The 57671-nt window shown below is 63.3% G+C and carries 37 protein-coding genes and 2 pseudogenes (1 of these 39 running past the window's edge); 29 read left to right on the top strand and 10 right to left on the bottom strand.

Annotation, left to right across the window (positions count from 1 at the left end; all coding sequences use genetic code 11):
* Window positions 1-8348, top strand: the 3' portion of a protein-coding gene (locus QX039_RS15215; RefSeq protein ID WP_315737658.1) for a LysM domain-containing protein. Its footprint begins 2197 nt before the window's first position; the window shows 8348 of its 10545 coding nt (coding positions 2198-10545); its start codon lies off the left edge, out of view; its stop codon occupies window positions 8346-8348.
* 401 nt (window positions 8349-8749) lie between these two features.
* On the opposite strand, the gene QX039_RS15210 is transcribed toward QX039_RS15215, so the two are convergent.
* The gene (locus QX039_RS15210; RefSeq protein WP_315771189.1) at window positions 8750-8965 is read right to left on the bottom strand and encodes a helix-turn-helix transcriptional regulator; all 216 of its coding nucleotides are present in this window, start codon (window positions 8963-8965) and stop codon (window positions 8750-8752) included.
* 87 nt (window positions 8966-9052) lie between these two features.
* Window positions 9053-9895 (bottom strand): hypothetical protein, encoded by an 843-nt coding sequence (locus QX039_RS15205; RefSeq protein WP_315771191.1) that lies wholly within the window; start codon window positions 9893-9895, stop codon window positions 9053-9055.
* Between the two features lie 420 nt (window positions 9896-10315).
* Between QX039_RS15205 and QX039_RS15200 the strand changes: the two are divergent.
* A pseudogene (locus QX039_RS15200) lies at window positions 10316-11266 on the top strand (IS110 family transposase); the annotation flags it as partial.
* A gap of 24 nt (window positions 11267-11290) precedes the next feature.
* On the opposite strand, the pseudogene tnpC reads toward QX039_RS15200, so the two are convergent.
* The 4 genes and pseudogenes from tnpC to QX039_RS15180 form a co-directional block, all read right to left on the bottom strand.
* Window positions 11291-12791 (bottom strand): annotated as a pseudogene (gene tnpC, locus QX039_RS15195) (IS66 family transposase); the annotation flags it as partial.
* 69 nt (window positions 12792-12860) lie between these two features.
* Entirely contained in the window at window positions 12861-13214 is a 354-nt protein-coding gene (gene tnpB / locus QX039_RS15190; protein ID WP_315774164.1) for an IS66 family insertion sequence element accessory protein TnpB, read from the bottom strand.
* Window positions 13211-14107: an IS66 family insertion sequence element accessory protein TnpA gene (tnpA, locus tag QX039_RS15185; RefSeq protein WP_315774163.1), complete on the bottom strand. Its 897-nt coding sequence runs from the start codon at window positions 14105-14107 to the stop codon at window positions 13211-13213. The genes tnpB and tnpA overlap by 4 nt, the downstream gene beginning before the upstream one ends.
* A gap of 881 nt (window positions 14108-14988) precedes the next feature.
* Entirely contained in the window at window positions 14989-15885 is an 897-nt protein-coding gene (locus tag QX039_RS15180) for a GNAT family N-acetyltransferase (RefSeq protein WP_315774161.1), read from the bottom strand.
* Window positions 15886-16089: 204 nt separating this feature from the next.
* Here QX039_RS15180 and QX039_RS15175 point away from each other — a divergent pair, with 204 nt between their 5' ends.
* Window positions 16090-17013: a glyoxylate/hydroxypyruvate reductase A gene (locus QX039_RS15175; protein ID WP_315774159.1), complete on the top strand. Its 924-nt coding sequence runs from the start codon at window positions 16090-16092 to the stop codon at window positions 17011-17013.
* 21 nt (window positions 17014-17034) lie between these two features.
* Here QX039_RS15175 and QX039_RS15170 read toward each other — a convergent pair whose 3' ends face one another.
* On the bottom strand, window positions 17035-18309 hold the full coding sequence (locus QX039_RS15170) for an FAD-binding oxidoreductase (RefSeq protein ID WP_315774157.1): 1275 nt from the start codon (window positions 18307-18309) through the stop codon (window positions 17035-17037).
* Between the two features lie 14 nt (window positions 18310-18323).
* Complete coding sequence (locus QX039_RS15165) at window positions 18324-18992, bottom strand: haloacid dehalogenase type II (protein WP_315774155.1); 669 nt, start codon at window positions 18990-18992, stop codon at window positions 18324-18326.
* A 169-nt stretch (window positions 18993-19161) separates the two neighbouring features.
* Between QX039_RS15165 and QX039_RS15160 the strand changes: the two genes are divergently transcribed.
* The 7 genes from QX039_RS15160 (at window position 19162) to QX039_RS15130 (ending at window position 27465) form a co-directional block, all read left to right on the top strand.
* Window positions 19162-20001: a GNAT family N-acetyltransferase gene (locus QX039_RS15160; RefSeq protein WP_315774153.1), complete on the top strand. Its 840-nt coding sequence runs from the start codon at window positions 19162-19164 to the stop codon at window positions 19999-20001.
* A 13-nt stretch (window positions 20002-20014) separates the two neighbouring features.
* Entirely contained in the window at window positions 20015-21391 is a 1377-nt protein-coding gene (locus tag QX039_RS15155) for an aspartate aminotransferase family protein (RefSeq protein ID WP_315774152.1), read from the top strand.
* Between the two features lie 158 nt (window positions 21392-21549).
* A complete protein-coding gene (locus tag QX039_RS15150; RefSeq protein WP_315774150.1) occupies window positions 21550-22269 on the top strand; it encodes an HAD-IA family hydrolase in 720 nt (239 codons plus the stop codon).
* A gap of 49 nt (window positions 22270-22318) precedes the next feature.
* The gene (locus QX039_RS15145) at window positions 22319-23926 is read left to right on the top strand and encodes an ABC transporter substrate-binding protein (protein ID WP_315774148.1); all 1608 of its coding nucleotides are present in this window, start codon (window positions 22319-22321) and stop codon (window positions 23924-23926) included.
* Between the two features lie 84 nt (window positions 23927-24010).
* On the top strand, window positions 24011-24961 hold the full coding sequence (locus QX039_RS15140; RefSeq protein ID WP_315774146.1) for an ABC transporter permease: 951 nt from the start codon (window positions 24011-24013) through the stop codon (window positions 24959-24961).
* Complete coding sequence (locus tag QX039_RS15135; RefSeq protein WP_315774144.1) at window positions 24958-25812, top strand: ABC transporter permease; 855 nt, start codon at window positions 24958-24960, stop codon at window positions 25810-25812. Before QX039_RS15140 ends, QX039_RS15135 begins: the two co-directional genes overlap by 4 nt.
* Window positions 25813-27465, top strand: coding sequence for an ABC transporter ATP-binding protein (locus QX039_RS15130; RefSeq protein ID WP_315774142.1), 1653 nt, complete (start codon window positions 25813-25815; stop codon window positions 27463-27465). It abuts the gene before it with no gap.
* An 8-nt stretch (window positions 27466-27473) separates the two neighbouring features.
* Here the strand turns inward: QX039_RS15130 and QX039_RS15125 are convergent, their stop codons facing one another.
* Window positions 27474-27950 (bottom strand): Lrp/AsnC family transcriptional regulator, encoded by a 477-nt coding sequence (locus QX039_RS15125; protein ID WP_008962239.1) that lies wholly within the window; start codon window positions 27948-27950, stop codon window positions 27474-27476.
* Between the two features lie 240 nt (window positions 27951-28190).
* On the opposite strand from QX039_RS15125, the gene QX039_RS15120 reads away from it, so the two are divergent.
* The 19 genes from QX039_RS15120 (at window position 28191) to QX039_RS15030 (ending at window position 57009) form a co-directional block, all read left to right on the top strand.
* The gene (locus tag QX039_RS15120; protein ID WP_315774140.1) at window positions 28191-29516 is read left to right on the top strand and encodes an FAD-binding oxidoreductase; all 1326 of its coding nucleotides are present in this window, start codon (window positions 28191-28193) and stop codon (window positions 29514-29516) included.
* Between the two features lie 522 nt (window positions 29517-30038).
* A complete protein-coding gene (locus QX039_RS15115) occupies window positions 30039-32075 on the top strand; it encodes an acyltransferase family protein (RefSeq protein WP_315774138.1) in 2037 nt (678 codons plus the stop codon).
* A gap of 876 nt (window positions 32076-32951) precedes the next feature.
* Complete coding sequence (locus tag QX039_RS15110) at window positions 32952-35789, top strand: FG-GAP-like repeat-containing protein (RefSeq protein ID WP_315774137.1); 2838 nt, start codon at window positions 32952-32954, stop codon at window positions 35787-35789.
* Window positions 35790-36036: 247 nt separating this feature from the next.
* On the top strand, window positions 36037-39384 hold the full coding sequence (locus QX039_RS15105) for an RHS repeat-associated core domain-containing protein (RefSeq protein WP_315774135.1): 3348 nt from the start codon (window positions 36037-36039) through the stop codon (window positions 39382-39384).
* Window positions 39384-39800 (top strand): hypothetical protein, encoded by a 417-nt coding sequence (locus QX039_RS15100; protein WP_315774133.1) that lies wholly within the window; start codon window positions 39384-39386, stop codon window positions 39798-39800. The genes QX039_RS15105 and QX039_RS15100 overlap by 1 nt, the downstream gene beginning before the upstream one ends.
* A gap of 517 nt (window positions 39801-40317) precedes the next feature.
* The gene (gene gspD, locus QX039_RS15095; RefSeq protein WP_409998920.1) at window positions 40318-42573 is read left to right on the top strand and encodes a type II secretion system secretin GspD; all 2256 of its coding nucleotides are present in this window, start codon (window positions 40318-40320) and stop codon (window positions 42571-42573) included.
* Complete coding sequence (locus tag QX039_RS15090; RefSeq protein WP_315774129.1) at window positions 42573-43793, top strand: type II secretion system F family protein; 1221 nt, start codon at window positions 42573-42575, stop codon at window positions 43791-43793. The genes gspD and QX039_RS15090 overlap by 1 nt, the downstream gene beginning before the upstream one ends.
* Window positions 43790-44260: a GspH/FimT family pseudopilin gene (locus QX039_RS15085; RefSeq protein WP_315774127.1), complete on the top strand. Its 471-nt coding sequence runs from the start codon at window positions 43790-43792 to the stop codon at window positions 44258-44260. Before QX039_RS15090 ends, QX039_RS15085 begins: the two co-directional genes overlap by 4 nt.
* 14 nt (window positions 44261-44274) lie before the next feature.
* The gene (gspG, locus tag QX039_RS15080) at window positions 44275-44778 is read left to right on the top strand and encodes a type II secretion system major pseudopilin GspG (protein WP_315774125.1); all 504 of its coding nucleotides are present in this window, start codon (window positions 44275-44277) and stop codon (window positions 44776-44778) included.
* A gap of 17 nt (window positions 44779-44795) precedes the next feature.
* Window positions 44796-45203: a type II secretion system protein gene (locus QX039_RS15075; protein ID WP_315774123.1), complete on the top strand. Its 408-nt coding sequence runs from the start codon at window positions 44796-44798 to the stop codon at window positions 45201-45203.
* Window positions 45204-45236: 33 nt separating this feature from the next.
* A complete protein-coding gene (locus QX039_RS15070) occupies window positions 45237-45887 on the top strand; it encodes a prepilin-type N-terminal cleavage/methylation domain-containing protein (RefSeq protein WP_315774121.1) in 651 nt (216 codons plus the stop codon).
* 8 nt (window positions 45888-45895) lie between these two features.
* Complete coding sequence (locus tag QX039_RS15065) at window positions 45896-46723, top strand: type II secretion system protein GspK (protein WP_315774119.1); 828 nt, start codon at window positions 45896-45898, stop codon at window positions 46721-46723.
* Window positions 46724-46743: 20 nt separating this feature from the next.
* Window positions 46744-48510: a GspE/PulE family protein gene (locus QX039_RS15060; RefSeq protein ID WP_315774166.1), complete on the top strand. Its 1767-nt coding sequence runs from the start codon at window positions 46744-46746 to the stop codon at window positions 48508-48510.
* A gap of 9 nt (window positions 48511-48519) precedes the next feature.
* Window positions 48520-49668 carry a PilN domain-containing protein gene (locus QX039_RS15055; RefSeq protein ID WP_315774118.1) on the top strand — a complete coding sequence of 383 codons (1149 nt, stop codon included), beginning with the start codon at window positions 48520-48522 and terminating at the stop codon, window positions 49666-49668.
* A complete protein-coding gene (gspM, locus tag QX039_RS15050; protein ID WP_315774117.1) occupies window positions 49665-50234 on the top strand; it encodes a type II secretion system protein GspM in 570 nt (189 codons plus the stop codon). Before QX039_RS15055 ends, gspM begins: the two co-directional genes overlap by 4 nt.
* Before the next feature lie 158 nt (window positions 50235-50392).
* Window positions 50393-50749, top strand: a complete 357-nt coding sequence (locus tag QX039_RS15045) for a hypothetical protein (protein WP_315774116.1) — start codon at window positions 50393-50395, stop codon at window positions 50747-50749.
* Window positions 50750-51020: 271 nt separating this feature from the next.
* Window positions 51021-51800 (top strand): type II secretion system protein GspK, encoded by a 780-nt coding sequence (locus QX039_RS15040; RefSeq protein ID WP_315774114.1) that lies wholly within the window; start codon window positions 51021-51023, stop codon window positions 51798-51800.
* A gap of 42 nt (window positions 51801-51842) precedes the next feature.
* Window positions 51843-52412, top strand: coding sequence for a hypothetical protein (locus QX039_RS15035; RefSeq protein ID WP_315774113.1), 570 nt, complete (start codon window positions 51843-51845; stop codon window positions 52410-52412).
* Between the two features lie 130 nt (window positions 52413-52542).
* Window positions 52543-57009, top strand: coding sequence for an RHS repeat-associated core domain-containing protein (locus QX039_RS15030; protein WP_315774112.1), 4467 nt, complete (start codon window positions 52543-52545; stop codon window positions 57007-57009).
* Window positions 57010-57072: 63 nt separating this feature from the next.
* On the opposite strand, the gene QX039_RS15025 is transcribed toward QX039_RS15030, so the two are convergent.
* Window positions 57073-57324: a hypothetical protein gene (locus QX039_RS15025; RefSeq protein ID WP_315774110.1), complete on the bottom strand. Its 252-nt coding sequence runs from the start codon at window positions 57322-57324 to the stop codon at window positions 57073-57075.
* Window positions 57325-57671: the final 347 nt, after the last annotated feature.

Genomic DNA, 57671 nt, shown 5'->3' with positions numbered 1-57671 from the left:
GATTCCGCGCGGATTGGGAGAGCGGCAAGGAGCTGGTCACCTTCAGCCTCAAGGGCTGGAGCATCGGGTCGCTGGTGCAGGCGCTGGTGCGTACGCTCGGCAATCCCTACTTCACGCTGGATTCGCCATGGGACCTGCTCAACCAGATTTCGCTCGATGCGCTCCGTGTCAACGTCTCGCTCAAGAGCGGCGAGAGCTTCTCGCAACGCCTTTCGGCCAGCTACGAGCTGTCGAGCCCGATCAATCTCGGCTTCATCAGCATCACGGCGCTGACCTTCCGCCGCGGCACCGACGGCAAGGTGACCCTCGCCATCGAGGGCTCGAGCCCGCTCGTCGCCGATGATCCGGCATTCAAGAATCTGCTCGATCCCGCCAAGGGGCAGGACGTGCAGAACCTGCCGTCGGTGCCCGGCCGGGGCGAGGAATGGTTCAAGCTGTTCCTGCTGGTGCTCGGGCAGCGCATCGGAATCACCGGCCATTCCAGCTTCAACAGCACCAAGGAGGTGATCTGCGCGCTGCAGTCCGTCCCAAGCACTACGGGCAAGATGAATCCGGTGGATCCCAATGCGGACGAGGGCGGCGCGCCGGGGCTGCCCTATTACGACCAGTCGAACAACTGGCTCATTGCCGGGCATCTCGGCCTGATGAAAGTGGCCGGCGCCTGGTCGATCGATGCCATGCTGGTGTTCAACGACCCCAATCTCTACGGCCTGCGGCTGGCGCTTGCCGGCGAGAAGATGGGCGGGCTCGCCAATCTCGTCGTCGACATCCTCTACAAGAAGATCACCGACGACATCGGCGTCTACCAGATCGATTTCACCTTCCCGGACATCATCCGCAACCTCAATTTCGGCGCGGTGTCGATCACGCTGCCGCAGCTCGGGATCAAAGTCTACACCAACGGCGATTTCTTCATCGACATCGGCTTCCCGTACAATCTCGATTTCCGCCGCTCCTTCTCGATCTCGGTGATCGTGTACGGCGTGCCGGTGCTGGGCGCCGGTGGCTTCTACATCGGCAAGCTCTCCAATGCGACATCGACCAAGATCCCGAAGACCAACCTCGGCACTTTCGATCCCGTCATCGAGTTCGGCATCGGACTGCAGCTCGGCCTGGGCTACAATTTCGAGAAGGGGCCTCTGAAGGCGGGCTTCGCGCTCACGGTGTTCGGCATCGTCGAAGGCGTCGTGGCGCCGTGGCATCCCTACAATCCCGCGCGCACGCTGGCATCGCGCGCCAGCAGCGGTGCGCTGCAGAGCGACTATTATTTCAAGCTGTCGGGAACGGTCGGCATCATCGGCCTGCTGTACGGCAGCGTCGATTTCGCGATCATTTCGGCCTCGGTCAACGTCAAGATTGTGCTGTCGATCCAGCTCACCTATGAGAGCTATCGCGAGATTCCAGTGATCGCCAGCGCGAGCGTGACGATCAGCCTCAAGGTCAAGATCAACCTCGGCCTGTTCTCGATTTCGATCAGCCTGTCGTTCTCGGCTCAAGTCTCCGCGACCTTCGTGATCGGACAGACCAGTACGGCGCCGTGGGAGGTCCAGGGGGCGCGCGCGGATGCCTTGCTGATGCAGCGAGCCCATGCACGCGGACCGGACGCGGCCATGCGGCTGGCGCGCAGCCTGAAGCCGCGGCCGAAGCGGCTGGCGCCGGCCGCCGCTCATCGCATGGGACTTGCCGCCACCGCCGGCGACAAGCCGAGACTGTCGCTGATGGCGGGCGCGCAGTACACCGTGCTTGCTCCGGAGGCAGCCACCGACGCAGCCTCGAACCAGGGGGCATTTGTGCTCCTGCTCGCAATGGACGCGCCGGATGCCGCGGCGAGCGCGCCGTCCGCCACCAAGACGTCCTTCGACGTGCTGGCCGAGGTCTACTTCCCCTGGATCATCGACGCACTGGGGAACGAGAGCGGGGATGCGGCCGAGCTCGGCGAGACGCTGGCCATGTCGGTGACGCTCACCCAGCTCGAGGCCTATGTCGCGCGTCTCGCCGACACGGCCGATCCGTTCCTGTCGATCAAGGGCCTGCTGCAGTTCCTGGCCGACGGATTCACGCTCGACATCTTCAATCCGGCGACGGCGCAATCGTCGGGGCTGAAGACCAAGCTCGATGCCGGTTCGGTGCTGTTTCCGGTGTTCGACGGATTGAAGCTGCAGGTCCCCGGCATGTCGGGTGGCCAGACGTCCCCGATCGCGTTCGAGACCTACACCACGGCCACGTCCGGCTACGCGACCACGGTCAGCAAGATATTCGCGCAGGTCGCCGCGAACATCGAGGCCCAGAACAAGGAAACGCGCCGGCTTGCCGCGGAGACCGATACGAGCTCGGCGGAGTCGATGGCGGCCCTGGTGTTCGTCGACACCTTCACGCTGATCGCGCGCCAACTGCTCCAGGCCGCGGCCGACGCGCTGCAGAGCTATGCCTATCCGCTGACCCCGACGAGCAACGTCGGTGGTATCCTGGATGAGCTGAACGGGATCGCCGGCAATGCCTTGACGATTGCCGATATCGTGCAGCCCAACGTCGATCATGCCTTGGGGGCCGGGCTGTCGCTGCATGTCGACGGCCTCGAATATGTGGTGCAGAGCGGGGACACGCTGCAAGGCATCGCTGGCCGCTATTCCGATGCGGCGTCGCCTCCGCGCTGGACCACGACGCCAGACCGCCTGATCGTGGCCAACCGGTCCCGCCACATGCTGCAGGGCGGCGTCGTCCTGCTGCTCATCAACAGCCAGGGTCAGGAGCAGATCTATGTGACGCGGCAGGGCGACAGTTTCGACGACGTCGCGCTGCAACTCGGCGCGATCTCGATCGACGCGCTCGCTGCACAGAGCGTGCTCTACGGCGTCGCCGGTCTGCTGCAGCCGACCTTGCCGCTCGCGATCTGGCCGATCGCCTACAAGACCGCAGGGACATCCGGCCCGTCATCCGATACGCTGGCGACGGTGGCGAGCCTCTTCCAGACCACCGCCGTTGCGGTTGCGGACGCCAATCGCGGCGTCGCCGGCCTGTTCTCCGTGCAGGCGGAGCGCGGCCTGCTCACGGTCGCCAATCTTCAGGCTCTGTCGGTTGGCGCGCTGTGGTCGGCCATCGCGGCCACGGGTCAGGTCGGGCAGACCGCCGGCATGGTCTCGCGCTTCCTGGTCTATGGGTTGCGGCTGCCGGTCCAGGACGGATTGACGCTGTCCAATGCGTTCCTCTATCCGAGGACGCAGTCGGCCTATGGAGTCTATCAGCTCACCGGCCAGCAGTTTCCGACACCCAGTTCTGCCACGAGCTACAAGGTCGGCTTCGCACGCGAGACTCAGAGCCACGGCGTCCCGCTCGATTTCATCTTGCTGAACGACGGCACCGACCTCAGCATGGAGGTTGATCTGAGCCAGGCCTATGCGGCGCTCGATGTGGTCGTCAGCTGGGCCAGGGGGCCGGGCAATTTCGTCCCGAGCCCGACATTCGCGGCGCTGCCGCTCGCCGAGCGCCAGCCGCGGCCGTTTACCGCCAGCGGCTACGCCCGCTGGTCGAGCGGCTCCGTCGCGAGCCTGTTGGCCCTGACGAACCGCAGCGGCGTGGCCGCGGCGGCCGATGCCGGCGCGCAGGTGCAGCCGACGCTGTGGAGCCTGCCGCCGGCGCAGACCAATCTGGTCGCCACGCGGGAGCAGTCGATCCGCGCCGTCATGCCGGATCTTCGTTCGACCTACGCGCTGCTGCCGAAATTCCAGCCGCAGACCGGCCGCAGCAATCCTGCTACGGGACGCACCGACTATGCCGACATCGCACGTTGGGCCTGGTGCACGCGGCTCGACGTTCAGATCAAGCGTCTGCCCGACGCGGCGGCGCTGGCCGCGCAGGGCGTGGGCGCAGGCGATCTGCCGAGCGGTCCGGCGTCCGCGCCGTCGCTGCCGTTCGTCTATGAGTTGGTTGGCCCCAGCTCGGAGGATGCGGTGCGACTGCAGCGCATCCTGACCGCCATGGACGCCCTGGGCGAAGGCATCGCCTCCGCCGTCTTCCTGCTCTACAACCAGTCTGGACCCGGCGCGCCGATGCTGGTGACGCCTGCGGATGCCAACTTCCTCGCCTTCATCACCCAGACCAACCTCTCGACCGAGACCAATCCGGCGGCGGCGCTCCGGCTGACGCTGGCTACCGAGGACGCTCCGCCGCGCGGCATTGCCAACTCCCCGGCGCAGTTCATCCGCCTGATGTGGGAGCTCAGCACGGTCCGCAGCGGCGGCTACTATCTCTATTACGAGAACGTCGAAAGCGGCGAGGGCTTGCCGGCCGCCGTCTTCGATTCCTCCGGCTCGGGCGTAGTGACGGTGGTCGTGACGTTCGCTACGAAAGGCAGCGAGTCGTTCGGCACCACGCTTCCCGATTTCGTCAACGCCTTCGTGACAACCGACGCCGTCGATCCGCAGAGCGATCTGGTACAGACGGTGTCGCTCGCCTCGACAGGCCAGACGGCGCCGGTTGCGGCGGGGGCATCGCTCGATGCGCTCGCGGCGACCTACGGCCCTGGGCCCGGGCGGATCGCCGAGGTCAACGCGACCAAGCCGCTCGCCGCGGGCGCGCTGGTGCCGATCGTGGGCGCGGTGCGCCAACTGACCGACGCGGATCTGGTCCGCGGTGCCGGCGGGTCCATCGACGCGCAGGCCACCCTCGACAAGCTCGCCAGGCTGTTCTCTGCCGGCGCCATCCACTCCATCAGCGGCCAGGACATCGCCGCGTTCAATCCGCAAGTCGCTGTTGCGCTCGCGGCCGTCTTCTACATCCCGCCGCTGACCTATCAGGTCAGTTCCTCCGCCGCGCCCGGGATGAGCTTTGCCAGCATGGCCGCCTATTACGGGTTGGATGTCGACCTGATCGCCCGTGGCGCCAGCGCAGCGCCCGGACTGTTCCCGGTCAATGCCGTGCTCGATCTCGACCCGCAGCTGTTCTCGCTGCGCGACCAGCTGCCGCCGCAGAACATCGGGTTCTCGTTGACGCGCGACAATCTCGGCCTGCCGCCGGACGATCCAGCGGCGCCGGACTTTGCCAAGAAGACAATGTATCAGCTCTACACCTCGCTGGCCGCGGGGCTCGCGGGCAACGTCTTCTACAAGGCTACTCCGCTGGGCATGCCGTTCGGTCCTCAGGACCATGACGACGATCAGTCCGGCGCGTTCGAGAGCCATGCGCGCTCGGCGCGGACGCGCGGCAACCGGTTGGCGCAGGTTGCCCTCGCCGATTTCGACTATCGCCAATCGATCGGCATCGGCGCGCAGTTCGCGCTGGTCAACGCCGCGCCGGACCCGTCTGATCCGGATCTGCCGCCGAAGGCAGCCAACCCCTATCTCGGCGTCGGCACCATGGCGCAGGTCGCGCTGCAATGGCGCGACATCTTCGGCAACACCACGGTGACGCCGTTCGAGGCACCGCCGCAAGGGTACCGCGGCGCGCTCAACGGTGCGGCGGTGCCGATGCTGTATCGCGACGAGCTGATCGGGCTGGGGTCCTGGATCAATACCAACGCCAGCTACAGCTATGACGGCACGGCCGGTGCCGCGTTCAAGCTCGCTCTTTCCCTCAACGCCGCCGCCTATGCTGGGCCGGACGGCGCGGCCCGGGCCGCCGACGATCTCTCGCTCTACACCCGGATCTATTATCAGCTGCATCAGGACTATTCGGCCGATGTCGCCGTGCATGTGCCGGGCGTCTCCGGCAACGCGGTGGCAATGCGGCTATCGAATTCGCTGATGGCCAAGCCCGATGTGGACCTCAGCGACCCGCAGGCGGACATCATTCGCGGCTATGTGCGCGCCTGCGTGCTGTATCTGAAGCTCGTGACGCGCGGCCAGGTGCCCGCAGCCCCGGCTGTGACCCTGTCGCTTCCGGTCGACGTCAATGCGATCGCCGCCGGCAACATCCTCGAGCTGGATGTAACACTCGCGTTCAGCCGCAATCCGCTGCTGGTCGATCCGGCGGTGGCGGCGTTGCAGGGCGGCAGCGGCGTGGCCGCGGCGATCCTGCCGCGTGCCGATGGCGACGGCAATGTGTCCTATACGGTCTTCAGCAAAGCGGTCGAGGCCGTGTTCGCCACTGCCGACTGGTATCTCAAGGTCGGGCAGGGGCTGTCCCGCGACGGCGAGGATGCGGCCGACGGCGCTCAGCAGCTCTGGGCGGTGCGCTTCGGCAAGGCGGCAGGGCAGGGCATCCATTTCAAGCTGGGCACGTCAGCGAGCTATTTCGCGCCGAAGCCGATCGCCAAGGCGCTGGCCAGCGGCGATGCGACGATCACGCGCTATGACAGCGGCGACACCGACACGCTGCATCTCGACGGCGTCGACCTGAACCAGTGGTTCCAGAGCGCGCTGGATGCAATCGATCAGTTCCTGTCGGCTGACTACGCGCCGCACGCCTTCATCCTCGACCGGATTGACGGCGTGACCGATCCGCTCAAGGACGGTTCGCTGGGAAGCGTGCTGTCGGCCAAGGAATCCCTGGCCGATACGATCGGCCTGAAGACGCTGCCGGTGCTGTCGACCAGCGCGGGCGATCCTTCAACCGGATTCGCCGCCAGCGAGAAGCTGCGCCAGCAGCTGCTCAATCAGCTCGGCGCAGCCTATCGCGCCGGTGCGGCCGTCGTGTTCGGATTGACCGAGGTGACCGGCGGAGGTGACAGCAACCCGGCCGGTCCGCCGAACCTCTACGGTCAGCCGGGCGGCAGCATCAAGGGCGTCGCGGACAATCAGAATTTCACGCTCACCCCGACGCGCATTCCGCTCGGCGAGGTGTACGATTCCGCCAGCAAGACCTGGTACGATCCGCGGCTGGCCTTCGTGTTCGCCACCAAGAATGTCGTCGACCAGGCCTATGTGCCGCTCGAGCTCACGCTCTCGCTCACCCATCTCGAGTTCGAGCGGCGGACTGTCCCCGGTATCGACGGCTATGTCGATTCGCGATGGCTCGCCTTCGTCAATGGGCCGTTCAGCTATCCGCTGGGCACGCAGGTCACCAACATTCCGGTGGTCAACCGCGATCTGCCGACGCCGCCGACGGTCTCCGCGCAGCAGGCGCGGCAGCTCACCGGCGAGGGCACGACCGATCCATCGAAGCTGAACGCCTGGGGTTATTCGTTCGACTATCTCTATCAGCAGGCGGCAGCCGACGCAGTGTCCTGCACGATGGAGTTCAACCGGCCGACCGAGCCGACGCTGCGCGGCTCGGCCAAGTTGAGCGGCGAGCCCGACCTGTTCACCGCGCTCGCGCAATTCGTCACCAACTATCCGGCGATCCTGCGCGACCTCAACCAGTATCTGGTCGGCATCGATGGCGCCGAGCCGGATCCGGCGACGCTGGCCGCCGCGCGCAAGGCGACCGCTGCCTTTGCCCTTGAGACCAGGCAGATCGCGGATGCCTATGCGCGGGAGACGGTCGGGCCTGCAAGGCTGGCGGTCGCACCGGCGCATGTGATCGTGAAGTTTATGTCGACGCTCGACAGCACCAGCGACGGGCACGCGCGCACCAATCTCGTCAACATCACCATCGATGGCGTGGCGGCGAGCTGGAATGCGGCGGCCAATACGATCTCGAACGGCACCACCACGCTTCCGGCGCCCGTGATCGCAATCATCGCGCCCGAGCTCTATACGGCCCAAGCCGTGCCTCCGGCGGAACTCCCCCCTGGTGTAGAGATCGCCTACGTCTATACGCGTCAGGTCGACGGCAAGACGGTCTATCTCCGCGAAGCGGAGGCGCGCGGGCTGCCGGCGCGGACGGTGTCGATCGCTCCGCTCGATGTGCTGCTGTACCAGAGCGGCTGGGCGTCGGTGTTCGTGCAGCGCAATCTCGCGCTGTTCCCGCTGGCAGATCTCAAGACCACCAGCACCAATCCGGCATTCCTGTTCCAGACGCCCGAGGTCCGTTTCGCGTCCACGGTGGTCCCGCAGCTGAACTACACGGCGTTCTCGCTCGACGCAATGTCGGGCGCCTCCGGCGACCTCGACGCGCGCCTGACCAAGTTCTTCGCGGGACTCTATGCTGACGGCAATGGCAGCACCAGCGACGAGGTCGCGATGCAGGGCATGTACAGCTACGAGGTCGTAGCCGGCCAGCCGGCGATCCCGCGCGTACGGCTGCCGATCAACCTGCTGACGCCGACCCCGTCAGCGGTCGATCCGGGCGTGAAGCCGCCCTTCGTGGCCCCGTTCGCGCAGATGATCGATACGTGGCGGGCGACGACCAAGCCAACGACGTCGGGCCATGCCCGCGTCGAGATCGAGCTGAAGGTCTTCGGTGGCGTCGGCGATGCGACGCAGCCGTTGATCCAGGTCGGCCGGCTCACTCACGACGTCGCGAGCGCCTGAAGGCGGTACCGGCATCGAAACTGCGGCCGTCGCCGGAGATCATCTGGACATGCCGCCCGCAGCGTCGGGTGGTACGGGCTCAAGGGTCGAGTGCTGGGTCGGGTGATGGCTGGCGCGCTCGGAGAGATTCGAAATCTATTCCTAATAGATTGATTATTGTACAGTATTTTGCGCCGTTGTAATGAGGGGGACGGATCAAGGGACAGGTCACTAGTCGCGCGGTTATCAACAAGTTCTTACCTCGACTCCGTACGCCGAGGTGCATCGAATACAGTGAATTGAACCATGCGAGGGGCATAGGCCAGAAGCCTGCAACTTATGGCAGATCAGCCTGAGCCTGAAGGAGGGCTCCGCCTGCATCAATCATTGCAAAGGAACCACGACCACGGAGCGTCTGTTCCTCACCAACCGCTATCAGATTTGCTTTTCGGAGCCCACCCGACTGGATTTGAGATCCACCGGTTGATCTCGGACTGATGCCACCCGGTCCCGTTGCTGCTGATCTTGAGCTGAGCCGGGAATGTCCCCTCGGCGATCTTGCGGTAGACGGTGGAGCGGGGCAGTTCCGTCCGGGTGAGGACGGTCTTTAAGCGAATGATCCGATCTAGTTCGCGCACGGCCGCGCCGCCTCCTGCTGACTGTTGGGCGGCGGCAGCGGTCTTGCCACTCTCAGCAGTATCGATTGCTCGGCAATCGAATATTGACTAACCCATAATTATTCTACTCAAACGTTCGAACAGCAGCGGAGCAATCCGCGTGCGCCCAGCCGTTGTGTACCGCTCAAGAACCCGGCTGTCGGGAGCCGAATGTGCAGTGGCGATTTCCAGTCCGACCCGAAACGGAGCGTCGATCGTCTTGCGCATGATGACGTGAATGTTGAGCGCAGGGACCCGGTTGTTCTCGCCAAGTGGTCCGGGTGGCTTGAGGATTGTCTCGCCTGCGAGCGAGCAAATCTTGAGATCATCTATCCGGCTTTCGCCGGCGTGGGTCACGACGAGATATTTGATCTCGTACCCGTTAGCACGCGCGAGGTCGTTGAAGAACAGGGGCGTGTAGCAGAAATAGCCGTGGTCCATGTAGCCGCTGGCCGGAAGTTGATGATAGGCGACGCCGCCGACCTTGAGAGCATCGTGGATCAACTCGAAACAACGCCACTGATTGAAGATGTGCTCAGTCGTGCCGAAGTTGAGAACAACGTCGAAGGTTTTCCTGGCTGATCTCGGCAACTTGTCGAAGTTGAGGTCCAGAATATGTGTGTTCTTGAGACCGGGACAGACGTCGATCGCCTCGTACCGAATGTTGGTCAGGTCGGTAATCTCCGAGAGCATCGTGGTTCGCTCTTCTGGGCGTGGATGCGAAAAATAAACGAGCCGTTCGACCACGGATATGTCAGGCGGCGGGCAGTCCTGGCGTTCAACGATTTCCCGGATCTGATCTGTCCTGGCGTTGTAGATCGTCTGCGGCCCGATATCGAGCACCCTGTTCTTGGCTGAAGACAAGAACTCACTCCGCTGCAGATAGATAATCGCATCCAAGTTCATTCCCATATCAGTCCTCCCACTGCGGGTACCGATCTTACACCGCAACCTAAAGCCGAACAAGGAAGTCCATGACCGATCTCACATGGGCGGCGCTCGACGCCGCCGTGCTCTCTTCGTTTGCGTCCACGCTCCCGAAGCTGTGGCCCCATGGCGACAGCAACGTCCCTGGCCTGATCGCCGGCACGGTTTCGGCCGCGCCTCGCGTGTTCCCCAAATACGGACTGACCACACGGCTGCTGATCGCGCATGCGATGGCGCAGTTTTCGGAGGAGTGCAACGCGGGTCTTGAGATAACCGAGAACATGAACTACTCGGCGCCTCGGCTGCTCGAAGTGCTTCCGACGCACTTCACTCACGCCCAGGTCGCGGCCATGCAGCACAAGCCGCGGCTGATCGCCGGCCAGGCATGCGCCCGTCGGATGGGAAATGCTTTTGGAGGTCGCGGTGATGACCGACCCGGACGCGCTCAAGGGAGCACTGTCGCCGTATCTCGGCCGCCTCAGGCGGGTCGGCCACGAGGCGGGCGCGCTGTCGCCGTGGCTGCATCCAGAATTGCTCCGTCGCGGCCTGCCGGCGATCTGCCTGGAGACCCAGCATGTGCGCGCCGCGCTCTAGGCGCAGCGCAACAAGATCGACCGTGCGGACGCGCTCGGCATTGCGCACATCATGCGCACCGGCTGGTTCCGGCGCGCGCATATCAAGACCGCGCCGTGCTACCGGCTGCGGCTGCTCTTGACGCACCGGCGCAATCTCAAACGCAAATTCCTCGATCTCGAGAACGCGATCCGGCACTCGCTGAAGGCGGTTCGCATCCGGCTCAACCGCGTCGGCCGCGGCGGGTTTGCGCAGGCCGTGCGTGACGCGGTGGCCGGCGACGCGCTAATCAGCGAGCTGATCGATGCCATGCTCAATGCACGCGCGGCGCGGTGGAAGGAGTACTGTCGGCTGCATGGCCTGGTCGTCAAGCTGGTCGCCGGACACGAGCTGTGCCGGCGCTTCATGCAGACTCCAGGCGTCGGGCCGATCGCCGCGCTGAGCTTCATGACGGCGATTGACGATCCGTCGCGCTTTCGGCGCTCTCGCGACGTCGCGGCGTATTTTGGCCTGACGTCGCGGCACTGGCAGTCGGGCACCTCGATCGATGTGCAGGGCGCAATCAGCAAGGCGGGCGATGCCGATGTGCGGCGCGCGCTCTACGAGGCGGCGAGCGCGTTGCTGACGCGCTTCAAGCGTCGGGACAAGGTCAAGACCAGGGGACTGGCCGTCGCCAAGCGCTCTGGACACCGCAAGGCGGTGGTCGCGGTGGCGCGCAAACTGGCGGTGATCATGCACGCGATGTGGTGCGACGGCACGGTGTATTGCGGCGATCAGGCCGTCAGCGGTCTTGACATGATCAGCCAGTTTCCAGCTCCACGGCAGCAATTCGTCGAGGCGGTTGACGGGATGGCCGTCGACCATCTGCTGCAGGATGTCCCGCAGATAGGCGTAGGGCTCGACGTTGTTCAGCTTGCACGTCGTGATCAGCGAGCTGACCACTGCCCATCGATGGCCGCCGCCGTCGCTGCCGGCGAACAGGTGGTTCTTGCGGCCGAGGGTGACGGGGCGGATTGCGCGCTCGACCGGATTGGTATCGAGCTCAACTCGGCCGTCGTTCAGGAAGCGTGTCAGGCCATGCCACCGCGAGAGCGCATAGCGGATCGCCTCGGCAAGCGTGCTGCGGCCGGAGACCAGGCGGAGCTGTGTATCGAGCCAGACGTTCAGGGCATCGACGATCGGCTTGGAGAAGGTCCTGCGTTCGGCAAGACGGTAGTCAGGCGATTGGCCGCGGATGCGCGCCTCGATGGCATAGAGCTCGCCGATCCGACGCAGGGCTTCTGTTGCCACGGGAGACGCGGTGGCTTCGGCCACATCGTAGAACTTGCGTCGCGAGTGGCTCCAACACGCCGCGAGCGTGATGCCCTCCTTGTCGGCCAATTGCTCGAAGCCAGCGTATCCGTCGACATGCAGGATCCCCTCGAAGGCGGCCAGATGTGCGACTGAACGTTCGGCTTTGCGATCCGGCGCGAACAGATAGATTGCCGCCGGAGGTTCGGGTCCGCTCCAGGGCCGTTGCTCGCGCGCGTACACCCAGAGCCGTCCTGTCTTGGTTCGTCCGCGTCTAGGATCAAGCACCGGGATCGGCGTGTCATCGGCAAAGAGATGGTTGGAGGCGAACGCGTTCTTGCACAGCCGTTCGTGCAAGGCCTTGAGCCACCAGCATGCGCCGCCAACCCAACCAGCGAGCGTCGAGCGGCAGAGAGCGACGCCGTGACGGTCGAAGATCTGCGACTGCCGATAGAGCGGAAGATGATCGCAGTATTTGGCGATCAACACGTGCGAGAGCAGCGCCGGTGTCGCCAGGCCGCCAGCGATCAGCCGTTCCGGCGCGCCGGCTTGCACCACCTTGCTGCAGGCTCGGCAGGCGTATTTGGGTCTGGTTGTGCGCACGACGCGAAGCTGAGCTGGTACCCAATCCAGCATCTCGCTGACGCTCTCGCCGATCAGATGGAGAGTGCCGCCACAGCAGCCACAGACCTGGTCTTGCACGTCAAGCATAACGTCTTCGCTCGGCAGATGATCGGGCAGCGGACGGCGTCGCGGCGAAGAGTTGGCTTCCGGTGTGATCTTCGGCTGCGCTTCCTCGACGCGGCCGATGTCGCTGTCGAGATCCTCAAGACCGAGCGCAAGCATCGGGATCGATGCGCTCGGAGCTGCGGCCGAACTGCATTCGCTGCAGCTGTCTGATGATGGATTTGAGCCGCTCGATCTCGGTGTCGCGATGGTCGATCGCAGCGGCAATGTCGCGCACCAGGCGCTGCAGAAGCTCAGGATCGGAGGGGAGATTGGTGAGATCGAGCTGCATGTCCGATGGTACTCGAACACGCTGATTCGTAGAAGAATCGCAACTCAGTTCAACACCGGCTTTTGCAGATCATCCTGCAATCGCAGGCTTCCATACGCGTTCTGGCGCGCGCCAGTCGATGCCTTCGATCAGCATCGCGAGTTGCGCCGGCGTGAGCGTGATCGAGCCGTCATAGCCCGCCATCACTGGCCACACGAAGCCACCCTGGTCGATGCGTTTAGTGAACAGACAAAGCCCGTTTCCGTCCCAGAACAGGACCTTCAGGATCGATGCCTTTTTGCCGCGGAAGGCAAACAGATGACCGGAGAACGGATCCGTCTTCAGCGTGTCCTGCACCAGCATTGCGAGCCCATCCATGCCTTTGCGCATGTCGGTGTAGCCGAGCGCCAAGTGCACCTTCACGCCTGCAGGAACGAACATCATGATGCTGTCTCTCCGCTTTCGATCTGCGCCCGCACCGCATCCGGATCGCTGTCGGCGGGAGCGAAGACACGCCGTCCGTCAGCGAGGTCGACAGCCATCATGCCCTCTGGTGGACGCACGAGATCGCGCAGGGCGCGTGCAGCGGGCATGTCGTCGGGCAGCACAATATGGGCGAGTTTGGAGCGCTTCTTTTGCGCGATGCCGAACTGCGCGCGCCAGCGGAACAGCAGTCCGGTGACGATCCCATGCTTGCGCGCAACGGCAGAGACCTTGGCGCCCGGCAGCTCGGCTTCCCTGGCAATTGCGAGCTTCTCCTCGTCGCTGAAGAAGCGCCGGGCCGGCGTTTTGGGCGCGGCCGGATCGCCGATCTCGGCGGCTGTCAAGCGGCGTTCGGGCTGTGAGTTCCTAGCACTAGTGCTAACGGCTGGACGGGCGGAGGGATGAAGATGGCCGCGCCAGTCGATCGTCACCTCGCCGGCGGCCAGTCGGTCGCGCCATTTGCGCAGCGAATGCGGCGACAGCTGCATCGCCGCGGCGTAGGAGCGGAGCTCCATTCCGCTCCAGTTCAGTGCCTCGACATGCATCGCCCAGAATGCCTGGGACGCCCGATTGCGCACATCCGAGGTGACCGTGAACCTGCGCTGCTTCTGCTTTCGGAGCGCCTTTTCTCGCTCTTCCCGGGCGCGCTCACGGCGCAATTCCGTCTGATATTTCTCGAGCTTAAGCGCAGTCTCGTCGCCGGCCAGCCGCTTCAGCCAACGGCGCAGAGTGTTCTCGGTCAGACGTTGTTGCTGGCAGTATTTGCGGATCCCGAGACCGCTGCGACGCCACGCTTCGATGTGCAGCGACCACCATTCGCGGCGCGCTCTGTTCTCGAAATGTTTGGATCCCACCGGAGATTCTCCACAGCAGCAGAGAACTCGAAATGGAACGATAACACACGAGGGGGAAGGCGTGCAGAGACCGGACGGTTACATCCGGCCGATTAAAGCGGCAAGATAAAAGCGGCTCGCCGGTTGAACACCAAGCCATTGACATGGCTTGTGTTCAACCGTGCCGTTCGGTCGGTCGGCGAGCCGCGATTGAGCTTTTTGCTGGCAGATTCAAAGATCAATTCGGCACTAGTCGTAGTTTAGCGAATTCCAGCGAAAAGGCTCGGATCAGTTCCGCGGCTAGCGCGGGAACTGCCAACGCAGCATGCTCGTCCGCAGATGAATCGCATCGCGGCAACGTGACTCAGAGCCCGTGCCAAATGCCTGGCGTCCCCACGCCGGGGAGCAAATCTCGGCCGGTTCCTCGAAGCCTCCTCAGGCAGTGTCGCCACTGCTGTCGTCGACCTGATGCGTGGTCGCATCGACCTTCGATCCTGGTCGCTCTAACCAGAAGCCAGGTGCCTGACACTCAGACCCGTTCGGACTCGGCGGATGACGGAATGCCACGGTGGAGTGTTTGGATCGGAACATTCATCATCGTTGAGTTATCCAGGGCGTTCTTCAGCCGGCCGCTGGCGTCCTCATCGCGGCCGCTTGTGCAGAGATAGATGCTGACCCCACCAATCGGCGACCTGTCTCCGCATAAACGATGTCAGACGTGTCGCATGGACCCTGCATCCGGCCGAATGGCGGACTCCTCGATAAGGGCCTGTGACCAGCGCTGCATGTCGACATCATCAACGGTCGGTCGGCGCATCATATGCGCCGGGGTGCGCGCGGCCAAGGGGCCTGCGAGGGCAGCGGAGCCGTGCGCAAGCTCTGCGGCTTGGCACCGGCGCTCGCTAGCCGAAGGCCTGGCTGACCACGGCGTAGCTTGTTGGCGCATCGGCGGTGCGCGGGCTGGCGTCGTTGACGCCGCATCGCAGCGACATCGTGGTGACAGTGTCGTACAGGGCGAGGCCGGCGCTGGCGATGAAGGCGCGGAAGGCGTCGCCCCCGCTGTACGTGTCGATCCGCAGGAACTGGCGCGCATGGGCGGCGACGTGGGGCGCGACCACTGCGATCGCATCTGCATCGGATGCGGCCGCCACCGGTCCGATGACGTGGCCGCGTCCGAACCGCCGGCACAGCGCGAAGGCGGCGAGCCGTCCGGATCGCACCAGGCCGGTGCCGGTCGATTGCCGGAGCAAGGCCGTGATCAGCCCGGTCCTCGCCGCGCCGTAGGCGCGCGCGTCGGCTTCGATCACCAGGGACAGGTCGCGCTCGCTCAGCTGCCGGACATCACGGCCGTCGACCGCGGCCGCGGCGGCGCCGTTGGCGCGCCCTTGACATTGGAACAGGGTCTTGTCCCGCTTGAAGTCGAGCGAGCGGTACAGCCGGTAGGCGGCGTGGGTCGCGTTCAGTCGCAGGCTACGTTCGCCGCAGGCCGCGATCACGCGCGTCATCAGCCAATGGCCGGTGCCGAGCGCCTGCAGGCGCGGCGAGGTGATGACCATGCCGACGGCTGCGACGCTCTCGGTGTAGGGAAACCACATCGCCGATCCGCAGATGCGGCCGATCTCGTCGAGAGCCACGACGCCTCGCCCCAGGCCGCGCATCATCTGCCAGTCCTCAGCCCGATGCGGCCAGCGCACCGACACCGACAGCGCCACGAGCTGCGCGACATCGACCGTGCCGATGTCGACGAGGCGCATCTCGAACACGTCGACGGCGCGAGATTCGACGCTGGGATCATCCATGCTCGTCTTCCTGTCGGTTGCCGCAAGCGGCCGCACTGCCGGCGCCGGACGTCCTCGCAGATATTTTTCCGACAGATCCGCGCAACATTCCACTCAATTCTCATCCGCATTCGGCACGGAATACGTGCCCGGCGCGACTAGCATGACCGCCTCGGGACGCAGCTCGGACATGACGACCCGCCCACGCCGCCGGAGATGACTGTCATGACCTTTCTATTCAATTCGGACGCGAGGCGCGGCGCGATCTTCCGCGAGGTGCTCGCGCGGGAGATTCCGGATCTGCCGTTCGAGATCGATCCGGCGAAGGTCGATGCCGATAATGTCCGCTACATGATCACCTGGCTGACGCCGCCGGACCTCGGAGCGTACGGCAATCTCGAGATCCTGTTCTCGATCGGCGCCGGCATCGACCAGTTCGACGCTGCGTCGGTGCCATCGCCCGTCAAGATCGTCCGCATGATCGAGGACGGCATCGTCAGGATGATGCAGGAATACGTCACGCTGGCCATGCTGGCGCTGCATCGGAACTGGCCCGTCTATCTCGATCAGCAGCGGCAGCAGCAATGGCGCGCCGTCCCGCAGCCGCAGGCGCATGAGCGGCGCATCGGCGTGCTGGGTCTCGGCATGCTCGGGCAGGCGGTGCTGGAGCGGCTGAAGCCGTTCGGCTTTCCGCTGTCGGGCTGGAGCCGCAGCCCGCGTGCCATCGACGCGGTGACCACCTATCATGGCGCCGAAGGCCTCGATGCAATGCTGGCGGCGACCGACATCTTGATCTGCCTGCTGCCGCTCACGGAGCAGACGCGCGGCCTGCTGAATGCCGAGCTGCTCGCCAGGCTGCCGCGAGGGGCCGCGCTGGTGCAGACCGGCCGCGGCGCGCAGCTCGACCAGGCGGCGCTGCTCGCCGCGCTCGACAGCGGGCATCTCGCCGGCGCCGTGCTGGACGTGACCGATCCGGAGCCGCTGCCGGCCGATCATCCGCTGTGGCGGCATCCGCGCGTCCTGATCACCCCGCATGTCGCCAGCGTCACGCAGCCGGAAACCGCGGCGCGCGCCGTGGCCGAGAACATCAAGCGGCATCGCGCCGGCCTCGATCCGGTCGGTCTCGTCGACCGCAGCCGCGGCTACTGAGGACCTGCGCGCGGCCACGGCTCAGTGAATCCAGTCCAGCGTCTTGTAGTAGGCGCCGACGAACGGCAGGAACCAGGGCTTGCCGTAATGGCCGGGCACGACCGGCCAGCCGGCGTCCCTCATCGGGTTGCGGTCGGGCCGGCCGAGCATCGCATCGGCCATGATCATGCCGAGATGGGTCGAGAGCTGCGCGCCGTGGCCGGAATAGCCCATCGCGTACCACAGCCCGTCCTGGCGGCCGGCGCGGGGATAACGATCCGCGGTCATGTCGACGAGGCCGCCCCAGCAATAGTCGATGTCGATGCCGGCGAGCTGCGGGAACATCCGCTCCATCGCGGCGCGCAGGATCGCGCCGCTCCTTTCGTCGGACTGCTGATCCGATGTCGCGGAGAAGCGCGCGCGGCCGCCGAAGATCAGGCGGTTGTCCGGCGACAGGCGGAAGTAGTTGCCGATGTTCATCGAGTTGACATAGGTGCGGTGGCCCGGCAGCACCGACGCCGCTTCGGCCGCCGTCAGCGGCCGCGTCGCGATGATGAAGCTCCCGACGGCGATGATGCGGCGGCGGAAATAGCTGAAGCTCGATGGCGTGGTGGCGCCGGTGGCGAGCAGCACCTGCTCGGCGCTCACCGTGCCCTTGGGTGTGCCGAGGCGAAATCCCCTGGCGTCCTGCACCCGCTCGGTGACGGCGGCCTGCTCGACGATGACGGCGCCACGGCGGCCGGCCGCCGTCGCGAGGCCCGCGGCGAAGCAGCCCATGTGCATCATCGCGCTCTTCTTGAACAGCATGCCGCCGTGAAAGGGCGAGCCGATCTCGGACTTGAGCTCGGCCGGCGACAGCAGCGCGGTGTCCGGGTCGACCTCACGGTGGATCGCTTCGAAGTTCTGCGCGATTCCCTCGAAATGGCCGGGCTTGGAAGCCAGCTTGAGCTTGCCGGAGCGGCGGAAGTCGCAGGCGATGCTCTCCTCCGCAATCAGCCGCTCCAGCGTGTCGATCGACTCGTCGAACGCCTTGTAGAGAGCGATCGCGCGCTCGGTGCCGAGCTCGGCCTTCGCGGCCGGATAGCTGTGCGCCAGCCCGTTGTTGAGGTGTCCGCCATTGCGGCCCGACGCGCCGGAGCCGACCTGATCCGCTTCGAGCACGATGACCCTGGCGCCGGCCTTGGCGAGCTGCAGCGCGGCGCCGAGACCGGTGAAGCCGCCGCCGATCACGGCGACGTCGTAGTGCCCCTCGACGGGCCCGCTATGGCCGCCGGCAAACGCGGTCGCCGTGTCGCGCCAGTAGGAGACATATTTCATCGCGGACACTCCGCTTACAGGCCGAACACGCCGGGCAGCTCGGCAATGGTCTTGATCTCGGTATAGCCGTAATACGGATTGGCCGGCTCGTGGCCGCGGTTGACCCAGACTTTGCTCGTGATGCCGAGATCGTGCGCGGTCATCAGGTCGTAGCGGAACGAGGACGAGCAGTGCGTGACGTCCTCCGGGCCGCAGCCGAGCATGTCGAACATGTATTCGAAGGCGCGCATCCGCGGCTTGTAGGCCTGCGCCTGTTCCGCGGTGAACACGGCATGGAACGGGGCGCCGAGCCTGGCGACGTTGGAAGGGATCTGCTCGTTCATGGCGTTGGAGAGGATGACCAGCGGAATCTCCTTGGCCACCTTGGCGAGGCCCGCAGGCACGTCCGGATGCGGGCCCCAGGTCGGCACGCGCTGATACACGAACTCGGCATCGGCAGGCTTGAAGGGGATGCCGATCCTGCGGCAGCTGCGCGCCAGCGCATTGCTGACGACCTCGGCATAGGGCTTCCACGCGCCGAGGATTTCGTCGAGGCGGTAGGCCGAGAACGCCTTGACGAACGCGGTCATCGCCGGCTCCGAGAGGATTGCGCCGTAGAGATCGCGCGCGGCCTCGGCCATCTCGAAATTGATCAGCGTGCCGTGGCAGTCGAAGGTCACATATTTGGGGCGAAAGCGGCTCATGGATCCTCATGCCGGTCGTGGTCTCGGCCTCCGATGATAGGCCGGCGCGCCAGCATAAGATGCGGCTTTGCCGTGGTTCTGCGGCGGAAGATGTTGTCGGCGCGATCGCCTTCAGACGATCTGCCGGGCGCCGCTCGCCCAGACTCCCGTCGACACGGGAGTGCATGACATGATGCCCGACGCCGCAAGCTTGATCGCTTTCAGCGGTGAGCACCTGGACGCCGCGATGCGGCTGTCGCAGCAGGTCCGCTGGCCGCATCGCCGCGAGGACTGGCAGATGGCGCTCGCGCTGAGCAGAGGCTGCGTGGCGGTCGCCGCGGATGGCCGCGTGATCGGCACCGTGCTGGTGACGCCCTATGGCAGTGGCGCCGGCACCATCAACATGGTCATCGTGGATGAGGCGGAGCGGGGGCGGGGGCTCGGACGGCGCCTGATGCAGCAGGCGCTGTCGCTGGCCGGCGAGCGGCGGCTGCAGCTCGTCGCGACCGAAGATGGGCTGCCACTCTATGAGAAGCTCGGCTTCCGCCGCAGCGGCGAGATCGTGCAGCATCAGGGGCATCTTGCCGAGGCGGTGGCGCAGCCCGGCGCCGTGCGCGCTGCCACGCCGGATGACATCGCCGTCATGATCGCGCTCGACAACACGGCCTTTGGCGCGGATCGCCGTGAGCTGATCGTCCATATCGCATCCGTCGGCAAGTTCGCGGTGTTAGAGCGGCAGGGCGGGGCGGCGGGGTTCGCCGCGCTGCGCCGCTTCGGCCGTGGCCTCGTGATCGGCCCCGTGGTTGCTTTCAATCTCGAGGACGCCAAGGCGCTCGTCGCGCATTTTCTCTCGGGGCGACAGGGGGAATTCATCCGCGTCGACACCGGCATCGCGACCGGCCTTGCGCCGTGGCTGACCAGCCTCGGTCTCGCTCACGTCGGCGGCGGCATCGTCATGCATCGCCCCGCGCAGGACGGGGCGCAGCCGTCCCTGACCTCGTTTGCCTTGGCCAGCCAGGCGTTCGGCTGAACCGGAGATCATCATGCTCAGCAACTCGCTCATCGAACTCGATCGCGCTCATCTGGTGCATCCGGTCGCGTCCTATCGCGGACACGAGGCCGCAGGCGCGCGGGTCCTGAAATCGGCCAAGGGCGCGATCGTCACCGATGCCTCGGGCCATCAGCTGGTCGACGGCTTCGCCGGTCTGTGGTGCGTCAATGCCGGCTATGGCCATGAGAGCATTGTCGAGGCGGCGGCGCGGCAGATGCGCGAGCTGCCCTATGCCACCGGCTATTTCAGCCTTGCCTCGGAGCCCGCGATCCGGCTCGCGGCTGCGCTCGCCGAGCGTGCGCCGGGCGATCTCAATCACGTCTACTTCACGCTCGGTGGCTCGGACGCCGTCGACAGCACGGTGCGCTTCATCCACTATTATTGGCACGCGAGGGGGCAGCCGCAGCGCGATCAGTTCATCACGCTGCAGCAGGGCTATCACGGTTCGTCGACCGTCGGTGCCGGGCTCACGGCACTGCCGGCCTTCCACGCCAATTTCGGCGTGCCGCTGAACTGGCAGCACAAGATCCCGTCACACTATGCCTATCGCAATCCAGTCGGCAGCGATCCCGATGCAGTCATCGCGGCCTCGCTCGCGGCGCTCGAGGCGAAGATCGCCGAGATCGGCGGGCCGGAGCGGGTGGCGGCGTTCTACGCCGAGCCGATCCAGGGCTCCGGTGGCGTGCTGGTGCCGCCCGACGGCTGGATGAAGGCCATGCGCGAGCGCTGCCGGCAGCATGGCATTCTGTTCGTCGCCGACGAGGTGATCACGGGCTTCGGCCGTACCGGACCGTTGTTCGCCTGCACCGATGACGAGATCGTCCCGGACTTCATGACCGTGGCCAAGGGGCTCACCTCCGGCTATGTCCCGATGGGCGCGGTGCTGATGTCCGATCACGTCTATGGCGTCATCGCCGACGGTGCAGGGGCTGCGGCCGTGGGGCACGGCTACACCTATTCGGCGCATCCGGTGAGCGCGGCCGTCGGCCTCGCCGTACTCGATCTCTATGAGAACGGTCTGCTGGAGAACGGCCGCCGCGCCGGTGCGCGGCTGCTGGCCGGCTTGCGCGCAATGCAGGATCATCCGCTCGTCGGCGAGGTCCGCGGCCGCGGCCTGCTGGCGGCGGTCGAGCTCGTGACCGACAAGGACAAGAAGACGCCGTTGCCGGCGAGCGCCGAGCCGTCGCGCCGCATCTTCGATCGCGCCTGGGCCAATGGGCTCGTGATCCGCGCCTTCCCAACGGGGGTGCTCGGCTACGCGCCGCCGCTGTGCTGCAGCGATTCCGAGATCGATGCCATCATCGAACGCACCGCGCGAACGCTCGACCAGACCTTGGCTGACCCGGATGTTCGGCAGGCCATGGCGTGAAATCGGGCAAACGCAGAGCGCCGCGTGTGCAGCAAGGCTGATATGTCGAGGTGTGCTTCTATTCGCAATTTTCTGCCGTCGGCTCTCTGCAATTCGGAAGTTTCCGCCGGAACGCCGCTTCACACTGGGACGAACAGGGTGGAACGTAGCCCAGGAGGATGAGCAGCATGGATCTCGCCCAATTCAGGTTTCTGACCTTCGACGTGGTGGGCACGCTGATCGACTTCGAAGGCGGGATCGTCGCCAGCCTCGGCGAAATCGCGGCTGAATCTGGCAGGGTGATCGACGGCGAGCAGGCGCTCAGCCTGTATCGCGCCGCACGCTACGCCGCTGACGCAGATCGCTTTCCCGATGATCTCGTGCGGGTCTATGACGTCATTGCGCCGCAACTCGGCCTGCCCAGGCAGACTGCGCTCGGCGAGCGTTTCCGCGACTCCGCTGGACGTTGGAAAGCCTTTCCCGACAGTATCGCTGCGATGGCGCATCTCGCCAGGCGCTACAAGCTGATCGCGATGACCAATGCGCGGCGCTGGGCGCTGGATCATTTCGAACGCGAGCTGGGCTCGCCGTTCTACGCGACCTTCACCGTCGACGACACCGGGACGGAGAAGCCGGATCCCGCCTTCTTCACCCAGGTGCTCGGTTTCGTTGCGCGTGACGGCGGCTCCAAGTCTGAGATCCTGCACGTCGCGCAGAGCCAGTATCACGACATCGGCATCTCCCGGCAGCTCGGGATCACCAATTGCTGGATCGAGCGGCGCCACGACAAGCAGGGCTATGGCGGCACCATCGCGCCGGCATCGTTCACCAAGCCTGATTTCCACTTCCACTCCATGGCCGAACTGGCCGACGTGGTGGACCAGGTGCCTGCCGCATGAGGGGCGACTGACAATTCATTCTGCCGGATCGAAACAGGGGAAGGATGACATGAGTAACGGGATCACCAACTGGACTCCGAGTGACGATGTGCTGGTCGAGGCGGCGATCCGGCGTGGCGCCTCGCGCCGGGATCTCCTGAAGATGATGTTCGCCAATGGCGTCGCGCTCGCGGCCGGCAGCACCCTCCTTGGCCGCGCCGAGCGCGCATTCGCGGCGACGCCGAAAAAGGGCGGCTCGATCAAGGCGGCGGGCTGGTCGACCTCGACCGCCGATACGCTCGATCCGGCTAAGGCGTCGTTCTCGACCGACTATGTCCGCTGCTGTTCGTTCTACAATCGGCTGACGACGCTGGACAAGAACGGCGCGGCGCAGATGGAGCTCGCGGAATCCATCGAATCACAGGACGCGCAGACCTGGACCGTGAAGCTCAAGAAGGGTGTCACCTTCCACGACGGCAAGCCGCTGACGGCCGACGACGTCGTGTTCTCGCTGAAGCGGCACCTCGACAAGGCCACCGGCTCCAAGGTGGCCAAGATCGCGGCGCAGATGACCGGCTTCAAGGCCGTCGACAAGACCACCGTCGAGATCACGTTGGCGAGCCCGAATGCGGACCTGCCGATGATCCTGGCGCTGCATCATTTCATGATCGTCGCCGACGGCACCACCGATTTCTCGAAGGGCAACGGCACCGGCGCCTTCGTCCGCGAGGCGTTCGAGCCGGGCGTCCGCTCCATTGGCGTGCGCAACAAGAACTATTTCAAGGACGGTCCCTATCTCGACCAGATCGAGTTCATCGCGATCACGGAAGAGAATGCGCGCGTCAATGCGCTGCTGTCCGGCGACATCCAGCTCGCCGCCAGCGTCAATCCCCGCTCGCTCCGGCTCATCGAGGGCAAGGAGGGGATCGCGCTGTCGAAGTCGACGACCGGCAACTATACCGACCTCAACATCCGCCTCGACATGGCGCCCGGCAACAAGAAGGACTTCATCGATGGCATGAAGCACCTGGTCAACCGCGAGCAGATCGTCAAATCGGTGCTGCGCGGCTTCGGCGTCGTCGGCAACGACCAGCCGGTCTCGCCAGCGAATTTCTTCCACAACGCCGACCTCAAGCCGAAGGCGTTCGATCCCGACAAGGCGAAATCGCTGTTCCAGAAGGCCGGCGTGCTTGGCACGTCGATCCCGGTCGTTACCTCGGAAGCGGCGAACTCGGCGATCGAGATGGCCATGGTGATCCAGGCCTCGGCGGCGGCGATCGGCCTGACGCTGGACGTGCAGCGCGTTCCCTCTGACGGCTATTGGGACAACTATTGGCTGAAGGCGCCGATGCATTTCGGCAACATCAATCCGCGCCCGACGCCGGACATTCTGTTCTCGCTGCTCTATGCCTCCGAGGCGCCGTGGAACGAGAGCCGCTTCAAGTCCGAGAAGTTCGACAAGATGATGCTCGAGGCGCGCGGCCTGCTCGACCAGGCCAAGCGCAAGCAGATGTATGCCGAGATGCAGGCGATGATCGCGGAGGAGGCGGGCACCATCATTCCGGCCTACATCTCCAACATCGATGCCACCTCGTCCAAGCTGAAGGGCTTGGAGCCGAGCCCGCTCGGCGGCATGATGGGATATGCCTTCGCCGAGTACGTCTGGCTCGATTCGTGAATGCCGTCTGACGCGCAGGGCGCGGGCCGCGGAGGCCGTCGCCCTGCGCGGACCATCCCCTGATCAGGCTCGCGGACCCGAAGTTTGAAACACCGGATCGCCTCACTCATTCTTGCCCGGCTGGCGATCGCGCTGGTCACCGCGATCATTGTTTCATTCGCCGTCTTCTTCGCCACCGCGATGCTGCCGGGCGACACCGCGACCATCCTGCTCGGCCAGGCCGCGACCCCGGAGGCGGTCGAGGGCCTGCGCAAGGCGATGCATCTCGACGATCCCGCCATCTTCCGCTTCCTGCGCTGGCTGGCCGGCGTGGTGCAGGGCGATCTCGGCGTCTCCTACGCCAACAACATGCCGGTCGCGAAGCTGATCGGCGGGCGCCTCGTCAACACCCTCAAGCTCGCCGGCCTTACCGCAACCGTTGCGGTGCCGTTGGCCCTGACGCTCGGCATCACCGCGGCAATGTTGCGCAACACGCTGTATGACCGCTGCCTGACCATTGCCGTCATCGGCATCGTGTCGGTGCCGGAGTTCATGATCGCAACCCTCGCCGTGCTCGTGTTCGCGGTCTATCTCAACTGGCTGCCGGCGGTGTCCTTCACCAGCGAGATCCGCACCGTCCATGATTTCGCGCGCGCCTATGCGATGCCGGTCGTCACGCTCACCATCGTGATCTCGGCGCAGATGATCCGGATGAGCCGGGCGGCCGTGATCGAGACCCTGAACACGCCCTATGTCGAGATGGCGCTCCTGAAGGGCGCCTCGCGCGGCCGTCTGGTGCTCCGCCATGCGCTGCCCAATGCGCTCGGCCCGATCGTGAATGCGGTGGCCTTGTCATTGTCCTATCTCCTGGGTGGCGTCATCATCATCGAGACCGTCTTCAACTATCCCGGCATCGCCAAGCTGATGGTCGACGCGGTGTCGACCCGCGACCTGCCGCTGATCCAGAGCTGCGCCATCATCTTCTGCTTCGGCTTCCTGCTGCTGACCACCACAGCCGACATCATCGCCATCCTGTCCAATCCGAGGCTGCGATGAGCAGCGCCGCGAAATCCGCCTCGCGAACCCCGCGCTTCGGTTACCGCATCAACGCTGTCGGGGTTGTCGGGGCGCTGATCGTGGCGTTCTGGATCGTGGTGGCGTTCGTCGCGCCCTCCATCATTCCGCATCCGATCGGCGACATCGTCGACACCGATTATTTCGGCCCGATGAGCCGCGAGCTGTGGCTGGGCTCCGACTATCTCGGACGCGACATGACCTCGCGCATCCTGATGGGCGCGCGCTATACGCTCGGCATTTCGGTGGCCTCCGTGATCATCGCCGGCGTGTCGGGTGTCACGCTCGGCATGATTGCGGCGATCACCGGCGGGGTCGTCGACATGGTGCTGAGCCGGCTGCTCGACGCGTTGAGCTCGATTCCTAGCAAGCTGTTCAGCCTCGTCGTCGTCGCCGCGGTGGGCTCGTCGATCCCGGTGCTGATCCTGACCATGGCAGTGATCTACATTCCCGGCGCCTACCGCTTCGCCCGCGCGCTCGCGGTCAACATCAACACCATGGATTTCGTCACGGTGGCCCGAATCCGCGGCGAGAGCCTGTTCTATTTGATCCGCGCCGAGATCCTGCCCAATATCATCGGCCCGGTGCTGGTCGATCTTGGCTTGCGCTTCGTGTTCATCGTGCTGCTGCTGTCCGGAATGTCCTTTCTCGGCCTGGGCGTGCGGCCGCCTTATGCCGATTGGGGCGCGTTGGTGCGCGAGAACATCGGCGGGCTGCCCTATGCCGCGCCGGCCGTGATCTTCCCGTCGCTGGCGATCGCAAGCCTCACCATCGCCGTCAATCTCCTGATCGACAATCTGCCGACCAAGATCCGCGACCGGGAGGCGTCGTAGATGACGAGCCTGGTGCAGATCCGCGATCTTCGCGTCGAGGCGACCACCGATTCCGGCCGCACCATCGAGATCATCAGGGGCGTCGATCTCGACATCGCCGAAGGCGAGATCGTCGCGCTGATCGGCGAGAGCGGCTCCGGCAAGACCACCATCGCGATGAGCCTGATGGGCTATGCGCGGGCCGGCTGCCAGATCGTCGGCGGCTCGGTCACGGTCGATGACGTCGACATGGTGACACTCTCGGAGAAGGACAAGGCGGCCGTGCGCGGCGCCAAGATCGCCTATGTGCCGCAGAGCGCCGCCGCGGCGTTCAATCCGGCAATCCGCATCATGGATCAGGTCATCGAGGTCGTGCGCATCCACGGCGTGATGCCTGTGGAGGAGGCGCGCAGCAAGGCCGCGGCGCTGTTCCGTGCGCTGTCGCTGCCCAACCCCGATACGATCGGCGAGCGCTATCCGCACCAGGTGTCCGGCGGCCAGCTGCAGCGGCTCGCCGCGGCCATGGCGCTGATCGCGAGCCCGAAGGTGCTGATCTTCGACGAGCCGACCACGGCGCTGGACGTCACCACCCAGGTCGAGGTGCTGCGCGCGTTCAAGTCGGTGATATCAGCGCATCGCATTGCCGGCATCTACGTGTCGCATGATCTCGCGGTCGTCGCCCAGATCGCCGACCGCATCGTCGTGCTGCGGAACGGCGAGGTGCAGGAAACCGGCACGACCGCCGACATTCTCGAGCGCGCCCAGCACCCCTATACGCGGCAGCTGCTCGCCGCCGTCGCGCCGCATCAAGAACCACGATCGGAGGCGTCCGTGACGGCCGAGGCGTTGCTCGAAGTGCACGAGGTATCGGTCGGCTACGGTCCGCTGCGCTCGGACGGCATGCCGGCGATCGTGGCCGTCGAGAAGGTCAGCCTGCGCGTCGCGCGCGGGCGCAATCTCGGCATCATCGGCGAATCCGGCTGTGGCAAGTCGACGCTCGCCCGCGCCATCGCCGGCATCCTGCCGCCGTTCGCGGGCGGGGTCGTGTTCGACGGACGCGAGCTCGGGCGCAGCGCGCGAAGCCGCAATGCAGACCAGCTGCGCCAGGTGCAGATCGTGTTCCAGCATGCCGACACGGCACTCAATCCGGCGCACACGGTCGAGGACATCCTGGGGCGACCGCTGTCGTTCTATCACGGCATGGCGCGCAGGCAGCGCAGTGCGCGCATCGATCAGCTGCTCGACATGGTGAAGCTGCCCCGAAGCCTGCGGCTGCGCCGTCCCGGTGAGCTCTCGGGTGGACAGAAGCAGCGCGTGAATTTCGCGCGCGCGCTGGCCGCCGATCCCAGGCTCATCATCTGCGACGAGATCACCTCCGCGCTCGACACCGTCGTGGCCGCGGCGGTCATCGACCTGCTCAAGGAGCTGCAGCGCGAGCTCGATCTCGCTTACGTCTTCATCAGTCACGACCTGTCGGTGGTCGAGGCGATCTGCGACGACATCGTCGTGATGTATCGCGGACGCAAGATCGAGCAGATCACGCCCGAGGCCATGGCGCGGCCCGAGCATCCCTACACGCAGCTCCTGCTGTCGTCGGTGCCAAAGCTCGATCCTTCCTGGCTCGACAATCTGCGCCAGGACCCCGAGCAGGTCCGCGAATACTGCCAGCGCTGACCGCACCGCTACATCTGGAACAGGCTCGTCAGCGGCAGATACGGTTTCACGATCGGCGACTTCAGCACGACGAAGCTGAAATATTTCTCAATGCCGATGTCCATGTCGGTCAGCCGCTCCATGATGGTCTGGTACTCGCCGATCCCCGCGGTGACGAACTTCATCATGTAGTCGTAGCCGCCGGAGACGAGATGGCACTCGATCAGCTGGTCGATCTTCTCCACCGCGGCAAGAAAGCGGGCGAAGTCGATCTGGCGGTGGTTCTTCAAGGTGACCTCGGTGAACACGGTCAATGTCTGGCCGAGCTTGGAGACGCAGATCTGCGCCGAGTAGCCCTCGATATAGCCTTCCGCCTGCAGCTTCTTCACCCGCATCAGGCAGGGACTCGGCGACAGGTTGACCAGCTCGGCCAGCTCCACATTGGTGACGCGGCCGTTCTTCTGCAGTTCGTGCAGGATCTTGATGTCGATGCGATCGAGCTTCATGAAGCCGTGGTCCCGTGTGGCGCGAGGTCGGGTCCCCATTACAGCAGAAAATTCTGCGGTTGGGCCATCGAACTTCCGCAAAGCAAGAATGGGGCCGCATCCGCCCGATTTATGCGATGCAAAACAATACACCAGCGGTGTGCTGACCGGCAGAATGATATGCTGTCCGGGCATCGAATCCGGCGCCCGAACGGCCGGATACCGCTCTAACCTGCGCCAGCCCACAGTCGGAGAGATCGCATGCCCGCACCGCTGGTGCACGTCGAGACATCGCCAACGCTGCCCGAGCGTGCGGATGCCGTGGTCATCGGCGGCGGCATCGTCGGCGTGTTCGCGGCCTATTACCTCGCGCGGCGCGGGCTCGCGGTGGCGCTGATCGAGAAGGGCCGCATCGGCGCCGAGCAATCCAGCCGCAATTGGGGCTGGTGCCGGCAGCAGAACCGCGATGCACGCGAGCTGCCGATGGCGACCCTGAGCCTCGATCTCTGGGAGCGCTTCGCGGTCGAGAGCGGCGAGGCAACCGGCTTCTCGCGCTGCGGCCTGTTTTATCTCAGCAATGACGAGGCGGAGCTCGCCGGCTGGGCGCGCTGGGGCGAATTCGCCAAAACCGCCGGCGTCACCACGCACATGCTCGACAGCCGGCAGGCGACCGAGCGCGGCGCGGCCACCGGGCGCAGCTGGAAGGGCGGCGTGTTCTCGCCGACCGACGGCACCGCCAGCCCCGCCGATGCCGCGCCCGCGGTGGCGCGCGCGATCCTGAAGCAGGGCGGCTCGGTGCACCAGATGTGCGCCGTGCGCGGCGTCGAGACCAGCGGCGGCCGGCTGTCGGCCGTGATCACCGAGCGCGGCACCATCCGCACGCCGGTCGCGGTGCTCGCCGCCGGCGCCTGGGCTTCGGCGTTCTGCCACCAGCTCGGTGTCGCACTGCCGATGGCCTCGATCCGCGCCTCGGCGCTCGCTCTGTCGCCGTCGGCGGAGCCGCTGCCCCCGGCGCTGCACACCGCCGCCGTCTCGATCACCCGGCGCGGCGACGGCGGCCATACGCTCGCGATCAGCGGCCGCGGCCGCGTCGATCCTACACTTCAGCAGCTGCGCTTCGCGCCGCACTTCCTGCCGATGTTCGCCAGGCGCTGGCGCAGCCTGCTGCCCGGCGGGCTCGAAGGCCTGCGCGCCGGCCACGAGACGGTCGGCCGCTGGCGGCTCGACGCGCCGACGCCGATGGAGCTGACCCGCATCCTGGATCCCCGGCCGGACCAGGCCACCATCCGCCTGACCCGGGCGCGCGCGGTCGAGCTGCTGCCGGCCTTGAAGCAGAGCCGCGTCACGGCGGCGTGGGCGAGCTACATCGATTCCACGCCCGACGGCGTGCCTGCGATCGGCGAGCTCGCCGCGCTGCCCGGCCTGATCGTCGCCGCCGGCTTCAGTGGCCACGGCTTCGGCATCGGGCCAAGTGCGGGCCATCTCATCGCCGATCTCGTGACCTTCGCCAAACCGATCGTCGATCCTAGGCCCTACGCGCCCGCGCGTTTCGCCCGGCATGAGTCTAAGACGGTCGCAGACTTCTGAAGGTTACGTCTCCGGGACGTTAAGCCCCCGACTGCGCCAGACCGTTCGGTTCGCCGAATTCACCGGTTCGCAGCTCTGCGGCCCTTCGGTCTGCGGCTGACTTCGTCCAGTCCGTTTGGGGCCTGCTCTTGGAAGGGCGTTGCAGAACAATGATGCCTTTTCTCCCCAAACGAGTTCTCAACTCTCTGATTTTGTTGGTGTTCGCTGCTTCCCTAGGGAGGGCCAGCCTCTGGTTGCCGTGGTCGAAGCGCAACCGTGCTCTCAACCAACGGCTTCAATGACCGCAACACCCTACGCTCAAGACGTCCGCGAACGCTGCCTGGACCTACAGATATCGTACCCCGCGACAAAGCCGCGATGACCACGCCCTTTCGCGCGAGTCATGCCTTATTGCAACCGTAACTGTCACTCCACTGCAACAGTGCCCATTGGTTGTGTATTTCCGAAGGTTTCATTTTATTGCTGTCGGTTCGGGTTCATGTCACTCACCGTAGAATTACGGGAATACATGAGCAGGATACCTTGGCAATCGAACAGTCAACCGGAGGTGTCGGGCTCCCGTTCCGGGCTGACATCGATTACTTGCGTGCAATCGCCGTCATTCTGGTTATCGGCTTCCACTACGGCATCCCGGGTTTTCAAGGTGGCTTCGTTGGGGTCGACATCTTCTTCGTCATCTCCGGCTACCTGATCACCCGGCTGATCTGGGCTGGAATTCATCGCGACAGCTTCTCGTTCTGGGCCTTTTACGACCGTCGTGCGCGCCGGCTGCTTCCGGCCCTTTACGTGATGGTGCTCGGTACGGGCATCGTGGCCTGGTTCCTGGCGCCTCCCGACGACTACCGCATGTTCTTCGGCAGCGCCGTGTCCACGATTCTGTTTTCCTCGAACATCTTCTTCTGGCTCCAGTCCGGCTACTTCGACCTGCCCTCCGTCGGCAAGGTTCTGATCCACACATGGTCGTTGTCGGTGGAGGAACAGTTCTATTTTCTATTTCCGCTCGTCACCGTTCTCTGGAGCAAACTGTTTCGCAACCCTACCAGGCCCGTATCGCTGATCCTGCTGCTGACGGGTACGCTCGGGCTCTGCATCGCCGACGAATTGCTGATCAAGACCTCTGCGTCGGCAGCCTTTTATCTGTCGGCGCTACGCGGGTGGGAGTTCCTGATCGGTAGCTTGTCGTTCCTGCTCGATCGCTGGTCGCCCGCCGATCTCAGATGGAGATGGATGCTGGCGGTGTCCGGCACGCTGCTGATGCTGGGGCCCGCCGTGATGTTCACGGGAGCGACCAAATTTCCGGGCCTCAATGGGCTGGCCCCATGCCTCGGTGCGGCGTTCTTCATCACAGCCTTCAATCGCGAGGATGGGCAGCCAGTATCGCTGCCCTTCAAGCGCGCGGGCCTGTTCCTGGGCAAGATCTCCTATTCGTTGTACCTTTGGCATTGGCCGGTATTCGTGATGGGCACCGTTGCCATCCCAATCACATGGGCCGGTCCAATATCCACCGCGGCGCTGCTCTCGTGCTCGCTCGGACTTGCCTACGCCTCGTATCGGCTCGTGGAAGCGCCGGCACGCGGCAGACCGGTTTGGTTCGGACTCAGGAGCTCGGGCTGGATCGCCACCGCCGCGACAATTCTGCTCGTCATGGGCGTGGCGGGTTTCTCGAAGGGGGGTTTTCCAAACCGCTTTCCACAAACGGCTCAACGGATGCTGCGCTACAACGTCGAGGCGATGGCGCCGTTCTATCGGATATCCAGCTGCTTCCTCCAACCCAGCGAGCCATTCGCCCACTATCGGCACGACGAGTGCCTGACGCCGGTGGACGACAAGCAGAACATCCTCCTGTTCGGTGACAGCGCTGCCGCGCACTACGCATGGGCTCTGCGCAATCATCTGGACCCGGGACGATTCAACCTGCTGCAGCTGACCTCTGGCGCTTGCGCGCCGCTCCTCGCTCTGCATCAGCCGTCGTCGCAGAACTGCGACGAGATCAACGCCGCTTTTCGTGACGCGCTGCGCGACCATCGCGTCACAGCGGTCATTCTCTCCGGCAATTGGCGCTACTACTGGGCTGCCCTTGGGCCGTCCGACGCCGAGCTCCAGGAGGGCAGGGAAGTACCGATCAGCAAGTTCGAAGTCTACCTGGAGTCGACCCTTTCGGCCGCTGAAGCTGCCGGGGTTCCCGTGCTGATGCTAGGTCCGTCGCTGGAGTTTCCCGCCCCGCTGGCAACCAGCCTCGTGAACTACGAGCGCACACATTTTCCAACGGGCGCGATGTTGAAAGTGATGCCTGCAAGTTTCACCGTTGACGCGCACCTGAAGAAGATCGCTGGTCACCATCGAACCGTGCAGTTCATCTCGGTGCTCTCCGCCGTCTGCCGCGACAAGGAGTGCCCGCTCAAGGCCGATGATGAGACACCGATAGTGTGGGACGAGCTCCACCTGACGCCGGAAGGATCACTCTACGTGATGCAGCGCCTGGCGCCGGAGTTGAACCGCTTTCTTCACGGAATTAACCCGATGCCACAGTTGCTGAGCCGACCGTCAGTCATCCGCTGACCACCTCCGCTGGCATCATAGGGCCGGCCTGTAGCTTTGTGCCCTGTGGCCTCAAATGGCCTTTTGCTTTCAATGGCAGTTGACTGACTCCCTCTACGTCAGACCCTTGCTCATGGGCGGTTCGCCGAATTTCAAGGCTACGCGAGAAGCCCAGCACTTCAGGCCGCCGAGGGATGACCACCGCGCGCGGTAGCGATAACCGCGGCGCTCAACGCGGAGGCAAGGAGTCCGCTGCAAAACCCACTCGGACTCTAAACGCCGCTGGATGAAACTTCAGTGGCAGGTCACACACAGAACCGATCCCAGACAAAACAGGGAGCAATTTTGAGGGTCTTGATCTGAGGTGCGCTGCGGTGAAATCACACAAAAGTAGTGTTTAGTTAAAACTCGCGCATGATGGTTTTTGGCATTCAACCGTTCGTCCGATGTTCTATCGCGCACAAGATTACGCGCTGCGGCATTGGCATTTCTGTTGCTGGGATGTGTGCAACGATTTCCGCGGGAATCTCAAGCCGGACACCCTCACACAGTTTCTCTACGAGGCGACGAGCGGCGCGGAAGTGTTGCTGTGGCACGCGACTCCGTCTCTCGATGCACGCGTTAGGAGAAATTTGGTGTAGCCGCGGAATCTGGTTGTAGTTGTAGTTGGGCTTCATCTTTATGTTGTGAATAAGTTCCAATGTTCGTTGATCGTCAGACGCGAATGATGTCCGTTATGTTTCGAATTGTGCAGATACTGCGGGGGCAGGGATGTTTGGGAATTCGACTCGGTTTGGTCGAGGCATTGGCGTGCGTGGGCCCATAATAGAAATCGCGAGCGCCGGCTTAGCCGCAATTTTTTGTATCTCAAATACAACCTTAAGCTGTGCAGGAGCTTTGTCGCTTCCAGGTCAATTCTCGGTCAGCCAGGTCGGGGCGGCCAGCTACTCCATTCCGATCGCGTTGCCGCCGGGAACGGTCGGCGTGACCCCGTCTCTGTCGTTGAGCTACAATAGTCAAGGAGTAAACGGGCTGCTCGGTGTTGGTTGGTCGCTGGGAGGTTTGTCGGCAATCGGTCGCTGTCCAAGGACGGTCGCGCAAGATGGCGTGCGGGGTGGAGTCAATTATGACGCCAATGACCGATTTTGTCTGGATGGGCGGCGACTCGTCGCGATCAGCGGAGCGTACGGTGCTGATGGGACGGAGTATCGCACCGAGATCGAGTCCTATTCCAAGATCGTCTCCCACGGCGCTGCAGGCAATGGTCCCGCTTGGTTTGAGGTGCACACGAGGGAAGGGAAAACAATGGAGTACGGCCATACGGCCGATTCCCAGGTGCTGGCCCAGGGCAAGGCAACCGCAAGTATGTGGTGGCTTGACAAGGTGAGTGACAGCAAGACGAACTATTTCTCGGTCGCATACACCGCCGACGCTTCAAATGGGCAGGCATATCCGCTGCGTATCGACTACACTGGCAACTCCGTAGCAGGAACAGCGCCCTACAATTCGGTGCAGTTCGTCTACGGGGCGCGTCCTGATTTCGGACCGTCTTACCAAGCCGGCTCGCGGTTGCAGCTCCCCTATCGGCTGACCAACGTCAAGACATATGTTGGGTCCGGTCTCGTGAGCGACTATCAGCTCGCCTACCAGCAGAGCGGATCGAGCCAGCGTAGTGAGCTTGTTTCTTTGAAGATGTGCGCCGGAGACGGAAATTGCTTGCCGGCGACGACCCTCGGTTGGCAAGCGGGCGCGGGCAATGGCGCATTTTCTGAGAACACTCAGACTCTTCCTAACGGTTGGAATTGGAATCTTGCGCAGCATCCGGGCATGATTCCGATCGTCGGCGACTTCAACGGCGATGGTAAGTCGGACTATCTGCTGGTCGACGCGAATGGCTATCCATATCAGTACGTTTTTCTGAACAATGGCGATGGAACGTTTTCCGGGCAAACCCAGACATTGCCGAACAGCTGGAATTTCAGCACGCCCGACAGCGTCCTGCAGATAACGGGTGATTTCAATGGCGACGGCAAGACAGATTTTCTCCTCGTCGATGTCCACGGCTATCCCTACCAATATGTGTTTATGAGCAATGGGGATGGCTCCTTTACGGGCCAGACGCAGACCATGCCGAACGGCTGGAGCTTCAACGGGACATCTGGATCTGGCTACCAGCTCATCCCGATCACTGGCGACTTCAATGGAGACGGGAGGTCCGACTTCATTCTGATCGATGGTAGTGGCTACCCCTATCAATACGTTTTCATCAGCAACGGTGACGGAACGTTCGCTGGACAAACTCAAACGTTGCCGAACGGTTGGAATTTCGCGTCGGCGGTTTCCGTTTCAACAGCGCAGACGGCCGGGTACGGGCCAGCGCATCCCTGGAGTTCGCCATCGCCGCCCACGCCGCACGAATACATTCCAGTCATGGGTGATTTCAATGGGGACGGCAAGACGGACTATCTGCTGATCGATACCAACGGAAATCCGTACCAGTACGTCTTCTTGAACAACGGCGATGGGACCTTCGCCGGTCAGGCGCAGACGCTGCCGAACGGTTGGAACTTCAATACGACATCAGGATCGGGCTACAAGCTCATTCCGATCACCGGCGACTTCAACGGCGACGGCACGACCGATTACATTCTGATCGATGGAGGTGGCTATCCCTATCAGTATGTCTTCGTCGGCAAAGGTGATGGGACATTTGTCGGACAAACGCAGACGCTGCCAAACGGGTGGTCCTGGAACATGGCGCAGAATACGGGAAAGGTTCCCGTCATCGGCGACTTCAACGGAGATGGTAAGACGGATTACCTGTTGGTCGATACCAACGGCTATCCCTATCAGTACGTCTTCTTGAACAATGGCGATGGGACTTTCACCGGTCAGACGCAAACTCTACCCAACGGTCTGAAATTCTCGATGCCCACGGGCTACATTCCGATCCGAGGTGATTTCAATGGTGACGGACGATCGGAGTTCATCCTGATCGATGGGACCGGATATCCCTATCAATACGCCTTCACCAGCAATGGGCCGATCGGCGACCTGATGACGTCGATCACGACCGGCACGGGTGCCAACATCGCTATCACGTATCAGCCGCTCACGAGTTCGAGTGTTTACGCGAAGGATAGCAGCGCGTCCTATCCCCAGGTCGATTTCCAGGGGCCCATGTATGTTGTCTCGCGCGCCGACAGCTCGAATGGCATCGGCGGGGTCGCTAGCACGACTTACACCTACGCTGGCGCCAAAGTTCATTTGACCGGTCGTGGCATGCTCGGTTTCCGGCAGATGACGGTACGGGATGAGCAGACCGGCATCAGCGGCACGACCATGTATCGACAGGACTTTCCGTATACTGGGGTGGCGTCATCCGTGACGAGTTCGCTCGGCTCGCAGACGATAGGTCAGAAGAGCTTCAGCTATGTTGCGACATCGACTGTTCTGATCTCGGGGCAGCCACAGGCCGTCAGTTGGTCGACCGGCAGCCCGCCGTATAGCGTGCAGCTCTCGCAAGCCGTATCGAGTGGTTCGGATCTGGATGGTTCTGCGCTGCCGAGCGTGACGACATCGAACCAGTATGACACGTACGGTAATGTGATGCAGGCTGCGGTGTCGACGTCGGACGGGTTCAGCAAGACGACAGTCAACACCTACAGCAACGATCCGACGCTCTGGTATCTCGGTCGGCTGACGAGGTCGGTCGCAACGAGCGCGGCGCCCTAGCTAAAAATGTGGGGAGATGACGGCCGTGCGCCATGGCGCACGCGGCCGTGGGAGAGTTGTGTCCCTGTTGGGACGATAACGGTTCAATTTGGCTGGTTCGGCGACTTGGGGGCTTGGCGCCATGAGAAATGCAATCAAAGGTAGAGTTACTTGTGCGGCGCTTGCCTCGATGCTCGCGAGTGGCCCAAGCTGGGCCGCGAGCACGGTTACGCAAACGGCATCGTTTGCGTACGACGCCGCCACGGGGATGGTGATCCAACAGGTGGTCGAGCCGGATACGCCGGCGTTCCGGCTGCAGACGGACTACGCTCGCGACACTTTCGGCAATGTGCTGACTACGACGGTCAGCGGGGTGGACATCGTCACGCGCGGCAGCACGAGCACCTATGACGCGCGCGGTCAGTTCGCAACCTCGAACAGCAACGCGCTGGGGCAGAGCGAGAGCGTTCAATACGATGCGCGGTTCGGGCAGCCGACCAGCCAGACCGGGCCGAATGGTCTGACGACGAGCTGGAGCTATGACGGCTTCGGCCGCAAGATCCTGGAGATCCGTCCCGACGGCACCCGGACGCGATGGACCTACCAGTTCTGCAGCGGCGTCGGTGGCGGAACGGCGGCCTGCCCCTCGGGGGCAAGCTACCAGGTCCAGGAGACGCCGTATGCCGCGGACGGGACCACGGTCAACGGGCCGTTTGTCGTCGTCTATTACGACATGCTCGATCGGGAGATCGCACGCGACAGCCAGGGCTTTGACGGGAGCACGATCCGGGCGACGACCAGCTACGATCCGCTGGGGCGGGTAACGCAGACCAGCCGGCCGTACTTCGTCAATGGCGGCACGCCGCGCTACACAACGTTCACCTATGACGTGCTGGGCCGGGCGTTGACCAAGACCAAGCCCGACGGCAGCGTGTCGCAGGTCGCCTATCACGGGCTGAGCGTCACCAAAACCAATGCGCTCGGCCAGACCCGCTCAGTGACGCGGAACAGCCAGGGTAACATCGTGTCGGTGACCGACGCGCTCAGCCAGACCATGAGCTTTGTCTATGATGCTGCCGGCAATCTGGTGCGCACCACCGATCCGGTCGGCAATGTCGTCACCGCGAGCTATGACGTCAGGGGCAACAAGGTCGCGAGCTCGGATCCGGACCTCGGCAACTGGAGCTACAGCTACAACACGCTCGGGCTCCTGGTCAGCCAGACCGACGCCAAGGGACAGACGGTCACCCAGAGTTACGACAAGCTCGACCGCATGGTGCAGTCGGTCGAGCCGGACATGACCTCGGTCTGGGTCTATGACACGGCGGCGCATGGCATCGGCAAGCTCGCGTCGACCGGGATCACCGCCGGTCCGGGCAACGGATACGCGCGGACGGCGAGCTATGACGCACTGGGACGTCCGGTCCAAGTCGCGACCACGATCGACGGCACAACCTATACGATGGGGGCGAGCTATGACGCGAACGGGCTCCTTGACACCGTCAGCTATCCCTCGGGATTCACCGCCCGCTATGGCCACACCGCCCTGGGCGATGCCAACCAGCTGCTCGACAATACGACTGGCCAGTCCTACTGGACCGCGAACACGCTGGATGCTGAGCTGCGGATCACGCAGGACACCGCGGGCAATGGCCTGACCACCACGCGCAGCTTCGATGCCCTGACCGGACGGCTGACGGGCGTCTCGACCGGCAGCGGCGGCGGGGTGCAGAACTTCAGCTACACCTATGATCGCCGCGGCAATCCGCTCTCGCGCTCGGACGCCAACACCAATCTGAACGAGACCTTCACCTACGACGCACTGAGCCGGTTGACATCGTCCTCGGTCAACCTGACACCGACGCCGCTGTCAAAGACCTTCACCTACGATCCGATCGGCAATCTGCTGACCAAGTCCGACGTCGGGACCTACAGCTATCCCGCGGCCGGCTCCGCCAAGCCGCACGCGGTGATGAGCGTCTCCGGCGGATCGATCAGCACGACCTTCACCTATGACGCCAACGGCAACCAGACCTCGGGTCTCGGCCGCAGCCTCGTCTACACCTCCTACAACAAGCCGTCGAGCATCACGCAGGGGACGCGGACGATCTCGTTCCTAGACGACACCGATCACCAGCGCTTCAAGCAGGTGACGCCCGAAGCGACGACGCTGTACATCGCTGCGTTCGGGGTGACGGCAGAAGTCAGCAATCCTGGAACGCTGACCCAGAAATGGACAGACTATCTGTCGGTCGGAGGTACATCGGTCGGCATTCGGGTGACTCAAGCAAGCATGGCCACGCCGTCGACACGATATCTCCACAAGGACCATCTCGGCTCCGTCGCGGTGATCACGAATGAGAACGGTGTGGTGCAGGAGCGGCTGTCCTACGACGCCTGGGGCAAGCGGCGCCTTGCCAATGGTGCTGACGATACGGCCGGAAGCATCTCCAGCCAGACGACCCGCGGGTTCACGGGAGAGGAGCAGCTGTCGGTCGCCGGTCTCGTGCATCTCAATGGCCGTGTTTACGATCCGATCCTTGCTCGTATGACAAGTGCGGATCCGACTGTGCCATATGCAACCAGCTCGCAAGGATGGAATAGGTATTCATATGCGCGCAATAGACCAGTCCGATCGGTGGATCCCTCAGGGTTCGGAGATTACGACTATCTCGGTGTTTCTACCATCGACGAATCTGGGCTGCCCGCATGGAATGGCTATTCAACTATGCCCCTGTATGGACTCTCTTCTTCGACGAGCTCTGGTGGTTATTATAGTTCTTCCAGCGGCTCGAGTTGGAGTTTCGGCTATACGCCGTTGCCGTCGCCGACGGTGTTCCCTTCGGTTGATGTTTCCCCGTTTCAAGCCCAGGTGGCTGCCGATAATGCAGCAAATGCTGCCCGTCAGGCACAAGTGTTAGCGGGCATGGACGCTTACAATCAGCAAATTAAGCAAAACGCTGAAGCTTTTGCGACGGGCTATAATCTGCAACAAATGCAGAAAAATGCCGCTCAGGCGCAAGTTATACAGGTAGGATATAACGGTAGTCCGAGGAACGGCAAAGGACCGGATCCCTTCAGATCGCTTGGTGAGGCGCTGCAACCGAACATAGGTATGGGGTTGAAGGCTTTAGAGGGGGTGGCTGAGTGCATTATGGATGCTGGATGTAGTCAGTCCTTCGGAGCGCCAGGTGTAGCCGGCGGAAAGATACTCGCGGGTACGCTCGGGATGAGCAGGGTCGTGGGTAGAGGTGTCGATGCGCTGGCTAGATCTTCCCAGCTGTTTCGAAATCTCGCTCCGGCGGATAGAATTGGTATTGCAAAACTATTCTCTGCGATCGACCTTAGGAAGGTAGGATACAGTGGTAGGCTAAACTACGTTGTGACCGAGAAGGGCGAGCTGGTTCTGGGGCGGTCCGGTCATATAGCGTTGTCCGGAGGTGCAGATGTCCGAGCTGCAGGAGAAGCACGATTTGTAAATGGTGAACTTCGCGCCATAGACAATGCATCAGGCCACTATCAGCCTAGCGGCCTTTCTGCGCAGGCCGCTGCGGAAGAGGCGTTTGGTAAAGCCGGGTTTGACGCGGCCGGAAAGTATATCGAGAGGAAGTTCTGATGGACTTAAATCTTTCTGAAAAGCTCCTCGATATCCTTATTGATAATAGCCGCCGAGTCCTAGACGCGGGGTTTGGGATCGGGTGGGCGGAGTCGACATTTATCGAGGTGGTCAGGTTGCTAAGGCAAGAACATGAGTTAAAGCAGAAGTTTTTGTCGCGAGTAAAGGATGTTTTGGCGAATACCGACTCTAGCCGACAATCTGCGTCGCTTCCTCCCATAGAGCTAGTTGAGTTTGTTAGTCATGAAATAAGATGGCCGGAGCTTCTTAGTTTGGCGCAGTTGCGTATCGATAACTTATCGAGAGCTGACAAGAACTTGGCTGTTGGAGATATTTCTTCTCGTATCAAAGAGGCTTTCGCGGACAATTGGCCAGATAGAGAGTTTTATCGGTGCTACGACGGTGGTGGAGTATAGCGAATATAGTGTGAAAGGCTCAAAGCGAACCGGAGGTGAAGTGTGACAATACAAGCAGTGCAATCAGCCAATTTGCTCAGCTGAAAGTTCCTTGTTCGGTGGGGGCCGTAGGACTGCGATACTGATCGCTTTCTCGATTTCCGGGGCACGAGTAATGCGGAGATCAGATTGGCGGCACGATAGTCCGTGGATACGGTGACGCTGCACATAATTAGTAAGCTTCTTTGAGGATAATCGCGTGCAGCATGTCGCGACGTCAGTGGCCGCCGGTGTGGCGTCGCAGTGACGCGCGGAGCTTGGCAGAAGCTTGTGATGGTCGTGCGCATCTGTGGTTTATTAAAAACTGCGATCCCAGCAAAATATTGCATTAAAGCATGTGCATGACTCATTGACGTATCCCGCAAACAGTATCTCTGATGACCGAAACCCCTTAGACTGTGCTTGTTAGTTGCTGGGCAGCGCAGCTGCTCGAAGTCGGGGTGATTGCGTGCGCGGCGGAGTTCGCAAAATTCGGTTCATTTCGCTGCCCGTGGCGCTGGTGCTGTCGGCGTGCCAGACCATGGAGGAGGGCACGTCGTCGTTCGCCTGGAGCACGAGTGCGGCGGACGCCGGAGCGGCTGCGCAGGCGCAGGCGGCGATGCGGACTCCCGGGGGCAGTGTGCGGCCGGGTAAGCTGTCCGGGTCACCGCTGCTCGATGACAACAAAGGCGGCCCTGCAACGATGGTCGAGGGCACTGGGCGCTTTGTCGGTGAGCCGCCGACGGGGGTGGTGTCGCGGGGCTCGGAGGATGTGGCCGACGGTGTCACCATCAATCTCGTCGGTGTGCCGACGCCGCTGGCGGCGAAGACGGTGTTGGGGGATATTCTCGGCGTCAAGTACACGGTCGATCCGGGGATCGAGGGGCGGATCACGATCCAAACGCCGAAGCCAGTGGCGCGGGCGGCGGTCATCGATCTGTTCCAGGCGGCGTTGCGGGCCAACAATGCGGCCGTGGTCAACAACCGCGGCATCTATCGGATCGTGGCGGCGGACCAGACGGCGGTGTCGGCGGCGTATCGTACCGATGAGGTGGCCGATGGCGGCGAGATGGTCGGCAACGGGCTGCAGGTGGTGCAGCTGAAATATGTCTCGGCCTCCGAGATCCGGCGCGTCATCGAGCCGATCGCGCCGCGCGGCGGGGTGGTGCGGGTCGACGATGCGCGCAACCTGATCACGCTGTCCGGCAATCGCCAGGAGATCGCGGCGATGATGGATGCGATCGCGCTGTTCGACGTCGACACCATGAAGGGCATGTCCTTCGCGCTGATCCCGGTCAAGACCTCGGCGCCGGATGCGATCGCAAGCGAGCTGAAAAGCGTGTTCGCCTCCGACCGCGACGGGCCGATGGCCGGCATGGTGCAGTTCGTGCCCAACAAGCGGCTGCGCTCGATCCTGGTGATCTCGCCGCAGGTGCAGTATCTGCGCCGCGCCGAGACCTGGATCCGCAAGCTCGACGCGCAGGCGCAAGGCAGTGAGAAGCAGCTCTTCACCTACGCGGTGCAGAACCGGCGGGCCCAAGAGCTGGTCGACGTGCTGCAGTCGATGTTCCCGACGGACACCCAGACCGCGACAGCCGGGCGGCGCACCGTGGCGCCGAACTATCAGGAGGCGAGCGTGCAGTCGCAGCCGTCGCCCTCCGGAGGCGGGCTGTCCGGATCGTCGTCGCCGTCCTTCACCGGCGGGCTCGGCGCGACCAGTGGCGGCTTCGGCGGCATGCGCAATGCGGCGCCGGCGGCTGCTGCGCCGAGCGTCATGCCGGCGGCGGCTCCGGCTGCACCCACCGGCCGCGATGGCGAGGCCGACGGGCCGCGGCTGCGGATCGTGGCCGACGAGGCCAAGAACGCGATCCTGATCGAGGCGGCCTCGGCCGACTACAAGCGCGTGCTGCAGGTGATCGAGCGGCTCGACCAGATGCCGAACCAGGTGCTGATCGAGGCCACCATCGCCGAGGTCACCCTGAACGACGAGCTGCGGTTCGGCGTGCAATGGTACATGCAGAAGCACAGCTCGAAATTCACCCTGACGGAGGCGGCCTCTGGCGCCGTCAACTCCGTGTTTCCTGGCTTTTCCTACGCGCTGACAGCGGCCAACATCGCTGCCACGATCGACACACTGAACCAGATCACCAACGTCAACATCGTGTCCTCGCCGTCGCTGGCGGTCATGGACAACAAGCCGGCGGTGCTGCAGATCGGCGATCAGGTGCCGATCACGACGCAGTCTGCGACCGGCACCCTGACGCCCGGCGCGCCGATCGTCAATTCGGTGAGCTACAAGGATACGGGCGTGATCCTGTCGATTATCCCGCGCATCAATGAGAGCGGGCGGGTGCTGCTCGACATCGAGCAGGAGGTGTCGAGCGTGGCGCCGACCACGTCGTCGAACATCGATTCGCCGACCATCAGGCAGCGCAAGATCAGGACATCGGTGGTCGTGAACGACAATGACGCGCTGGTGCTGGGCGGGCTGATCCAGGAGGGCCGCACCACCGGCCGGAGCCAGCTGCCGATCATTGGCGACATCCCGTTCATCGGCAATTTCGCCGGCAGCCGCGACAACGTCATCGGCAAGACCGAGCTGATCATTCTCATCAGGCCGCACGTGATGCGCAGCCTCGACGAGGCGCGCAGCGTGACCGAGGAGTACCGCCACTTCATGGCGATCGAGGGCCCGCATCGCCGTCCGCCGGTGCGGCGGCGCGTCGAGGACACCGGCCGCAGGATCCTCGACTGATGCCGCGCTTCCGCTACCGCGCCTACGGCACCGACGGCTCCTTCGCGGAGGGGACGATCGAGGCCGCGTCCGCGGATGCGGCGAGCGCGACGCTGTGGGCGCAGGGGTTGTCGCCGTTCCAGATGCAGGCCGCCGATAGCGCCGGCACGGCATGGTGGAACCGCGAGATCACGCTCGGCAACGGCGCGGCGCGCGCGGACCTCTTGGCCTTCACCCGCGAGTTCGCCACGCTCTGCGCGGCCGACATTCCGATGGACGACGCCTTGCGCATTGTGCAGACGCAGGCCTCGGCAGCACGGCTGTGCACCCTGGTCGAGGCGCTGCTCGCCGATGTCCTCAATGGCCGCCCGTTGTCGGAGGCGATGCAGGCGCAGCTGCGCATCTTCCCGGCCGACTATGTCGCTGTCGTGCGCGCCGGCGAGAGCGGCGGGCGGCTGGCACAGGTGCTGACCGAGCTCGCCGAGCTCCTGGAGCGGCGGGCGGAGATCCGTGCACGCATCCAGTCGGCGCTGATCTATCCCGCGATGCTGATCGTGCTGAGCCTCGCAACGCTCGCGATCATCGTTGGCGGCGTGATCCCGTCGATGGCCCCGATCTTCACCCAGAGCGGCAAGCCGCTGCCATTGACCATCCAGCTGATGCTGGCCTTGAAGGCGCATTGGCTTGAGATCGTGGTTGGCGGCGTTGCCGCCATCGTGGCTGGGGGGGCGGTCGTCGCGTTCGTGCTGGCCGATCCCGGCCGCCGCCGGCGTCTCGACGGGCTCGCACTGCGGCTGCCGCTGCTCGGCGGCTTCCTTCTGCAGCAGGACACCGCGCGCTTCGCCCGCACCCTCGGTACGATGCTGATGGCCGGCGTGCCGTTGATCGCGGCGACGAAATCGGCGAGTGACGTCGTCGGCAACCGCCATCTCCGCGCCGGCATGGAGCAGGCGATCGAACAGATCCAGCAGGGCACAGCGCTGCACCGCGCGCTGCGCAACGAGGTCGCGCTGCCGGCCGTGGCGCTGCAGATGATCGCGGTCGGCGAGGAGGCGGGCAAGCTCGACCGCATGCTGCTGCGCGTGGCGCAGATGCTGGAGAAGCAGCTGCAGACCAGCGCCGATCGCTTCATGGCGGCGTTGACGCCGGCGATGACGGTCGGCATTGCGCTCATGATAGGGGCGCTGATCATGCCGGTGATGAACGCCGTCCTCAGCATCAACGATCTGGCCGGGCGATGAGCACGCGGGCGGCACGAGGACGGGACGAAGCGAGTGCCGGCTTCACGCTGGTCGAGATGCTGGCCGTGCTCGTCATCCTGGCGCTGACGGTGTCCGCCGCTGTCCCGCTGCTGTCGCGCGGCGCCGGCACGGTGAGCCTGGATGCGGCGACCGGCGAGATCGCCTCGGCGCTCCGCGCCACGCGCTCGGCTGCGATCGTGCAGAACCGCGTGATGACCTTGAACATCGATGTCGATCGCCGGACCTTCAGCTCGGATGTCGTCCGGCCGCGCAGCTTCGCGCCGGACATCCAGGCGAAGCTGACCTATGCCGCCGCGACGCGCGCGGGCGCCGCCGTGGGCGGCTTCCGGTTCTTTCCGGACGGCTCGTCGACCGGCGGCGATCTGAGCCTGGACCTGAACGGGCATCATATCAGACTCTGTGTCGAATGGCTGACCGGGACGGTGCGGGCCGGCGCGACCTGTTGAGGGAGGGGACGATCATGCTGGGATGGACGGAATGTCGTGATGCGGTGAGGCCGCGCGTGGCCGCGTGGCGCGGGCAATTCCGGTTTCGTTTGCGCAGAGGCCGCGATGGCGAGGCCGGCTTCACCTTGGTCGAGATGCTGGTCGTCATCACCATCATCGGCCTGATCATGGGTCTCGTCGGCCCGCGCGTGCTGAGCTATCTCTCCGACTCCAAGCTCAAGACGGCGCGGATCCAGATCCGCAGCCTGTCCTCGGCGCTCGACCTCTATCACCTCGACAGCGGCCGCTACCCGACTGCGTCCGAGGGACTCGGCGCGCTGGTGCAGAAGCCGGCGACGGCGACCAGCTGGAACGGACCGTATCTCAGCGGCACCCTGGTCCCGAACGATCCGTGGGGACGGCCCTATGTCTACAAATTCCCAGGGCAGCATGGCGCCTACGACATCGTCTCGCTCGGGCCTGACGGACGCGAGGACGAGACCTCGGCCACGGCCAATGTGACGAGCTGGCAGCCGTGACTCCCGCCGCGGCAGAGATGAAGCACGCGGACGGCGACGAGGCCGGCTTCACGCTGGTGGAGGTCCTCGTTGCGCTGGCCATGCTGTCGGTCGGCCTCGCTTTGGTGATGAGCCTGTTCTCGACCGGACTGTCACGAACGGGCATGGCCGAACGCGTGGCTGGTGCCGTTGCGCTGGCGCAGTCGCTCATGGCGCAGGTCGGCAATTCGATTCCGCTGCGCACCGAGACGCGCGATGGCGCCGAGGCGAACGGCTATCGGTGGCGCCTTGCGATGCAGCCCTATCGGCCGGCGCCAAACAGCGATGCACGCCCGGTCGAGCTGTATCAGGTCTCGGTCGAGATCGGCTGGCTGGAAGGGCAGGACCCGCGCTCCTATGCGCTATCGACGCTCCGCCTCGGGCCCAGAGCCTCCAGATCGCAGTGAGCCAGGCCGATGACGTCGCCGAAAGCAAGCGGGATGGATGATCGCGACGCAGGCTTCACCCTGGTCGAGGTTCTCGTTGCGCTGGCGCTGTTCAGCCTGCTCGCCGTTCTGCTGTTCGACAATCTCAAATTCGGCGTGCAGGCGTGGCGCAGCGGCAGCGCCCGTGCGGAGTCGTTCCAGCGCGAGCTCGCGGCACAGGACGTGCTGCGGCGGCTGATCGGCAATCTCTATCCGATGATGCTGGGCGAAGGCGCGGCGCAGCGGCGCATCGATATCGACGGCCAGGCCGAGAGCCTCGAGTTCCTCAGCGACGCGCCGGCCGTGTCCGGTGGGGCCGGCCGCTTCCGCTTCAAGCTGTTCGCCGACCGCAGGCGTGACGGGGTCGATCTCGTTCTGCAGTCCCGACCCGAACTGGCGGTGAAGCAGGACACCGAGCGGACGCTGCTGGTGTCCGACATCGATCGGATCGAGCTCAGTTATGCGGCAAGAGCAACGGGAGACGCCAATGCGGCCTGGAGCACAAGCTGGAAGGATCAGAGCGAGGCTCCCGGCCTGATCCGGCTGCGGGTCCTGATGCATCCCGGCGATGCCCGTCACTGGCCGGAGCTCGTGATCGCGCCGCGGGTGCAGGCCGATGTGGCCTGCGTCTACGACGCGCTCACGATGCGCTGTCGCGGGCGATAGGGGGCCTCATGCCGGTGCTGTCGGTTCTCTGGGGGCTCGCGCTACTGACGGCGATTGCGCTGTCGCTGTCATGGTCGAGCAGCGTGTCCTATGGTCTTGCCCGTAACGGCGTCGATCAGGCCGCTCTCGGTGCGCTCGTCGAGGCCGGCGTGAACGCCGCCATCGACGGTCTGCTCGATGCCCGGGCGGACCGCCGCTGGCGCGCCGACGGCCGTCTCTACACCCTCGATTTCAACGGCACGCGGATCGGCATCAGGATTCAGGACGAGCTCGGACGGGTCGACCTCAACCAGACCGATGAGGCAATGCTGAACAGCCTGCTGTTATCAGCAGGGCTGGACGCGCGGGCCGCCGCTGACCTGACCGACAAGATCGTGGACTGGCGAACCGCAACGTCCCTGAAGCATCTGAACGGCGCCAAGGACCGGGATTACGCGTCGCGCAACGCCGCCTATCATCCCCGCAACGGTCCGTTCCAGAGCGTCGATGAGCTGCTCCTGGTGATGGACATGACTCCGGTGATCTTTGCGCGGATCGCGCCGGCGCTCACGGTCCATTCGGGACGGCAGTTCGTTGATCCGCAATTGGCGCCGCGCGAGGTGCTGCGCGCGCTGCCCGGCATGACCGCGCAGAGTGCCGAAGCGACGCTGGCCGCGCGCGACGGTGCCAGGTCTGGCCTTGCCGAAGGCAACCCGATGACGGTGCTGCGTGGGCGCGCCTTCACGATCCGGACCGAGTTTTCCCAGGCGTCGCGCGTCGTCGAAGGCGAGGTCGCGGTGCGCCTGACGGAAAATCCGCAGCAGCCCTATTGGGTGCTCAGCTGGGGGACGCGATGACCAGACGCGCAGGGCCAGCGATGCAGCAGGACGACGCCTTTGCCGCAGACATCGAGCAGCCGCGCGCGCAGCTGCACCGGTCCATGCCCGACATGGACCGGACCGCACTGTTGCAGAGTTTTGGCGACTTCCTGCGGGCCGAAGGCATCGTCGATCATATGAGCCTTGACCGTGCCGGACGCGCGGCGCAAACCACCGGAGACAGGCTCGACACCGTGCTGACCAAGCTCGGTCTGGTGTCGGAGGCCGGTCTGGTCGCCGCGTTGTCGAAATTCCTGGCACTCGATCTGGTGCGTCCGGATCAGATTCCGATCGACCCTGTGTTGCCCGAACTGGTCGAAGCGGAGTTCGTGCGTCACAATCATGTGCTGCCGCTCGGCTGCAGCGATGGCCGGCTTGCCGTCGGCGTCACCGATCCGTTCAATCTCGATCCGATCCGGGCCCTTGCATTCCTCACGGGTCTTTCGGTCGACATGCGGCTGTTCACGGCGGCTGACTTCGACAAGGCCTGCGCCGGGCTCTATCCCGCGATGTCGCGCAGCGAGGAGGCCCGCGCCACCGGCGGCGCCGAGGCCAACGAAGCCGACGTGCAGCGGCTGCGCGATCTTGCGAGCGAAGCGCCGATCATCCGCCTCGTCAATCAGATCATCGCGAACGCCGTCGAGGCGAGGGCGTCGGACATCCATATCGAGCCCAATGTGGACCAGGTGCTCGTCCGCTATCGCATCGACGGGGCCTTGCGCTCGGTCCAGGTGCTCGCAGTGGACCTGCGTGCTGCGATCACGTCCCGCGTCAAGATCATGTCGAAGCTCGACATTGCGGAGCGGCGCCTGCCGCAGGACGGGCGCATCAAGATCGCGGTTCGTGGCATTGACATCGACTTCCGCGTCTCCACGATCCCCACCGCCTTCGGCGAAAGCGTCGTGCTCCGCGTGCTCGACCGCAATCGCATCAGCCTCGATTTCGTCGAGCTCGGCTTCTCCGATGAGCACATCGCGACGCTCCAGACCCTGCTGCAGCAGCCCAATGGCATCATCCTGGTCACCGGACCGACCGGCAGCGGCAAGACCACGACGCTGTATACGGCGCTGAAGACGCTCAACAGCACCCAGCGCAAGATCTTCTCGGTGGAGGACCCGATCGAATATCAGATGCCGGGGATCAATCAGGTCCAGGTCCAGTCGGAGATCGGGCTGACGTTTCCTCATGCGCTGCGTTCGATGCTCCGCCAGGATCCCGACATCATCATGATCGGCGAGATCCGCGACCTCGAGACGGCGCGCATCGCCATCCAGGCCTCGTTGACCGGTCACCTCGTGCTGTCGACGCTGCACACCAACGATGCGGCGTCTGCGATCACGCGGCTGATCGACATTGGCGTCGAGAACTATCTGCTGGCCTCGACGCTGAAGGGCGTGATTGCACAGCGTCTGGTACGCAGGCTCTGTTCCCGTTGTTCCCATAGTCATCCGCAGGCGAGCTATTGGGCGGAGAGCTTCGAGCGGTCCGTGACCGGACTCCGTGCGTTGGGGCAGCCAGACATTCGCCAGCCGCAAGGCTGCTCCGATTGCGGCAATGCCGGCTTCTCCGGACGTTCGACCATCGCGGAGATGCTGGTCGTCGACGAGGCATGCCAGAGTCTGATCCTGGCCAAGGCTTCGGACACGGCGATCGAGCGCGCCGCCCGCGAGCAGGGCATGCAGAGCATGTACGAGACCGGCATCCGGAAGGCCTGGCGCGGCGAGACCACGATCGAGGAGGTCCTGCGCGCGACGCGCATGGGATAGGGCGGTGGGATGGCAATGGATCAGAGCTGGGACAAGGGAGCGTTGCTGGCGGCGGTTCGTGCGAGGGTTCCGCGCGACTGGGTGCAATCCGCGGTCGCGTGGTGGTGCAGGGAAGCGCTCGATCTGCTGCCGCAACGGATCGCGGCCGCGCTCGCGCCGGCCGGCAGGACGAGACTTCTGGTCGATGGCAGCGAGTCCGGACTTCGGCTTCGGCTGGATGATCCCAGATCCGGAACGGACGTCTGCGAGATAGCCGGTCCGGAACAGGCCGCGATGGCGATCGTGGCCATGCTGAAGCGTCATGATCTGGATCGGCGGGACGTCGATCTAGGCCTGCGTCTTCCGGAAGAGAGTGTTTTCCGCCGCGATCTCATGCTTCCGCGCGAGGCGAGGGACGCGATCGACACGATCGTGCCGCAGGACCTGCTGCGCCGGACGCCCTTCAAGGCGGGGGACATCTATTGCGACCATTTGACGGCCACGTCGCCTGACGGCCGGATCGCGGTTCGGCAGTGGGTGACGCGGCGTCATCATGTGCAGCAGGCCGCCGATCAGCTCGGGCTTGCCGTCACGCAGCTCGCCTTCGTCGTCTTCGGCGACGATCGAGCCTCGCCGGCGATCCGCCTGGCGGGTCCGATCGCGGGCCGCAAGACCTCCACCGTCGCGATCGCAGCGCTCGGCTGTCTTGCCGTCCTTCTGGGGACCGGCATCGCGGTCCTGACCTTCGTCCGTCAGCAGGCGACGCTGGATCGTCTCGATGCCGAGATCGTCGTCGCGCGCAAGGGCGCTGAGCGCGTGCGCGTCCTGGTGGATCAATTGCGAGAGCGGCGGACAACGCTGTCGCGCCTTCGTCTGCAGCGCAGCGAAGTGCCGGGATTGATCGACGTCTGGGATGAAGCCTCGCGTATTCTCCCGAAACATTCCTGGCTGACCGAATTGCGGCTCGTGGAGGGAGCGAACCCGCGGAGCACATCGGTCACGATGACCGGATTCTCGGCCGCGGCGCCGAGCCTGATCAACACGCTCGGTGGATCGAGACTGTTCGTGGACGCCGCGCTGACGTCGCCGGTGGCGATGGATCCGATCGAGAACCGGGAACGGTTTTCATTGCAGGCCAGGATTCGCGTGCCCGATGACTTCAAGGAGGTAGCGCCATGAGCGAATGGACGAAGCGCAGGGACGAGCTCGGGCGCCGTGGCCTGTTCATCGTCGTCAACCTCGCACTTCTTGCGCTGTTGTTCTGGGGCTTCGTGGCGCCGATCGCGGCGATGTTCGCCGAGCGTGAGGCGCGGATCCAGCAGCAGCAGGTGCTGCTGGCACGCCTGAGCGCGATCGCGGCCCAGGCATCGGCCATCGCGGGCCTTGCCTCCGAAACCGAGTCGCAGCTCCAGAACGGGGAGTTCCTGACGGGTGCGAATGAGAACGTGATCGCCGCCGACCTGCAGACGAGGCTGAAGACGATCATGGGCAATGCCGGCGCCCAGTCCCGCGCGATTCAGTCGCTGCCGGGCCGGACCGTCGATCAGATCAAGTACAGCGGCGCGCGCATCGACCTATCCGGGCCGTTGCCTGCCGTCATGCGCGCGGTCCACGCGGTCGAGAGCGCAAGGCCATATTTGTTCATTGCCAATGCGGTGCTGAAGAGCGGGCCTGCGATGCGCCCGGGAACGGCCGAGGAGCCGGTGCTTCAGGCGCAGCTCGACATCTACGGTGCCGTGCAATGAGGAGCCTTGTGCGATGGCGGATGAGGCCGGGGGCAGGAGTTCTGGCGCTCCTGGCGTGTCTTGATCTGCTGCTCGGAGCCTGGTTCGTGACGTTGGTCGTGGGCGGAGAAGCCCCTCGCGCCCGCCGCGCGGCGTGGGAAGCGCCGGTGCCCCGGACTATGGCGAGCGTGGCTGGACGGCAGCCGCTGCAGACATATGCCGAGATCCTGGCCCATCCGGTGTTCCAGAAGTCGCGCGAGCCGTTCGTTCCGCCCCCACCCGCGCGGCCACCGCCGATGCCAGTAGCCGCTCCGCCCCCGGTGGCCACTGACCCGGGCGTCCTGGTTGGCGGTGTCATGATCAACGGCGGCACGAGCAAGGCCTATCTGCTCAGCAAGGGTGGCGGGAGCCCAGGCTCCTGGATCAACGAAAACGAGATATTTCAGGGCTGGCGGGTGACGTCGATCGACGCGTCAGGTGTTCGGATCGAGCAGGCAGGGCGCGCGATCGAATTGCAGCTCTACCCCAAGAATTGAAAGGATGCAGGCCGCGTTGCGGCCCATCGAGCAGGAGTAGAATAGCCTTGTTCGCACAGACGGAAGATCAAGGGTCAATCCGCAGACAGCCCGTCGTAGAGGAGGAGCGCGAATTGCTCGTTCCTGCTTGGCTGAGCTTCTCAGTGGTCTCATATGAGATAGGACTCTTCTCGAAACCGTGGTCCGCCAAGCGATCTTCGGACCACGGCAGTCCCAGAGATCAGAAATGCCAGTCATAGCGGTCCTGTGGATCCTAGGATTATTGACAACGTTGTCACTGTCGCTGCTCTGGGGCAGCGACGTGTCGTACCGCCTCGCCCGCAACGATTGTGAACTTGCGATTCTGAGTACGACTGCAGACGGGGCGCTGGACTACGCCGTGTCGGGATTGTTTGATCAAAAATCTGACCGCCTCTTGCGGCCAGGTGGAGGCGAGGTTCACCTGCTCCACTTTGGCGAAGCCGAGATCCGGATCGTGATCCAGGACGAGCTCGGCAAGATCGACATCAACCAGGCCGACCCTGCCTTGCTTGCCAGTTTGCTGCGGTCGGCGGGGCTAAACGCCGATGCGGCAAGTGGGCTTGCAGACAAGATCGTAGACTGGCGAACCGCGAGCGAGTTGAAGCATCTTAATGGCGCCAAGGAGTTCGACTATCGCGCGGCGAATAGTCCTCACCGGCCGCGCAACGGCCCGTTTCAGAGCGTCGACGAGCTTCTTCTCGTAATGGACATGACGCCTGCTCTCTTCCAGCGGATCGAACCAGCCCTGACCGTGTATTCCGGAAGCCAGTTCGTTGACCCACGACGTGCCACACCTGAAGCTCTGGCAGCGATGCCCGAGATGATCAGTAAGCAGGGGACAGCCTCAGATCGCCCCCCTCCATTTCCGATCGGCGCAAACGAAGAGCCAACGTCATCCTTGCGCGGTCGCGCCTTCATGATCTGTATCGAAGTCGAAAAGTCAGGCCAGGTTTCTCGATATCGAGCTGTTATTCGAATGACGGACAATCCGGTACATCCCTATTTCCTTCTCAGCTGGAAGATGACGTAAGCTTGGGGGCCCCTGGCTGGGCGCAGGGCGTAGGCTTCGGTGATGGAATCTTGGGTCCGGGTGGAGGACCATGTGGGTGGCTATGACTCCGATGGCCTGGTCATTTTACAGGAAGGGCTGCGGGGCCAAAGGCTTGAGCGGATCGTTGAGACCAGGCCTGGGCAATGTGTGATTTCTCTGGGGGAATTGGTGGTGCGCAGGCTGCGGGGCGCTCGGCTTCTGAGTCCATCGTTGGAGCTGTCGGAGATCGAAGAGGTGGTGCCTATTGGGATCGCCGGGCCACGTACTCTCGGCGCTCGGATGTGCTCTTATATTTTGCTTCTCGTACTGGGGTGGCTGACCCTCTCGATTCCGTTCGTTGTGCGCCTGCAGTTGTCCAAATCGCGGTTCCTAACCCTTGAGGAAGCCGAGGCTCTTGTAATCAAGTTGATCAGGGAGTCGTCGATGGATCAGGAGCACGCAGCTCGCATGGAGGAGCGGGTTCGCAATCAAGGGCAGGCCCCGACCGCCGAGGCGAGCAGACCGAGCATGCTGCTGATCGCAATAGCTTTGGGTAGCCCGAGTCATGCTGCGGGATCAGCGGGCGATATCGAGCACGTAAAAGTTGAGTAACGTGTTTGGTTCGTTCAACACAACTATAAACTGTGGAAAACAAGAGACTCCAATTGAACTGAAGGACAGGCTCGCGTCCTTTATCTTCACCCTTCCGTATAGATTGGCGGAAGGCGTTGAGGAGGAATGCATGTCCGTTGTGGAGCGCAGCGATAGTGTAAGCGCGAGTGGAAGACGATTGGTCGAACGCGCCCGGTGGGGTGTGGGGTTTCTGGTCGCAATTCTATCCTTGACGGCCAACGTCGTGATGACGCGAGTAGCTTGTGCCGATGATTGGGTCATGTGGATGGATCGGGGCCACCATTGCAGCGATGGCATTGAATGCGCTTTGGCGGACTGGAATTATTTTGTCTCGCTGCCACCACAGAAGCCGTGGGTTCTCGAACGATGCGGGTTCCAGTACAACAATCCGAACGCACCTGGGCAATATGTTGCCGTTTGCAGTGGCAGCGAGAGTCAGCCTCACGAATATATAGCTCACGATGCTATAGCACTCTTGTCTTGTGCTGATAGTACGAGGATGGGAGCGACTGGGTGTATTCGACGGCCGCCGCCAGATCAGCGCCGCATGTGCCAGGCAGAAGCGGCGAACCCGGTAGATATCCGGAGCGGAACCAAGCGGGAATATAGGCTCGATTTTTCTACTGCCGGCGAGCAGCCGCTTAAGTTCGAGCGATATTATACCAGCAATCAAGACTCGATGATTGGCAACCTACGCGAAACGCGTCTCGGACGCGGATGGCGCTCTAATTTCGACTCGAAATTCAATTATTCTGGCGATTCTTCCATGGTCTTTGTCCTGCCGAGCGGGGAGTTGCTCTATTTCTCCTCCAGTGGCAGCGTCTTTACGCAGCAGCATTACAGCTGGGATACCAATTCCCTCGTGGCGGGGGCTCGCGGCCAGGTAGCAGGTCTCGTGCAAGACAGCACATCTGGGAACTACATACTTACGACCAATGACAATAGAAAATGGACATACAACTTTTTCGGGAAGCTTCAGACGATTGTCTATCCGGGTGGGTACACACAAACCCTGATCTACGACGCCAACGATCGCAATACAGAAGTTGTCGACAGCTTTGGTCGCTCGCTGTCATTTGCCTACTCGTCAGGCGGATTGTTGCAATCCGTGACCGTGCCCGGCGGGCAGGTTTATCGATATGCGTACCATCCACGCAATGCAGCGCTTGCGCATGACGCGGATCCGCCAGATCTTTGGGCGCTGGAGTACGTAATCGAGCCCGACGCAACTGCAGACGACGCGGATAACCCCCGGATTCGCTATCATTATGAGAATACGGCGGATCCGTACGCCCTGACGGGGATCACTGATGAACGAGGCGTGCGCCATGCGACTTGGAGTTATGGCGCAGATGGTCGCGTTGCGACCTCGGAGCACGCAGGTGGCATCGAGCACTATACCTTCGCCTACGACGACATCGCGAATACGGTGACGGTCACAAATCCCGCCTCAAAAGCCACGGTCTATCGTTTGGCAAAAAGCGATGGGACGCAATCAAACTTGCTGACTCAGATCGACGGCCAGCCGTCTGCGAACTGTGCAGCGTCGACGTCTCAGCTAGCATATAACAGCAATGATCTCGTGGTTGATGAGATCGATGCCGAGGGGCGTGTGACGCACACCGACCGAGACAATCGTGGCAATCCCACCGCGATAACTCGCGGCAGCGGAACTGCGAGTGCGCAGACAACCAGCTACGCTTGGCACCCCACGTTCAACCTGCCTACTACAATCGCAGAGCCCGGCGTGACTACGGAGTTCAGCTGGAACGCGATGGCTCAACTCACACAGGTAACGCAGACGGACACAACATCGCAGACTGTTCCATACTCGACCAACGGCCAGACCCGGACCTGGACATACACCTACGGTAGCGCCGGGCAGTTGTTGACCGTGGATGGGCCGTTGAGTGGTGCCGGGGACACCGTCGTGTACACGTACGATAGCAGCGGGTTTCTCGCGACCATCACCAACGAGGTTAATCAGATCACAACCGTTAATGCAGTGAATAGTCGGGGGCAGCCCACTTCGGTGACTGATCCGAACGGCGTCGTTACCGCACTGGCCTACGACCTCCAGGGGCGAGTGACGACGATGACGGTCGATCCGTTGGGGCAGTCGGCGGTAACGGCAATCGCGTACAATGCGGTTGGAGACATCGCTCAGATCACGCGGCCTAACGGAGCGTATCTAATGTTCACCTACGATAGTGGCCGTCGGCTAGTCGGAGTTCAAGACAATGGCGGTTCATCGATGGAGTATGACCGCGACAGCTTTGGGAACGCTACCGCGCGTCGTATCAAGGATTCCGGCGGATCGTTGAAGCTGTCGCAAACAGCTGTGTTCGATCAGTTGGGCCGTCTCCTGAAATACGTTGGCGCATCGAACCAAACCTGGACCCACGGCTACGACAGGACCGACAATCGGGTGTCGATCACCGACCCGCGCTCGAACGCGTTCGGATGGACTTTCGATGCATTGAATCGTTTGGTCAAAACCACAGACGAGGAATCGAACGTCGTTACCGTCACTCTAAACGGAACCAACGACGTCACCAACTACATCGATCCACGGTCGCTGAGCACTAGCTTCGTCCGCGATGGCTTCGGAGACGTAGTTCAGCGCGTAAGTCCCGACACTGGCACGACCACATCTATTTATAATGCGCTCGGGTTGCCAACGCAAATTACGGATGGCCGTGGAGTGGTCACTAACCTCACGTATGATAACGCTGGCCGGCTCTTGGCCAAGCAATATCCAGCGGCTCCGTCGGAAAACGTAATCTACGAGTGGGATTCAGTGGTCGGTGGCAACAAGGGAATTGGACGGAATACGCGTATTGTAGATAGTTCGGGTAGTGTCGAATGGACTTACAATACGCTCGGGCAAGTGACACAAGAGAAGAAGGTAACTGGGAGCGCCGTCTACGTCGTGGGCTACGGCTACGATCTCGATGGCAATGTGACGCGGGTCGCCTATCCGTCAGGCCGAGTTATCAATTATTATCGCGGTGCGGACGGGTTGATTGCGACGGTCACTCAGCAGGCTACTGCGGCTGGCACCGAAGCGCTCTTGGCAAAGTGGGTGACGTATCAGCCGTTCGGGCCACTGCAGTCGCTGGTCTATGGCAATGATCTTGTCCTATGGAAAACCTTTACGCAGGACTACAATCTCAATACTCTTGTCGTAGAGCAAGGAGCAAACTCGATCATCAATCGGGCCTATACCTACTGGTACAATGACTTCGACATAACGAACGTTTGGGACAATAGCCTCTCGAGTCGTAATGAAAATTATGTTTATACGCCCAGTCATCGTCTGCAAAATGTCTATGGCGACTGGGGCACGCAGACCTATTGGCAGGACGGGGTCGGCAACCGTACTGGCGATGTGTTCGACGATGGGAAGACCGTCACGACCCGGGTTTTGGGCTATCCCTACAATAGTAATCGTTACACGGGCACGGCGGAAGGGGCGACGACCTTGCGCACGGTGACCCACGACAGCGCGGGCAATATAGTCTCCGATCTTAGAGGGGCGACGGCTTATCAATATCGGTACAACAACAGAGGTCGTCTTGATCAGTTAACAATCGGATCAACCGTGATAGCGTCCTACGCTTACGACGGCCTCGAGCGAATGTCGGTGCGTGCAACTCAGAACATGGTCCCTGCAGGAACGACGCACTATATTTACGATCAGTTTGGGCGTTTAATAGCGGAGGCCGGCGTGACCGGCGTTATCCAGCGTGAGTATGTCTGGATCGATGATATGCCATTGGCGATGTTTGCCGACCTCGATACAGGGGCGCCCAAGCAATGGTACGTGCACCCGGATCATCTTGGTCGTCCGAGCAAGATGACGGATGGTAGCCAGAATGTCGTCTGGGATGCCGACTATTGGCCTTATGGCGAGGCTCGCTCAATCACCGGAAGTGCGAGCAACAATCTGCGCTTGCCGGGTCAGTATTACCTTGCAGAGTCTGGACTCCACTACAACTGGCATCGCGATTATGACCCGACGATCGGTCGGTATATCCAACCTGATCCTTTGGAGTTCGTAGACGGACCGAGTCTGTATTTGTACGCCATGGGGGATCCCGTCGGTTCGATCGATCCGCAAGGCTTGTCTTGGTTCAAGGGCGTGAAATGGCTATATCAAGGAGGCAGGCGCATAGGCTGGGTTCCTACGTCGAAGATTTCGTTCCAGACAGCGCTCCGCTGGAGGCGGGCTGGCAAGGATGTTTGTACCGCAACTTTCAAAGACGCTAAGACGCTAGAGATGGAAGCGAACGGAGGGGAAGGTCTGTTACATCATCCAAAGGATGCGCATGTTCGCAACGGGAATCAACCACATGTCCAAACCAACGGTGTGAGGGGTCATACGTTTTATAAGATCGCAGGAGCGGTCGCGGCGACTACATATCTCGGAGATGGAATACTGGGGCAAGGAGTGGACTTCTTCAATCCACTGTCGATTGGCAAGGATGCCTTGGATCTCTATAGCGATATTTTCGAGGACCCATCCGACAACCAAGGCGACCCGGGAGGTTGCCAGTGCCAAAACGGGAGATAACTTTATGGAGGCTATTCTATGCGGTTTCGTGTGCTTCTCCGTGGAGAGGGATTCTGTTCTCGCTCAAAGGAACTCGATAGCGACGTAAATGGGCGAGTGACAGAACTCGGCTTCTACACGACTCGCGTGGTAGACGCACCAAATGCCCGACGAGCAGGTGAGATCGCAATTGATCAAGTACATCAGGAAGTAGGTATCCGTACTGACTTTGCGGGTCAGATTGGAACGGTTGTCGTTGAGGAGGTAAAGCAGGTCGGGTGGTGGTTCAGGCGACTTCATCCCCCGCGCGGCTTTACGTTTGTAGTGCAGGATCACGAGGAGAGCCGATCTTAGTAGCTCATAGTGTGATCTGGGCTCATCGGCTGATCGAGCAAGGGGAAGAGTATCGATGACATTTGAGCCATTGGGCTTAGTGGCCCAACGGTTGGGCGCGAGGCCCTCAGCATGGCGCCGCGTCTCGTCCCGTTGAGGTTCAGGATCGCTGCGATCGGCGCAGTCGATTGGTGTGAGGTGCTGCGCGGCTACACGTCGCTGTCACCGTCTCTCCGTGCCGTTAGCACAGCGTCCGTGAAGAACGGATAATTGGGTGCGCCGTGGAAAGGCGCGGTTCTTGAGAGGGTGAAAGTCCCTTCCGGCAAATGTCGTTCCAGCCGGTAGCAATC

This window comes from Bradyrhizobium sp. SZCCHNR1043 (assembly GCF_032489675.1).
Lineage (GTDB): Bacteria > Pseudomonadota > Alphaproteobacteria > Rhizobiales > Xanthobacteraceae > Bradyrhizobium.
Note: the sequence above shows the minus strand (reverse complement) of the source record. Positions and strands in the feature narration are given on the sequence as shown.

What these genes read in the sequence shown, in the direction of transcription:
- QX039_RS15065 (WP_315774119.1), top strand. Translation starts at nt 45,896, where the DNA reads ATGCCGGTGCTGTCGGTTCTCTGGGGGCTCGCGCTACTGACGGCGATT.
- QX039_RS15135 (WP_315774144.1), top strand. Translation starts at nt 24,958, where the DNA reads ATGAGCAGCGCCGCGAAATCCGCCTCGCGAACCCCGCGCTTCGGTTAC.
- QX039_RS15035 (WP_315774113.1), top strand. Translation starts at nt 51,843, where the DNA reads ATGGAATCTTGGGTCCGGGTGGAGGACCATGTGGGTGGCTATGACTCC.
- QX039_RS15125 (WP_008962239.1), bottom strand. Translation starts at nt 27,950, where the DNA reads ATGAAGCTCGATCGCATCGACATCAAGATCCTGCACGAACTGCAGAAG.
- QX039_RS15165 (WP_315774155.1), bottom strand. Translation starts at nt 18,992, where the DNA reads ATGAGCCGCTTTCGCCCCAAATATGTGACCTTCGACTGCCACGGCACG.
- QX039_RS15180 (WP_315774161.1), bottom strand. Translation starts at nt 15,885, where the DNA reads ATGGATGATCCCAGCGTCGAATCTCGCGCCGTCGACGTGTTCGAGATG.
- QX039_RS15100 (WP_315774133.1), top strand. Translation starts at nt 39,384, where the DNA reads ATGGACTTAAATCTTTCTGAAAAGCTCCTCGATATCCTTATTGATAAT.
- QX039_RS15090 (WP_315774129.1), top strand. Translation starts at nt 42,573, where the DNA reads ATGCCGCGCTTCCGCTACCGCGCCTACGGCACCGACGGCTCCTTCGCG.
- gspM (WP_315774117.1), top strand. Translation starts at nt 49,665, where the DNA reads ATGAGCGAATGGACGAAGCGCAGGGACGAGCTCGGGCGCCGTGGCCTG.
- QX039_RS15055 (WP_315774118.1), top strand. Translation starts at nt 48,520, where the DNA reads ATGGCAATGGATCAGAGCTGGGACAAGGGAGCGTTGCTGGCGGCGGTT.
- QX039_RS15155 (WP_315774152.1), top strand. Translation starts at nt 20,015, where the DNA reads ATGCTCAGCAACTCGCTCATCGAACTCGATCGCGCTCATCTGGTGCAT.
- QX039_RS15105 (WP_315774135.1), top strand. Translation starts at nt 36,037, where the DNA reads ATGGTGATCCAACAGGTGGTCGAGCCGGATACGCCGGCGTTCCGGCTG.
- QX039_RS15060 (WP_315774166.1), top strand. Translation starts at nt 46,744, where the DNA reads ATGCAGCAGGACGACGCCTTTGCCGCAGACATCGAGCAGCCGCGCGCG.
- QX039_RS15150 (WP_315774150.1), top strand. Translation starts at nt 21,550, where the DNA reads ATGAGCAGCATGGATCTCGCCCAATTCAGGTTTCTGACCTTCGACGTG.
- gspG (WP_315774125.1), top strand. Translation starts at nt 44,275, where the DNA reads ATGCTGGGATGGACGGAATGTCGTGATGCGGTGAGGCCGCGCGTGGCC.
- QX039_RS15170 (WP_315774157.1), bottom strand. Translation starts at nt 18,309, where the DNA reads ATGAAATATGTCTCCTACTGGCGCGACACGGCGACCGCGTTTGCCGGC.
- QX039_RS15045 (WP_315774116.1), top strand. Translation starts at nt 50,393, where the DNA reads ATGGCGAGCGTGGCTGGACGGCAGCCGCTGCAGACATATGCCGAGATC.
- QX039_RS15145 (WP_315774148.1), top strand. Translation starts at nt 22,319, where the DNA reads ATGAGTAACGGGATCACCAACTGGACTCCGAGTGACGATGTGCTGGTC.
- QX039_RS15130 (WP_315774142.1), top strand. Translation starts at nt 25,813, where the DNA reads ATGACGAGCCTGGTGCAGATCCGCGATCTTCGCGTCGAGGCGACCACC.
- tnpB (WP_315774164.1), bottom strand. Translation starts at nt 13,214, where the DNA reads ATGATGTTCGTTCCTGCAGGCGTGAAGGTGCACTTGGCGCTCGGCTAC.
- QX039_RS15070 (WP_315774121.1), top strand. Translation starts at nt 45,237, where the DNA reads ATGGATGATCGCGACGCAGGCTTCACCCTGGTCGAGGTTCTCGTTGCG.
- QX039_RS15160 (WP_315774153.1), top strand. Translation starts at nt 19,162, where the DNA reads ATGATGCCCGACGCCGCAAGCTTGATCGCTTTCAGCGGTGAGCACCTG.
- QX039_RS15205 (WP_315771191.1), bottom strand. Translation starts at nt 9,895, where the DNA reads ATGGGAATGAACTTGGATGCGATTATCTATCTGCAGCGGAGTGAGTTC.
- QX039_RS15175 (WP_315774159.1), top strand. Translation starts at nt 16,090, where the DNA reads ATGACCTTTCTATTCAATTCGGACGCGAGGCGCGGCGCGATCTTCCGC.
- QX039_RS15120 (WP_315774140.1), top strand. Translation starts at nt 28,191, where the DNA reads ATGCCCGCACCGCTGGTGCACGTCGAGACATCGCCAACGCTGCCCGAG.
- QX039_RS15075 (WP_315774123.1), top strand. Translation starts at nt 44,796, where the DNA reads ATGAAGCACGCGGACGGCGACGAGGCCGGCTTCACGCTGGTGGAGGTC.
- QX039_RS15085 (WP_315774127.1), top strand. Translation starts at nt 43,790, where the DNA reads ATGAGCACGCGGGCGGCACGAGGACGGGACGAAGCGAGTGCCGGCTTC.
- QX039_RS15030 (WP_315774112.1), top strand. Translation starts at nt 52,543, where the DNA reads ATGTCCGTTGTGGAGCGCAGCGATAGTGTAAGCGCGAGTGGAAGACGA.